General features: G+C 69.7%; 46 protein-coding genes and 1 pseudogene (1 of these 47 only partly in view). 10 read left to right on the top strand and 37 right to left on the bottom strand.

The annotated features are described in order from the left end of the window. The 5 genes from Q0C41_RS01715 to Q0C41_RS01735 form a co-directional block, all read right to left on the bottom strand. Positions 1 to 949: the 5' portion of an enolase C-terminal domain-like protein gene (locus tag Q0C41_RS01715; protein WP_291980712.1), read on the bottom strand. The gene continues 419 nt to the left of window position 1, outside the view; 949 of the gene's 1,368 nt are visible here — the first part of the coding sequence; its start codon is at positions 947 to 949; its stop codon lies off the left edge, out of view. A gap of 61 nt (positions 950 to 1,010) precedes the next feature. Then, complete coding sequence (locus Q0C41_RS01720) at positions 1,011 to 1,676, bottom strand: hypothetical protein (RefSeq protein WP_291980713.1); 666 nt, start codon at positions 1,674 to 1,676, stop codon at positions 1,011 to 1,013. A gap of 1 nt (position 1,677) precedes the next feature. Next, a complete protein-coding gene (locus Q0C41_RS01725) occupies positions 1,678 to 2,127 on the bottom strand; it encodes a hypothetical protein (RefSeq protein WP_291980714.1) in 450 nt (149 codons plus the stop codon). Positions 2,128 to 2,196: 69 nt separating this feature from the next. Further along, complete coding sequence (gene yhbY / locus Q0C41_RS01730; RefSeq protein ID WP_291980715.1) at positions 2,197 to 2,514, bottom strand: ribosome assembly RNA-binding protein YhbY; 318 nt, start codon at positions 2,512 to 2,514, stop codon at positions 2,197 to 2,199. Between the two features lie 151 nt (positions 2,515 to 2,665). Beyond that, positions 2,666 to 4,333 carry an NAD-dependent malic enzyme gene (locus Q0C41_RS01735; RefSeq protein WP_291980716.1) on the bottom strand — a complete coding sequence of 556 codons (1,668 nt, stop codon included), beginning with the start codon at positions 4,331 to 4,333 and terminating at the stop codon, positions 2,666 to 2,668. Positions 4,334 to 4,460: 127 nt separating this feature from the next. On the opposite strand from Q0C41_RS01735, the gene Q0C41_RS01740 reads away from it, so the two are divergent. Genes Q0C41_RS01740 through Q0C41_RS01755 form a run of 4 tightly spaced genes read left to right on the top strand, consistent with a single transcriptional unit; the run spans position 4,461 to position 8,466 of the window. Then, on the top strand, positions 4,461 to 5,243 hold the full coding sequence (locus Q0C41_RS01740; RefSeq protein ID WP_291980717.1) for a DUF1080 domain-containing protein: 783 nt from the start codon (positions 4,461 to 4,463) through the stop codon (positions 5,241 to 5,243). 19 nt (positions 5,244 to 5,262) lie between these two features. Then, positions 5,263 to 6,183: a 3-hydroxyacyl-CoA dehydrogenase family protein gene (locus tag Q0C41_RS01745; RefSeq protein WP_291980718.1), complete on the top strand. Its 921-nt coding sequence runs from the start codon at positions 5,263 to 5,265 to the stop codon at positions 6,181 to 6,183. Then, complete coding sequence (locus Q0C41_RS01750; protein ID WP_291980719.1) at positions 6,180 to 7,583, top strand: sulfatase-like hydrolase/transferase; 1,404 nt, start codon at positions 6,180 to 6,182, stop codon at positions 7,581 to 7,583. Before Q0C41_RS01745 ends, Q0C41_RS01750 begins: the two co-directional genes overlap by 4 nt. A gap of 28 nt (positions 7,584 to 7,611) precedes the next feature. Next, on the top strand, positions 7,612 to 8,466 hold the full coding sequence (locus Q0C41_RS01755; protein WP_291980720.1) for a prolyl oligopeptidase family serine peptidase: 855 nt from the start codon (positions 7,612 to 7,614) through the stop codon (positions 8,464 to 8,466). A 9-nt stretch (positions 8,467 to 8,475) separates the two neighbouring features. Here the strand turns inward: Q0C41_RS01755 and Q0C41_RS01760 are convergent, their stop codons facing one another. The 10 genes from Q0C41_RS01760 to Q0C41_RS01805 form a co-directional block, all read right to left on the bottom strand. Beyond that, a complete protein-coding gene (locus Q0C41_RS01760; protein ID WP_291980721.1) occupies positions 8,476 to 9,213 on the bottom strand; it encodes a response regulator transcription factor in 738 nt (245 codons plus the stop codon). Further along, positions 9,213 to 10,109, bottom strand: a complete 897-nt coding sequence (locus tag Q0C41_RS01765) for a HAMP domain-containing sensor histidine kinase (protein WP_291980722.1) — start codon at positions 10,107 to 10,109, stop codon at positions 9,213 to 9,215. Before Q0C41_RS01765 ends, Q0C41_RS01760 begins: the two co-directional genes overlap by 1 nt. A gap of 197 nt (positions 10,110 to 10,306) precedes the next feature. Further along, positions 10,307 to 11,146 carry a fatty acid desaturase gene (locus Q0C41_RS01770; protein ID WP_367079083.1) on the bottom strand — a complete coding sequence of 280 codons (840 nt, stop codon included), beginning with the start codon at positions 11,144 to 11,146 and terminating at the stop codon, positions 10,307 to 10,309. 133 nt (positions 11,147 to 11,279) lie between these two features. Continuing rightward, on the bottom strand, positions 11,280 to 12,305 hold the full coding sequence (locus tag Q0C41_RS01775; RefSeq protein ID WP_291980724.1) for a cyclase family protein: 1,026 nt from the start codon (positions 12,303 to 12,305) through the stop codon (positions 11,280 to 11,282). 117 nt (positions 12,306 to 12,422) lie between these two features. Further along, positions 12,423 to 12,881 (bottom strand): MarR family transcriptional regulator, encoded by a 459-nt coding sequence (locus Q0C41_RS01780; protein WP_291980725.1) that lies wholly within the window; start codon positions 12,879 to 12,881, stop codon positions 12,423 to 12,425. Between the two features lie 58 nt (positions 12,882 to 12,939). Further along, complete coding sequence (locus Q0C41_RS01785; protein WP_291980726.1) at positions 12,940 to 13,179, bottom strand: hypothetical protein; 240 nt, start codon at positions 13,177 to 13,179, stop codon at positions 12,940 to 12,942. Positions 13,180 to 13,184: 5 nt separating this feature from the next. Then, positions 13,185 to 13,883 (bottom strand): hypothetical protein, encoded by a 699-nt coding sequence (locus Q0C41_RS01790; protein WP_291980727.1) that lies wholly within the window; start codon positions 13,881 to 13,883, stop codon positions 13,185 to 13,187. After that, a complete protein-coding gene (locus Q0C41_RS01795) occupies positions 13,880 to 14,383 on the bottom strand; it encodes a hypothetical protein (protein WP_291980728.1) in 504 nt (167 codons plus the stop codon). The genes Q0C41_RS01790 and Q0C41_RS01795 overlap by 4 nt, the downstream gene beginning before the upstream one ends. Positions 14,384 to 14,544: 161 nt before the next feature. Beyond that, positions 14,545 to 16,332: a hypothetical protein gene (locus Q0C41_RS01800; protein WP_291980729.1), complete on the bottom strand. Its 1,788-nt coding sequence runs from the start codon at positions 16,330 to 16,332 to the stop codon at positions 14,545 to 14,547. Positions 16,333 to 16,337: 5 nt separating this feature from the next. Further along, positions 16,338 to 17,918 (bottom strand): PQQ-binding-like beta-propeller repeat protein, encoded by a 1,581-nt coding sequence (locus tag Q0C41_RS01805; protein ID WP_291980730.1) that lies wholly within the window; start codon positions 17,916 to 17,918, stop codon positions 16,338 to 16,340. 134 nt (positions 17,919 to 18,052) lie between these two features. On the opposite strand from Q0C41_RS01805, the gene Q0C41_RS01810 reads away from it, so the two are divergent. After that, positions 18,053 to 18,598, top strand: a complete 546-nt coding sequence (locus Q0C41_RS01810; protein WP_291980731.1) for a helix-hairpin-helix domain-containing protein — start codon at positions 18,053 to 18,055, stop codon at positions 18,596 to 18,598. Positions 18,599 to 18,700: 102 nt separating this feature from the next. Here Q0C41_RS01810 and Q0C41_RS01815 read toward each other — a convergent pair whose 3' ends face one another. From Q0C41_RS01815 to Q0C41_RS01840, 6 genes are read right to left on the bottom strand one after another with little or no spacing between them, the layout of a single operon-like run. After that, a complete protein-coding gene (locus Q0C41_RS01815; protein ID WP_291980732.1) occupies positions 18,701 to 20,236 on the bottom strand; it encodes an FAD-dependent oxidoreductase in 1,536 nt (511 codons plus the stop codon). Continuing rightward, entirely contained in the window at positions 20,233 to 21,735 is a 1,503-nt protein-coding gene (locus Q0C41_RS01820) for a polyamine aminopropyltransferase (RefSeq protein WP_291980733.1), read from the bottom strand. The genes Q0C41_RS01815 and Q0C41_RS01820 overlap by 4 nt, the downstream gene beginning before the upstream one ends. 34 nt (positions 21,736 to 21,769) lie before the next feature. Then, on the bottom strand, positions 21,770 to 21,982 hold the full coding sequence (locus tag Q0C41_RS01825) for a DUF350 domain-containing protein (protein WP_291980734.1): 213 nt from the start codon (positions 21,980 to 21,982) through the stop codon (positions 21,770 to 21,772). 3 nt (positions 21,983 to 21,985) lie between these two features. Further along, positions 21,986 to 22,171, bottom strand: coding sequence for a hypothetical protein (locus tag Q0C41_RS01830; RefSeq protein WP_291980735.1), 186 nt, complete (start codon positions 22,169 to 22,171; stop codon positions 21,986 to 21,988). A gap of 14 nt (positions 22,172 to 22,185) precedes the next feature. Further along, complete coding sequence (locus Q0C41_RS01835; protein WP_291980736.1) at positions 22,186 to 24,072, bottom strand: DUF4178 domain-containing protein; 1,887 nt, start codon at positions 24,070 to 24,072, stop codon at positions 22,186 to 22,188. Between the two features lie 38 nt (positions 24,073 to 24,110). After that, positions 24,111 to 24,542 carry an S-adenosylmethionine decarboxylase family protein gene (locus tag Q0C41_RS01840; protein WP_291980737.1) on the bottom strand — a complete coding sequence of 144 codons (432 nt, stop codon included), beginning with the start codon at positions 24,540 to 24,542 and terminating at the stop codon, positions 24,111 to 24,113. A gap of 130 nt (positions 24,543 to 24,672) precedes the next feature. On the opposite strand from Q0C41_RS01840, the gene Q0C41_RS01845 reads away from it, so the two are divergent. Further along, complete coding sequence (locus Q0C41_RS01845; RefSeq protein WP_291980738.1) at positions 24,673 to 25,935, top strand: MFS transporter; 1,263 nt, start codon at positions 24,673 to 24,675, stop codon at positions 25,933 to 25,935. Here Q0C41_RS01845 and Q0C41_RS01850 read toward each other — a convergent pair. From Q0C41_RS01850 to Q0C41_RS01865, 4 genes are all read right to left on the bottom strand, one after another. After that, a complete protein-coding gene (locus Q0C41_RS01850; protein WP_291980739.1) occupies positions 25,884 to 28,091 on the bottom strand; it encodes an FdhF/YdeP family oxidoreductase in 2,208 nt (735 codons plus the stop codon). The two genes, Q0C41_RS01845 and Q0C41_RS01850, sit on opposite strands and share 52 nt — an antisense overlap. Before the next feature lie 5 nt (positions 28,092 to 28,096). Next, positions 28,097 to 28,897, bottom strand: coding sequence for a formate dehydrogenase accessory sulfurtransferase FdhD (fdhD, locus tag Q0C41_RS01855; protein WP_291980740.1), 801 nt, complete (start codon positions 28,895 to 28,897; stop codon positions 28,097 to 28,099). Positions 28,898 to 29,083: 186 nt separating this feature from the next. Further along, on the bottom strand, positions 29,084 to 29,740 hold the full coding sequence (locus tag Q0C41_RS01860; RefSeq protein ID WP_291980741.1) for an O-methyltransferase: 657 nt from the start codon (positions 29,738 to 29,740) through the stop codon (positions 29,084 to 29,086). A 246-nt stretch (positions 29,741 to 29,986) separates the two neighbouring features. Beyond that, positions 29,987 to 31,348: a TrpB-like pyridoxal phosphate-dependent enzyme gene (locus tag Q0C41_RS01865; protein ID WP_291980742.1), complete on the bottom strand. Its 1,362-nt coding sequence runs from the start codon at positions 31,346 to 31,348 to the stop codon at positions 29,987 to 29,989. A 75-nt stretch (positions 31,349 to 31,423) separates the two neighbouring features. On the opposite strand from Q0C41_RS01865, the gene Q0C41_RS01870 reads away from it, so the two are divergent. Beyond that, a complete protein-coding gene (locus tag Q0C41_RS01870; RefSeq protein WP_291980743.1) occupies positions 31,424 to 32,521 on the top strand; it encodes an ATP-dependent 6-phosphofructokinase in 1,098 nt (365 codons plus the stop codon). An 11-nt stretch (positions 32,522 to 32,532) separates the two neighbouring features. Here the strand turns inward: Q0C41_RS01870 and Q0C41_RS01875 are convergent, their stop codons facing one another. The 8 genes from Q0C41_RS01875 to Q0C41_RS01910 form a co-directional block, all read right to left on the bottom strand. Then, positions 32,533 to 32,865 carry a DUF1805 domain-containing protein gene (locus Q0C41_RS01875; RefSeq protein ID WP_291980744.1) on the bottom strand — a complete coding sequence of 111 codons (333 nt, stop codon included), beginning with the start codon at positions 32,863 to 32,865 and terminating at the stop codon, positions 32,533 to 32,535. Positions 32,866 to 32,880: 15 nt separating this feature from the next. Further along, positions 32,881 to 33,339: a hypothetical protein gene (locus Q0C41_RS01880; RefSeq protein WP_291980745.1), complete on the bottom strand. Its 459-nt coding sequence runs from the start codon at positions 33,337 to 33,339 to the stop codon at positions 32,881 to 32,883. Between the two features lie 79 nt (positions 33,340 to 33,418). After that, positions 33,419 to 33,634: a hypothetical protein gene (locus tag Q0C41_RS01885; RefSeq protein WP_291980746.1), complete on the bottom strand. Its 216-nt coding sequence runs from the start codon at positions 33,632 to 33,634 to the stop codon at positions 33,419 to 33,421. 44 nt (positions 33,635 to 33,678) lie between these two features. Beyond that, on the bottom strand, positions 33,679 to 34,509 hold the full coding sequence (locus Q0C41_RS01890; protein ID WP_291980747.1) for a hypothetical protein: 831 nt from the start codon (positions 34,507 to 34,509) through the stop codon (positions 33,679 to 33,681). Between the two features lie 28 nt (positions 34,510 to 34,537). Continuing rightward, entirely contained in the window at positions 34,538 to 35,401 is an 864-nt protein-coding gene (locus Q0C41_RS01895; RefSeq protein ID WP_291980748.1) for a hypothetical protein, read from the bottom strand. 124 nt (positions 35,402 to 35,525) lie between these two features. Further along, on the bottom strand, positions 35,526 to 36,128 hold the full coding sequence (locus Q0C41_RS01900) for a transporter substrate-binding domain-containing protein (RefSeq protein WP_291980749.1): 603 nt from the start codon (positions 36,126 to 36,128) through the stop codon (positions 35,526 to 35,528). Between the two features lie 226 nt (positions 36,129 to 36,354). Next, positions 36,355 to 37,002, bottom strand: coding sequence for an O-methyltransferase (locus Q0C41_RS01905; protein ID WP_291980750.1), 648 nt, complete (start codon positions 37,000 to 37,002; stop codon positions 36,355 to 36,357). A gap of 12 nt (positions 37,003 to 37,014) precedes the next feature. Beyond that, entirely contained in the window at positions 37,015 to 37,218 is a 204-nt protein-coding gene (locus Q0C41_RS01910; protein ID WP_291980751.1) for a hypothetical protein, read from the bottom strand. A 268-nt stretch (positions 37,219 to 37,486) separates the two neighbouring features. On the opposite strand from Q0C41_RS01910, the gene Q0C41_RS01915 reads away from it, so the two are divergent. Continuing rightward, complete coding sequence (locus Q0C41_RS01915) at positions 37,487 to 37,912, top strand: fasciclin domain-containing protein (RefSeq protein ID WP_291980752.1); 426 nt, start codon at positions 37,487 to 37,489, stop codon at positions 37,910 to 37,912. 428 nt (positions 37,913 to 38,340) lie between these two features. Here Q0C41_RS01915 and Q0C41_RS01920 read toward each other — a convergent pair whose 3' ends face one another. Together Q0C41_RS01920 and Q0C41_RS01925 are read right to left on the bottom strand one after the other, a co-directional pair. Continuing rightward, positions 38,341 to 38,673, bottom strand: coding sequence for a DUF1805 domain-containing protein (locus Q0C41_RS01920; protein WP_291980753.1), 333 nt, complete (start codon positions 38,671 to 38,673; stop codon positions 38,341 to 38,343). A gap of 128 nt (positions 38,674 to 38,801) precedes the next feature. Then, positions 38,802 to 40,052 carry a HupE/UreJ family protein gene (locus Q0C41_RS01925; protein ID WP_291980754.1) on the bottom strand — a complete coding sequence of 417 codons (1,251 nt, stop codon included), beginning with the start codon at positions 40,050 to 40,052 and terminating at the stop codon, positions 38,802 to 38,804. A 141-nt stretch (positions 40,053 to 40,193) separates the two neighbouring features. Between Q0C41_RS01925 and Q0C41_RS01930 the strand changes: the two genes are divergently transcribed. Then, on the top strand, positions 40,194 to 41,474 hold the full coding sequence (locus Q0C41_RS01930) for a hypothetical protein (protein ID WP_367079084.1): 1,281 nt from the start codon (positions 40,194 to 40,196) through the stop codon (positions 41,472 to 41,474). Between the two features lie 67 nt (positions 41,475 to 41,541). On the opposite strand, the gene Q0C41_RS01935 is transcribed toward Q0C41_RS01930, so the two are convergent. Next, positions 41,542 to 42,681, bottom strand: a complete 1,140-nt coding sequence (locus Q0C41_RS01935) for a Gfo/Idh/MocA family oxidoreductase (protein WP_291980756.1) — start codon at positions 42,679 to 42,681, stop codon at positions 41,542 to 41,544. 107 nt (positions 42,682 to 42,788) lie between these two features. Between Q0C41_RS01935 and Q0C41_RS01940 the strand changes: the two genes are divergently transcribed. After that, positions 42,789 to 43,946 carry a phosphatidylinositol-specific phospholipase C1-like protein gene (locus Q0C41_RS01940; RefSeq protein ID WP_291980757.1) on the top strand — a complete coding sequence of 386 codons (1,158 nt, stop codon included), beginning with the start codon at positions 42,789 to 42,791 and terminating at the stop codon, positions 43,944 to 43,946. A gap of 1 nt (position 43,947) precedes the next feature. Here the strand turns inward: Q0C41_RS01940 and Q0C41_RS01945 are convergent. Continuing rightward, positions 43,948 to 44,133 (bottom strand): annotated as a pseudogene (locus Q0C41_RS01945) (DedA family protein); the annotation flags it as partial.

Consider the following 44,133-nt stretch of genomic DNA (forward strand, 5'->3'; position numbering starts at 1 on the left):
ATTCCTGCACGGTGTTGAACAGCTCGCCCATCGCGAGCGGGATGCTGGTCTGCTGGCGCAGCTGGCGGAACCAGGCGTTGTCCTCGGGCGGAAACGGATCCTCGAGGAAGAACAGGTTGTACGGCTCGAGCGCCTTGCAGAGGTTGATGGCTTCGTTGAGCTGCACGCGTTCGTGCACGTCGTGCAGCAGCTGCACCTCGTCGCCGAGCGCGGTGCGCAGGTGCGCGAAGAGCTTCGGCAGCATGCGCACGTACCCGGCCGATTCCCAGATCGCGCGCGGGTTGGTCGGCCCGATCGCTTCATCGGCGGAGCCGGCGGTCGCGGCGTCGCTGCGCGCGCCGTAGGTGGCCAGGCCGGGCACGCCGCCCTGCACGCGCACGTGGCGGAAGCCGGCGGCGATGCCCTTGCGCGCGTTGTCGGTCACCTCGGCGAAGTCCCGGCCGCTCGCGTGGTAGTAGCAGTCGGCACCGTGCCGCACCTTGCCGCCGAGCAACTGGTACAGCGGCAGGCCGGCGCGCTTGCCGAGGATGTCCCAGAGGGCGATGTCCACGCCACTCATGGCGTTGAACAGCACGGGGCCGTTGCGCCAGTAGGAGCTCACGTACATCGACTGCCAGATGTCCTCGATCTCGTCGACACGGCGACCCACGAGGAAGGGCCGCAGATACTGGTCGATCGCGGTCTGGACGACGAGGGCGCGCTGGGTGAAGGTGGCGCAGCCCCAGCCGTGCAGGCCGGGCTGATCGGTCATCACCTTGACCACGACCAGACGGATGCCATTGGGCGCGGTCAGCACGACCTGGATGTCCCGGATGCGGATGGGGGGCAACCCGCGAGGCGCGGGCGGCACCGCCGGGACCTGCGCGAGGACCTCGCGGCCGGTTGCGAGGGTGGCCCCGGCCATCGCGGGGGCCGCCGCGAGCTTGCGCAGCACGTCACGTCGATTCATGCGGTCTCCTGGAGAGCCGCATGGTCTGTCGAGGCCCGGGGCGTGTCAAGCGCCGCGCGGGCTACTGCGCCGGGAAGATGGCAATCTTCTGGACGACCAGATGGTCCTTCGCGGGGCCGTCGGTGGCTTCGCCCACCATGTAGACGATGCCGCGCGGGTAGGCGTGGGTGTCGAACCGCTCGTCGGCGGTGCTGCTGTCGGCCAGCCACAGGCCGCGGACGTCACCCGGGTCGCCCTCCTGCGCCTGCAGGTCGTCGAGCGGGGCGAACAGCGGCAGGTCGGCGTCGGTCCGACCCGTGTAGAACGTCTGCTCCGGCTCCGTTCCCGCGCTCACCGAGATGCTGCGCAGCGGCGCCGATCCACAGTCCGGATGGGCGGCGAAGAAGGCATCGGCGCGTCCCAGATCCGTCAACAGCTGCCGTGTGCGCGCCCCGACCTCCGAGGTGCAGCTCTCGTCCAGCACGAACAGGAACGCGAGCCCCTGGGCCGGGAACACCACTTCCACACCGGTTTCGTCGCCGCCGACCGCCGCCAGACGTCCGCCGGGAAAGCCGGCCAGGAAGGGGCGCAGGGTCGTGGTGTCGAAGCGGAGGTCGCCGAGGCCCTCGCCGGCCGTGAGCGTCGCCGAGGCATACGGCGCAAGCGCGTCCGGGGGCGCGGGGGCCAGTCCGCACGCCGAGGTCAGCGTCACCGCGAGTGTCGCCAGCAGAAGTCGTGGGTTCCGCATGTCAGGACTCCGTCCCGTCCGCAGGCGCGACGGGCGTCCACTGCCCGGCTGGTCCCCCACAGCGCGCGACCAGCGACTCGACGATCTCGGGTGTCAGGACATCGGGGTGGATGTAGTGGTGGACCCGGGTGACGGCATTGAGGCTCCAGGCCAGTCGCGTGTCCTGCTGCACCTCGCAGACGCCGACCAGGTGCCGGGTGGGGCAGCGCTCGACCAGCGCACCGCCGCTCTCGGTGCACTGGGCGACCAGCGACAGCCGACGCGTGGCATCGAGGGGGTCGAGCTGTTCGAGGCACAGGCTGTGCTCGCCGCGCGCGACGTTGCACGACACCTGGTCGCGCGACGCATCGGCGCTGGCGGTCGAGGCGGGGGCGGCGCCGGGACTGCAGGCAGACGCCATCAGCGCCAGTCCGCCGAGCACCGCCACCCAGGGAGGGGACACCGAAGCCATGGCCCATTCATCGGACCCGCGCGCCAACTCATGAGCCGGGCCAGGTGTGGCGGCGAGGGCTCGAGGGGCTCAGGCCTCCGGCGCGGGCCGCCAGAGCACGATCACCCGGCCGACACTCTGCACCAGGGCGGCGCCCGTGCGGGCGCAGATGGCCGTCGTGGCCTCGGCGCGGTCCTCCCGCTCGCCTTCGCCGATCTTCACCTTGATCAGTTCGTGTGCCAGCAGGGCCCGATCGATGCTGCCGATGAGGGCGTCCGTGACGCCAGCGTGCCCCACGCGGACGACCGGTTCGAGGGCGTGGGCGCGGGCCTTGAGCCCGGCGCGCTCGCGTGTGGTCAGGGGCGGCGCGGGCGAGGCCGCAGGCGTCCGGTCAGGAGCGTCGGTCATGCCGACGATCGTACGCCAGCCGTTGAAGGGCTCAGGGCTCAGGCCTCAAGGCTCAAAGGGAAAGGCCCAAGGCTCAGGGCTCAAGGCCCAAGGCCCAAGGCCCAAGGCCCAGGCCCCAAGGCCCAAGGCCCCAGGGCCCCAGGGCCGATGGTCACGCGTACTCGCGATACACCGGTTCGAACATCCGGGCTCGGATGTCCTGCGCCAGGTCCTCCGGCCGGGAGGCGCGTGCCAGGCCCGAGTCGTGGGCGTTGGCGGCCACCGCCGTGGCGATGCGCAGGGACACTTCCCGAATGCGGGTGAGTGCCGGATAGACGCGGCCGAGGTCGAGGTCGGCCGGGTCCACCATGTCGGCGAGGGTGCGCGCCGCGGCCAGGAACATCGCGTCGGTCACCTCGCGCGATTCGCTCGCCAGGACGCCCAGCCCGACGCCAGGGAAGATGTAGATGTTGTTGCCCTGACCCGGCACGTGTCGTCGGCCCTTGAACTCCACCTCCGCGAACGGACTGCCCGAGGCGAAGATCGCGCGCCCGTCCGACCAGGCGTAGGCCTGCTCGGCCGTGCACTCCGCCTTGGACGTCGGGTTCGACAGCGCGAAGACGATCGGCCGCTGATTCAGGGACGCCATCTGCTCGACGATCGGCTGCGTGAACGTCTGCGGCATGCCCGAGACGCCGATGAGCGCCGTCGGCTTCAGCGCGGCCACGGCCTCGGCCAGGCTCGGCAGGTACTCGTGTGCGTGCGCGTACGGGAGCTTGTGGTGCGCGAGGTCGGTGCGCGACTGCACCACCAGGCCCTTCGAGTCGACGAACCAGCAGCGGGCCCGGGCCTCGGCCTCGCCCATGCCCGCCGACGTCGCCGCGGCCACGTACAGATCGGCGATGCCGGTGCCGGCCTCGCCCGCGCCGAGGAAGAGCAGCTTCTGGTCGGCCAGCGTGCCGCCCGTGACCCGCAGCGCCGCCATCACGCCGGCCAGGGCGACCGCCGCCGTCCCCTGGATGTCGTCGTTGAAGCTCGGCAGCCGCTGCTGATAGGCGCCCAGCAGCCGGAAGGCATTCGTGTTGCCGAAGTCTTCCCACTGCAGCAGGGCCTTGGGAAACACCGTGGCGACCGCCTCGACGAACTCCTCGATGAAGGCGTCGTACTCTTCGCCACGCGCCCGCTTCTGTCGCAGGCCGATATACACCGGGCCGTCGAGCAGGTCCTGGTTGTCGGTGCCGACGTCGATGGTGATCGGCAGCGTGTAGGACGGATGGACGCCCGCGCACGCCGTGTACAGCGACAGCTTGCCGACCGGAATCCCCATCCCGAGCGCGCCGAGGTCGCCGAGCCCGAGAATGCGCTCGCCGTCGGTCACGACGATGAGGCGGATGCCCTGCACCGGCCAGTGGCGCAGCACCTCGGCGATGCGGCCCTTGTCGCGCAGCGTCAGGAAGAGGCCGCGCGGCCGTCGGTAGATGGCGCCGTACTCGAGGCACGCCTGCCCGACCGTCGGCGTGTAGATCAGCGGCACCATCTCCTCGATGTGATCCATCACCACGCGATAGAACAGCACCTCGTTCCGGTTCTGGAGGTTGGTGAGGTAGATGTACTTCTCCAGCGCATCCGGCTTGCGGTGCACGGCCGCGAGACTCCGGCTGGCCTGCTCCTCGAGCGTGAAGATGCGGGGGGGCAGCAGGCCCCGCAACCCGAGCGCATCGCGCTCGCGCTCGGTGAACGCGGTGCCCTTGTTCAACAGCGGATCGGTGAGCAGCGCCGCGCCACGTGGTGGCATCGGGGCGCCCCACGCGGACAGATCGGCGGGAGACGGGGAACTCATCCGAGCAGGATAGGCGTCGGCACCGGGTCGTGTCTTCGCATCTCGCATGCCTTCATCGCCAGATGGGCATGTGTCGGTGGATCCTGCCGCATTCTGTGGGAGAGTATCGCCCGGAGGAGTTCCGCTCATGTACGTGCGTTCGACGTGGACCGCGATGGCGGTCGTGACGATTCTTGGCTGCAGCGTGTCGGCGGAGGTGCTCGCGCAGACCGCCGCCCCCAGGCCCCCCGCGGGCTTCACGGCGCTCTTCAACGGCAAGAACCTCGATGGCTGGCGCGGGCGACCCGGTGGCGGTGGCGTCTTCAGCCCGTACGTCGAGGCGAAGTTCACGCCCGAGGAGCGCGCGGCGAAGCAGGCCGAGTGGAACGCCGACCGCGACCTGCACTGGCGCGTCGACACCGCCACCGGTGAGCTCGTCTCCGACGGCAAGGGCGTGCACCTGGCCACCGCGAAGCCGTACGGCGACTTCGAGTTCCACGTCGACTGGATGCTCACGCAGCCCGGCGGCGACTCGGGCATCTATCTCCGCAGCTATCCGCAGGTGCAGATCTGGGATCCCGCCAGCGCCCGCGACAAGAAGAGCGGCGCCGACAAGGGCTCCGGCGGGCTGTGGAACAACAACCCGGACAACCCGGGCCGCTGGCCGCTCGCCCTGGCCGACAAGCCGATCGGGCAGTGGAACCGCATGACGATCAAGATGGTCGGCACGCGGGTCTGGGTCACCCTCAACGACACGCCGGTCGTCGTCGGCCAGGTCCTCGACAACTTCTTCGACCGCACGCAGCCGGTGCTGCCCACCGGCTCGATCGAGCTGCAGACCCACGGCTCCGAGGTCCGCTTCCGCAACGTCTTCGTGCGCGAGATCGGCGAGGCGGAAGGCCGGTCGCTCGTCGGCACCGTCGCGAAGTAGCACGCCTTCCGGACTGCCCATGTCGTCACCGCTGTCGGTCGCCGTGCTCGGCGCCGGGTTGATGGGCCATGGCATCGGCCAGGTGCTGGCCGCGGCCGGACATCGCGTCTGCCTCACGGACACCGATGCCACGGCACTCGGCAGCGCTCTCGGCCGGGTCACGCGCAACCTCGAGGAGGCGGCCGTGGACGCCGCTCCCGTGCTGGCCCGGATGCGCACGACGCCGTCACTGGCCGACGCCGTCCAGGGCGTCGACCTCGTCATCGAGGCCGTCGCGGAGGTCGTCGCCCTGAAGCAGGACCTGTTTGCCGAGGTCGCCGCGCTGGCCCCGCCCCACGCGATCCTCGCGAGCAACACCTCCGTGATCCCCATCACGCGCCTCGGCGCGCGCCTCGACGATGAGGCGCGCCGTCGTCTGGTCGGGACGCACTGGTGGAATCCCCCGCATCTGATTCCGCTGGTCGAGGTCATCCGCACGGCGTGGACCGGCGCGGAGGTGGTCGATCGGGTCGTGACGCTGTTGCGCGACGCCGGCAAGACGCCGGTCGTCGTCCACCGGGATGTCACCGGCTTCATCGGCAACCGCCTCAACCAGGCGATGTGGCGCGAAGCCCTCGCGCTCGTCGAGGCCGGTGTCTGCGACGCCGAGACCATCGACATCGTCGTCAAGAGCAGCTTCGGCCTGCGGCTGCCCGTGCTCGGCCCGATGGAGAACGCCGATCTCATCGGACTCGAGCTGACGCGGAACCTGCATGCCCTGCTGTTCCCGGACCTGGCGACTGGCGCGGCGCCGTCGCCGCTGCTCGACGAGGCGATCGCGCGCGGCGACACCGGCATGAAGGCAGGCGCGGGCCTGCGGCGCTGGACGCCCGAGGAGGCCGAAGCGACTCGCGCCCGGCTCGCCGCGCATCTGCTCGCGCTGACCAGAGGCGAGGCATGACGATGGGCCTCGGTCGGCGGCTGTGGGTGGCGGTGCTGCTTGCCATCGCCATGGGTGGACTGCGTGCCGGCCATCACCCTCTGGCGGCGCAGGTCGTGCCACCCGCGATGAACGTCGTGGTGCTGATCATCGACGACATCCGCTGGGACTCGATCGGCGCGGCCGGCAATCCGGTGGTCCGCACGCCGCGCATCGATCAGCTCGCCGCCGGAGGCGTGCGCTTCGAACAAGCGCGCGTCACGACATCGATCTGCATGGTCAGCCGGGCGACGATGCTGACCGGTCAGTACATGTCGCGGCACGGCATCACCGCCTTCGGCACGCCGCTGACGCCCGAGGCCTTTGCCGCCACGTACCCCGGCGTGCTGCGTCGCGCCGGCTACTGGACCGGCCACGTCGGCAAGTACGACGTCGGCAAGCCCCGCGTCGAGGACTACGACGTCGTGCGGGCCTACCACGGCGCGCACTGGATGACCGATGCCGACGGCGCGCGCGTCCACGTGACGGAGAGGAACACGCGCGACGCCCTCGACTTCCTGCGCACGCGGCCGGCGGGACGACCGTTCGTCCTGACCGTCGGGTTCTTCGCGCCGCACGCCGAGGACAACGCGAAGGACCAGTACCTGCCCCAGGACTGGAGCCGCGCCCTGTACGACGGCGTGACCATCCCGCCCCCACGCCACGGTGACGCGGCGTACCAGCAGGCGCTGCCGCCCTTCCTCTCGGCCGACGCCAACGAGGGCCGTGTGCGGTATCACTGGCGCTTCGACACGCCCGACCGGTACCAGGCCTTCATGACGCGCTACTACCGCCTCATCTCCGAGGTGGACCGCGCCATCGGCCGCGTCGTCGACGAGCTGAAGGCACAGGGCGTGTACGACCGCACCCTCATCGTGGTGGTGGGCGACAACGGCTACTTTCACGGCGATCGCGGCCTCGCCGACAAGTGGTACCCGTACGAGGCGTCGATCCGGGTGCCGCTGATCGTCCATGACCCGCGGCTGGACGCCAGTCGCCGCGGCCGGGTCGAGCAGGCGCTCGCCCTCAACATCGACGTGGCCCCGTCCGTGCTCGCCGCGACCGGCCACCCGGTGCCGGCGTCGATGCAGGGGCGCGATCTCGCGGCGCTCTATCTGGGAGACAACCCCGTCGCCTGGCGCGACGAGTTCTTCTACGAGCACCCGACGATCACGCGCCGGGAGCGCATTCCCTCGTCGCAGGCCGTGGTGCGTCGCGACTGGAAGTACGTCGAGTGGCCCGAGTGGGACCATCGGCAGCTCTTCGACCTGCGACGCGATCCCGAGGAACTGCGCAATCTCGTCGACGACCCAGCCCACGCGACCGACCGCACCCGGCTGGCCGCCGCCCTCGCGCGCTGGCGTGACGACGTGCGCCGCTGACGACGTGAACCGCCAGTAGAATCGGCGGATGCGTCTTCGCCTGGTCGTCGCTCAGCTGCTCCTGTGTCTGTCTGTGTCCGGACTTGCCGCGGCGCAGGCACGACCCGACTCGTACACCCGCACCGAGAACGTCGTCTATGGCCTGAGCAACGGCGTCGGGCTGGTGATGGATGTCTTCACGCCGACCGGCCCGAAGAACGGCAAGGCGATCGTCGACGTCCTGTCAGGGGCGTGGTTCTCGGAAGAGGCGCAGGTCCGCCAGCACCTGCAGGCGCGTCTCTTCGACATCTACTGCGCCCGCGGCTACACGGTCTTCATGGTGCGTCCCGGGTCGCGGACGCTGTTTCCGGCCGACAGGATGGTGGAGCACATCGGTCGCGCCGTCACGTTCATCCGATCGCGTGCCTCGACCTACGGCATCGACCCGACCCGGATCGGCATGACGGGGGCCTCGGCCGGTGGACACCTGACGCTGCTGGCGCTCGCGACGGCGCCAGGGCTCGACATCAAGGCGGCCGCCGTCTTCTTTCCGCCGACGGACTTCCTCGAGTGGGGGACCAGCGGCAGGCTCGTCGATGGCCTCGAGGGCCTGTTCTTCAGCGGCGGCCAGGCCGGGCGCACCCCGCAGGAGATCGAGCAGAAGGCGCGCGACCTCTCGCCGGCGCGGCGAGTGACGCGCGCGCTGCCGCCGGTGCTGCTGATCCACGGCGACGCCGACCCGACCGTGCCGCTGCAGCAGTCCGAGAAGATGGTCCGCGTGCTGAAGGAGGCTGGCGGCGACGCACGCCTCATCGTCAAGCCGGGCGGAGGCCATCCGTGGATGACCATCGCCGAGGAGGTCGCCGTCATGGCGGCCTGGTTCGATGAGCAACTCGCCCGGTGACCGCGTGCCCTACCCGAGTCCGTTGGCGTCGGTGTCGACGGGATCGGCAACGAACCGGTAGCCGACACCGCGCACGGTGACGACGTGCCTCGGCGTGGCCGGGTCCTCGTTGAGGAAGCGTCGAAGCCTGACGATGAAGTTGTCGATGGCTCGCGTGTCGGTGTCCTCGTGCAGATCCCACACGTCCTCGAGGATGGCCTTGCGCGACACCACCTTGCCGGCGTTCTTCAGCAGGTACTGCAGCAGATCGGCTTCCATCGCCGTCAGGTGGTACGGCAGCGTGCCGACTCGCAGTTCGAGCGTGGACGGGTCGAATGTGTTGCCGGCGAAACGGTAGATCTCCGGTGGCCGTTCCGGCGGTGGCGCGCTGCGGGCCCACGCGCTGCGTCGCAGCAGGCTGCGGACGCGGGCGAGCAGGATGGCGAGTTCGAAGGGCTTGGGCAGGTAGTCGTCCACGCCGGCGTCGAAGCCGAGCAGCACGTCCTCGGGGCGGCTGCGCGCGGTGAGCATCAGGATGGGGACGTAGTCGCCGCGCTCGCGCAGCGCGCGCGTCACCTCGAAGCCGTTCTTGCCCGGCAGCATCACGTCCAGCACCACGGCATCGAACGGCACGCGGGCCTCGGCGAGCACCCGCAGGGCCGTCTCGCCGTCTGCGGCCGCGTCCACCTCATGCCCGTCGGCCTCCAGGTTGAACTGCAGCCCCATGGCGAGATGCGGCTCGTCCTCGACCACCAGGATGTGCGGCATCAGGTCGTCTCCAGTCGCGGCAGCTCGATTGTGAACGTCGATCCGCGTCCTTCGCCGTCACTGGTCGCGTAGACCCGACCGCCGTGCTGCTTGACGATCGAGCGCACGATGTACAGGCCGAGCCCGGTGCCCTTGACCTTCGACCCGCGCCACTGGAAGCGATGGAAGCGTCGAAAGATGCGCTTCAGTTGCGCCTGCGGGATGCCCACCCCCTGATCGACGACGCGCACGCGAACCTGGCTGGGCGACGGCACCGCGACCTCCATCGCCACCTGCACGCGGTCGTGCGAGTACTTCACGGCGTTGTCGATCAGGTTCGAGAACACGCTGCGCAACTGCTCGGCGTCGCCCTCGACGACGGCCCCCTCGGGCGCGATGACCGCGAGCGTCAAGGTGTCGGCCGTGAGGTGGTGCCGCAGGCGTGCGACCTCGAGCACCTCGCCGGCGAGGAGGCCGACGTCCACCGGCGCGCGATGCTGCAGGCCGACGCGCTGGCTCGCGGCCCCGGCCTTGAGCACCTGCTCGACGGTCTGCTGCAGCCGATCGGCATCGTCGAGCATGATGCGGTAGAAGTCGGCGCGCTGGGTCTCGGAGACCTCACGTGACTGCAGCGTCTGCAGGTAGAGGCGGATCGAGGCGATCGGGGTCTTCAGTTCGTGGGTGACGGCGTTGAGGAACGCGTCCTGCTGATCGTTGCGATGGAGTTCGCGCACCAGGAAGACGGTGTAGACGATGATGCCGGCGATGATCAGCGCGAAGGCCGTGACCCCGAGCACGAGGGCCAGCAGGCTGCGGCCGTGCACGTAGATCCAGCCGATGTTGAGCGTCACCGCCGCCGCCACGAGGACGACGCAGAGCGTCACGAAGACGATCGTCGCGGTGTTGCGGCGAGTCACGGGGCGATCTTACAGAAATGCCGGAATGCCGGAATGCCGGAATGCCGGAATGTCGAAAGAGAAAGGGCGAAGGGCGAAAGGCGAAGGACAAAAAGAGCGAAGGCCCAAGGCCCCAGGACGAAGGCCCAAGGCCGCCCTGACGCAGAAAGCCCCGGAGGTCGTCCGGGGCTTTCTGTGTTGCGCGGCTGACGTGACGCCTACTTCTCCATCATGAGCGGCTCGGCCGAGGAGATGTCCACGGCGTCGTCGGTCTGCTGCGGCATGCGATGGACGTGCTCGAGGCGGGCGACCTTGATGTCCCACGCGAGGCCGAGCATGCGCATGATGCTGATGTTGATGTAGTTGATGTCCAACTCGTACCAGGCCAGGCCGTGGCGGGCCGAGACCGGGTGGGCGTGGTGGTTGTTGTGCCAGCCCTCGCCGAAGGTCAGCAGGGCGACCCACCAGTTGTTGGTCGAGTCGTCCCTGGTCTTGAAGCGGCGCGAGCCCCAGAGGTGCGTCGCCGAGTTCACGAGCCAGGTGGCGTGCAGGCCGTAGGTGGTGCGGAAGAACACGGCCCACAGCACGTACGGCAACCCGCCGAAGACGGCGAACGCGAGGCCGACGACCACCTGCGGTACCCAGTGCCACTCGGTGAGCCACACGTGGACGGGATCCTTGCTCAGGTCCGGCACGTAGCGACGCAGCACGGCGGTGTCGTGGTGCATGGCCTTGCCCATGAAGATCCAGCCCATGTGGGCCCAGAAGGTGCCCTCGCGCGGCGTGTGCGGGTCGCCTTCATGGTCGGAGTGCTGGTGGTGGATGCGGTGCGTCGCCACCCAGAAGATCGGGCCACCTTCGAGGGCGAGCGTGCCGCACACCGTCAGGAAGTACTCGACCCACTTGTAGGTCTTGTAGCCGCGGTGCGTCAGCAGCCGGTGGTACGCCATGCCGATGCCGAGGCTGCCGGCGACGAACCACATGATCGCCGCCGCCAGCATGGCGCCGTAGTCGATGTAGAAAAAGGCCGCGATGGCGCCGATGTGGAACGCCGTCATCGCGACGATGGTGATCCAGTTGTAGCCGTGGCCGGCGGCAGCCTTGCGGCCATAGAGCGACGTGACTTTGACAGGGGCACTCATGGAGTCACAACGATGCCACGGCCCGTGCCGACGCTCTGTAATAGTTCTGTCAGGGCACCGGACCACCCCCGGAGGCACCCCGTCCCGGCGCCGGTCGGAGCGGCATGGCGATCGGGCGGAAGGGCGCGGCGGACGCGCCGCGGAACCTCAGTGAGGCCGCGACGAAGGCGAACTCGTGGAGTCCGTCGCGTGCCAGACCCTCGAGGTCCACGACTTCCACGATGGGGACGCCGCGCTGGGCGAGCAGGTAGGTGTGCACAGGCACCCACGAATGGCCGGGCTCGACGGGGAAGTGCTCGAGGCTCAGGTTGTCGCCGCCGATGACCATGGCCTGTCGGTCCTCGGCCAGCCAGCGCGCCGCCTCCAGCGACAGCCCCGGTTGCTGCAGGACATACCGGTCGACGTCGGGCCACGTCGTCATCCGCCCACCCCTGATGAGCACGACATCGCCGGGCTGGAGGGCCACGCGCTGCCGCCGGAGCGCGCCCTGCAGGTCCGCTGCCGAGATGCGATAGCCGTCGGGCAGCACCGGCACGCCCTTGAAGCCGGCCACGTCGATCAGCACGCCGCGCGCGACGATGGGCGGGAACTTCTCGACGCCGGCGCGCTTCCAGCCGCGGTCCCCCAGGTGTTCGTCGGCCGCGTATCCATTCCAGATGGCGCCCTGCAGGCCGAAGTGGTTCAGGGCGTCGATGTGCGTGCCGGTGTGGGTGTACATCGAGATCGCGTCACCGGTGTAGGCCACCGCGGCATTCTGCGCGGCGCCGACGCCCGCCGGATCGTCGACGGCGGTCCCGCGTGGCGAGTGCGTCAGCCAGTACTGGTAGCGCGGGTCACCCAGCAGGTGCCAGCTGGGCATGCCCACGAAGTACTCGACCGAGAGGTCGTACAGGCGACTGGCGTCGGCCCGCGCCAGGATGGCCTGCCGCGACTGCGCCGTCATCATGTTCAGCGTGCCGATCTCGTCGGCTGGGCCCCAGGGACTGCGCGACGGGTGGGTGGGGGATGGCATCGGCGCGGCGTGCGCCGCGGCGATGGCGATGGTGAGCGGAACGGCCAGCAGACGGGACGGCATGAGGACACTCCTGAGGGAAGAGCGGCGACCAATGGACGGCATTCAAGTGTTGTCGACAACATGTGTTGTCAACACGCAATAGAGACGGGAACTCGGCGCCGAAGGTTCCTGCCGGTGTCAGCGGGCGAGGGCGTCGAGCGTCGCGGCCAGCGCTTCGACCTGGGCGCGCCCGAGCGGCTTCAGCACGGCGTCCTGCAACGCGACCACCTCCGGATCCACGGCGGCCAGGAGCGTACGGCCCTTGTCGGTGATGCGTGCGACGGACAGGCGGCGATTGTCGGCCGCCCAGCCGCGCTCGACCAGCCCCTGTCGGTCCAGGCGATCGAGCAGCCGCGTGACATCCGGGGCGCGGGCGATCAGACGATTGGCGATCTCGTAGCGCGGGTGGCCTTCGGGGGGCGCCCCCCGGAGGATGCGCAGCAGGTTGTACTGCGTGTGGGTGATCCCGTGCCGCTGGCAGACCGCGTCGAGTTGCAGACCGACGCGCTCGGCCACGACGAGCAGGCCCACGAACGCCGACTCGCGGGCATTCCTGAATCGTCGCTGCTGCAGCGTGCCCTTGATGCCCCCGGCCATGTCGCGTGTCGCACAGTATGTGGTGTGCACACACGCGTCAAGGCCGAGGGCGCGTGTGTCACCGCTTGCCGACGACCGTGATCGTGTCCATGCCATCGATCGCGGTGCCGCCGTATTCGGGCTTCAGCCGGCCGGTCAGCGTGAGTGACACCGGCCCCGCGGTCGTCGCCGGCAGCGTCGCGGCGATGGCCTGCGACGAGAACCTGAGCAGCAGGTCCGGCGTCCCGTCGAGCCCCTGGCCGGCACACCCGGCGCCCACGCCACCGACGTCCACCGTGCGCCACCGCAGGGCCGGCACGCCGTTCAGCGCAGGGTCTCCGGCGCGATCGCCCGGATGTCGACGCCGTCGCCGGCCAGCACCGCGGCTGGCAGCACGCCATGTGAGGCCCGGCTGAACGGATTGCGACAGCTGCCCGGCTTGATGTCGAGCGTCACGCGCCCCGGCATGCCCGTCAACGCGGCGCGGACGACGCGGCCGCGGTTGGTGATCCAGAGCGCGTGGTCGGGGCCGGTGACGATGGCGCGCGACACCCACACGTCGGCGGTCCCCGGCACGTCGGGCAACTCGTGCAGCGTGACCTGCCCGTTCCAGGTCATGCGTCCGATGACGTTGACCCGGCTGGAGGTGAACCACAGCGCATCGTCCGGCCCGGTCGTCAGGGCGCCCGGTGCCAGATTGTTGTCGCCGTTGTACGTCGGCCTCGGGTAGAGCGGCAGCGGGAACGCGCTCATCACGCCAGCCGTCGTCATCCGCCCGATATGGTCATCCGGACCCGCCGAGTCGGCCCCCGTGAACCACAGCGCGTCGTCGGGACCCACCATGAGGGCGCCCACCTGGACGATGAATCGATCGAACGCCGTCAGCTGACCGCTGGTCGTGATGCGCCAGAGACGGTTGTCGCCGAGGTTCGTGAACCACAGCGCCCCGTCCGGGCCCGTGACGATGTCTGCCGGGTGCGGCCTGCACGTCGGACCACACGGCGGCATCGTGTACTCGGTCACCGCGCCATCGGTCGTGATGCGACCGACGCGGTCCGCGAACTCGGTGTACCACAGGCCCCATCCGGCCCGAGGGTGATGTGCTGGGGTTGTCGACCCGGGGCCAGTGACAGCTCCGTGATGACGCCGTCGGTCGTGATGCGCCCGATCCGGCCCGGTGCGCTTTCGGTGAACCAGAGCGCTTCGTCGGGGCCGACGGTGATGTCGCCGATCCCCCGGCCGTTGGGATAGGTCTGGCCGTCGGGCGGCAGCGGGTGGTCGGTCATGACGCCGCTCGTCGTCAGGCGCACGATCATGTCGCCGGCCGGGAACCACAGGGCACCGTCCGGGCCGACCACGATGGCGGGGCTCCCGCCGCCGAGGGCCGGATGGTGGAACTCGGTGAAGGTCGGCGCCAACACGGGCTGAGCCCGCGCGAGTGGGGCAGTCGTCAGGACGAGGCTGCCAAGGACACACGTGCCTGCGCGCCGCAGGCGACCGAGCCACCAGCGTTGATCCCTCATGGTGTCCCTCCCTCCTGGTGCCGCAGTGTGCCGGCACGAATGCGTGCACCGGTACTGCTGCAAGTGCGACGCCAGTGGGAGGCCGCACCGGGACGGGCGCTTCGCGGGGGCGACAGCCCGGGGTGAGAAGGATCCCGGAGCGGTGGCGGACTTTCGCGGGCCTACCGCCGTCTCGGAATCGCGTAGCGCTCGTCGTCGACGCCGAACACGTGCAGCATGCCGGACTCGGTGCCGACGTACACCTGCCCGAGGCCACTCCACAGACTGCCCGTCGACGCGCGGCCGGTCATCGTCGGACCGCTCGACCACAACCGCGTGCCGGTGGTGCCGTCGTAGGCGTGCAGCGTGGCGCCGGTGGCGGCCGCGCCGGCTCTGGCGGGTGCACCGGTGCCAAGCGCGAAGACCACGCCATTGACGATGAGGGGCGTGGCGGGAGCGGTGAGCGCGCCGGAGGTCCACACGGGGTCGAGCGCGAGCGTCCCGGACGTCTCGCGCACGGCGAGCGCGACGACACCGCCGCGCGCCGCGAGACCGTTCGTGCGCGGCACCGCCGTGGCCAGCGGCCCGCTCACGGGCACGAGGATCTGCGTGGTCGCCTCCTGCTGCCAGAGGGCGATGGCGTCGCGGGTCACCGACGCGCCCCTGCCGGCAAGAGGGACCGAGGTCGCCAGCGCCGTGGCGTGGTCGGCGCCGCCGAGAGACGCGGCATCGAGCAGCACCACGCGGCCGTCCTTCGTGGCCGCAGCAACGATCTCGCGGTCACCCTGGCGGAAGACCGAGGGGCCGGTGGCGAAGTCGGCGTCGGGCCGCGTGAACCAGTCCGTCACGGCCAGGGTCTTCGGGTCGAGGGCCACGATGGCGTTGGCCTTGCCATCGCCGGTGACGGTGCCCGCACCCACGGCGACGAGCAGCCTGCCGTGCGAGGTGACGGCGACCGGACCGGCCACGGGACCGCCGTTGGTCGGCCAGGACACGACCGGCTTGGCGTCGCTGTCGAGATCGATCGCCCAGACTGCGTCAGGCGTGCCGCCACAGGCGCCGGTGGTGGCGGCGTACAGGGTGGTGTCCACGGCCACCGGGGCCGTCCATCGCGCACCGCGCGGCAGGAAGCGCGCCGGGCGCTGCAGATCCTTGCCCGACGTCAGGCCGAGCACGCGCAACCGGCCGTCGCGCGCGATGACGTAGACGACCCCCGAGGGCCTGGCGAGCGCTCCCGTTGGGGGCGACGCTGGCGGCGGTGCGCCCGGGATGAAGCCCGGCGGGCGAGCGGTGGTGGTCGCCGTGGTGGTGGCGGCTGCCGACGAGGCTGCTGGAGCGCCTGCGGCTGGAGTGCCCGCTGCTGGCGAGCCCGCAGCGACCGCGCTGCCCGGAGGCGTCGCGGGCCTCGCGGCGGCCTGCGCCTGGCGGCGTACGACGTCCACCGGGGCCCCCTCACCGGGGCGCCCCAACTGGGTCCGGTAGCCGACGCCTGGAGGACCCGCGGGCCGCGCCAGCGGGTTGGCCGTTGCCGAGGCGTCGAGTGGCACGATGCGCGTCGCCGCGGCCGTCACCGCCCCCGCGCAGGCCGGCAGGGTCGCGGCCTCCTCGAGGTCGAGCGCGCGTTCCCACACCACGAAGCCGTTGTCGTTGTCGAGGCCGTAGACGCGGTCGCCCGCGCCGGTGACGACCGACATCGGCACGAACAGCGTGACACCGCTCGCCGTCACGCCCTGGCCGAAGCCTCCCGAGACACCCGCGGCGCGTCCGAGCCGGGCGTGCCACTGCTCGGCGAAGCCGGGCCCGCTCAGTGCTGCGACCGAGATCTTGTCGTCCACGCGCACCCAGGACGTGCGCTGCGCATCGGCCAGCGGGACGAACCATCGCGTGCCGCCGCGCCCGACCTGGGCGAGGCCGACGCTGCCGGAGACGATGCACGCGAGTGCGAGCAGGGACCATCGATGAGCGCGCATGGTCATCAGTCCTGACGAGGAATGCCGAAGCAGTAGAGGGTGCCGTCGAAGGTGGCGAGGTAGACGCGACCGTTGGCCACGGTGAGCCCGCTGAAGTGATTCCAGGAGGCGATCTGGTCGCCGCTGGACCAGAGCTCCTTGCCGGTCTTGCCGTCGAGGGCGTAGATCGCCGCGCGTCTCGACCCGGCGATGCGCCGCACCGGACCCGAGCTCAGGCCTCCGCCATAGACGGGACCGCCAGGCTCGTCCCAGCCCTTCTCGGGCATCACCTGCGAGGCGTCTTCGCCAGCGGCATACGCGAACACGATGCCGTTGGCGATGACGACTTCCTCGGCCAGATCCATGTCGCGCGAGAGCCATGCCGGCACCAGTCGCCAGCCCTCGGGGCGCTGACGCACCGTGAAGGCGGCGACGCCGCCGCCGCGGGGACGGGCGTGTTCGAGCGGCGCCTTGAAGGTGCGGCTCACCGGCCCCCAGAACGGCGCGAGAACCCACTGCGTGCCCGCCCCATCCTTCCAGGCGCCGAGCGCGCCCCACACACCCTGTCCATCGAACGCGGCCTGATCGTTGCAGATGAGCGGCGTCGTGTGCAGCGTCGTCCGGTGGTCCTCGCCACCCAGGGCATCGCGGTCCAGCAGCCAGAGGCGGCACTCCTTGCTCGTACCCACGAGGAAGCGACGGCCGCGGTGATCGAAGGCGATCGGCGTGGTGTTGACGTCGAGATCCCGCCGCCACAGCCAGTTCGCGTTCGGCGCGCCGAAGAAGTCGGCCAGCTGCAACTGCTTCATCGCATCGAGCCGGACACCGACGATGCCGTTGCCGAGACGACGGGTGATCGGGTCGAACATCGCATCACCGGTGCCGAGGAACACGCGACCTTCGGCATCGATGGAGGCGCCGCGTCGTCCCCACAATCCGCCACCCGAGGGAATGAACGCGCTCACCACCTGACTGGCGAGATCGAACGAGTAGAAGGCGTTGGTGAGCCCGCCGCACCCCTGGGCCGTGGCGGTGTAGATCACGCCGTTGTGCAGGTTCAGCGCGTAGGGCTTGCCGCCCCCCGGAATGAACAGCGCCGGTGGCGCCGTGTCGGTCCCATCGGCGAGATTGAGCTGACGCAGGCGGCCGTCCCAGGAGACGGCGTAGATCGTGTAGGTGCCCGGCGACGTCTGCGCCATGGTCGGCACCGCCGTCAGGCCGCCAGGGCACAGCGTGTCGTCGGTGCGGCCCTCGCTCGTGAGCGTGCTGTCGAAGCGGCGGTGCCAGATCTGTCGACCCGTAGCCACGTCGATGCCCCACAGGTCGTCTGACACGCCGGCGACGACCGCGAGCTCCCGCACACCGGCCGTCGTCTGCACCTTCTCGGCCACCAGCGGCGCGAACAGGTTGTGCATCGCCCGCGGCTTGCTGTCCAGTTTCGTCGTCCAGAGCAGCGTGGACGCGCCCACGTTGGCTGGCGTGAAGACGCGTTCGTCGCGGACCCAGCCCGTCCGCTGCGTGTCTACGCCTTCGGTCAGGAAGTCGGAGGCCAGCCCCGTCGCCCCCACCGCCACCAGCCACACCAACGTCAGCTTCGCAGCCTGCATGTGTCCCCGCCTCTCGCTGTCCACGGCCCGGGCATCATAGACGAGACGTGGCGATCGCGGGGATGCCGTGGTCGGCTAGAATTCGCCTGTCGCGCAGCAGCCTCGGGGACCAGCGGTCGCGACGGAGGTGTGCAATGGCGGTGCAGTGGGGAATGACAGGCGCCCTGGTGGCGGTGTGGCTCGCGTCGACCGTGGCAATGTCGGCGCGTCAGGTTCCGGCCTCGGCCCAGCCTCCGGCTCCCGGCGTGGTGATGCTGGTGCCGTCCGGCGAAGGCCTGCCCGACGGACCGGGCAAGGACGTCACCGTGCGATCGTGCGGCACCTGCCACGAAGCGCGCCGCGCCGCGTCGGCGCGCCTGACCCGCGCCGGCTGGGCGGCGGTGATCGACAGCATGATGGGCCGTGGCGCCATCATCGCGCCCGATCAGGTGCCGGTCGTGCTCGACTACCTGTCGACGCACTTCCTCGGCGAGGCGGCGCAGCCGCTGAACATCAACACAGCGCCGCAGATCGACTTCGAGTCCGGCGGTGGGCTGTTGCGCCGCGAGGCGGCGGCCGTGGTGCGCTACCGCGAGAAGTACGGGCGATTCAAGTCGGTGGACGACTTGCGGAAGGTGCCGGGCGTCGACTTCCGCAAGATCGACGCCCGTCGATCCGCCTTCATCGTCGTTGTCGGGTAGGGCCGGCTCCCGGGGTAGGGCTGGCTCTCCGAGCCGGCCGTCACGGCCCGTTCGGAGAACGGGCCCTACCCTCACGCTGACGGCCCGTTCGGAGAACGGGCCCTACCCTCGACCAATCGTCGCGATCGCGCGATCGGCCGCCAGCACGCCGCGGTACTGTGCCTCCTCGAACAGCGGCAGGCCGCTGAGATCCGAGTGCGCGTAGAACAGCCGGTCCTGGCCGTCCTGCAGGGCGCGCCAGCCGGGGTTCGACAGGAGCCCGGGCGTCGGGCGCACCATCGCGTGCCCGAAGCGCATGATGTCCACGCGGGAGACGTGCTCGCGGATGTCCGGGTGGGGGCGGGACAGATCGTCCAGCACGCGGTCGCGCAGCGTCGCGTAGTCCTGCGCAAGCAGCCAGCGCCGCGCCTCGGCGGCCGGCTGGTGGGCAAGGGCCCAGTAGTAGGTCCACACCGTGCGAGGCACGTGCCGGCGCAGGTGCTGGTGCGTGGCGACCACGTATCCGAGCGCCGGCGAGTCGAACACCACGTTGTCCCACGCCATCGGGAAGCCCGTCTCGCGCGGCCAGCCCTCCAGCGTGAGGTTGGCCGTGACCCACGGCGATGACGTCACGCGCACCGGCGGCGCGCCCGCGACGATGCGGGTGGCCACGTGCAGCGGCGCGGCGACGATCACCACGTCGGCCGTCCAGGCCGTGGTCGGCGTCAGCACGCGCCACGCCCGGCCTGCGCGCTCCACCCGGTACGTGACCTGTCCGGACTCGACGCGGGTGCCGAGCCGCTGCAGCAATCGGCGCACGATCCAGCCGTTGCCCTCCGGCCAGGTCAGCGGGCCCGAGTCATCGGCGTCACGCGCCGCGAAGTAGAGCACGCCGGCCCAGGCCGAGACATCGCGTGCAAGCCCGCCGTAGTCGTCCCGGCAGGCGTAGTCCACCATCCACCGCAACCACGGCGAGTCGAGGCGCTCGCGATCGAGCCACGCGGCCATCGAGAGCGCGTCCTCGGGCGGCACACCCTGCGGCCCCAGTCCGACCGCCATCGGAATCGTGAAGCGTCCGGTGGCGCGCAGTTCGGCCATGCGGGCCGTGAAGCGGACGAACTGATCCCGATCGCGGCGCGTCGGCCCCACGGCCGGCTCGAGGCCCTCCTGCCAACGCCCGTGCAGGAACAGCCGCTCGTCCGGCGCGTGCACGAGGTGCCGCTCGTCCCACGTCTGGCCGTCGTACACGCCGAGGTCGGCGAAGATCTCGCGGACCAGACCCGCGGCCGCACCCGGGATGGGCACGTAGTGCGCTCCCCACGGGTAAGCCGAGACCTCGTTCTCGCCCCAGCGCGAGTTGCCACCGGCCTCGCGCTCCATCTCGAGGATCACGAAGTCGTCGAGGCCCTGCTTGGCGAGACGCCATCCCGCACACAGGCCCGCCATGCCGCCGCCGACGATCACCACCGACGCGCGGCGCTGCTTCGTCGGTGCGGGCTGTCTGATGCCGTCGCGCAGCTGATGACCGGCGACGTGCGACTCGTTGACGAAGCCCCCGGCGATCGGGCGACCGGCCTTCTGCGTGAGGCCGACGAGCGCGGCCGACAGGAAGCCGCGGCGCGAGAGAGGGGTTGGGCGGGAACGGCCCGCGTCCGTCATCGATTCAACGCGCTCCACTCGCGCTCGTAGTAGCGCACCAGCTGCTGGGTGTGCAGGCGGTTGGGCTCCACCGGGACGCGGGCCATGTCGAGGGGGAACTCGAACAAATCACCCAGGGCGTCCGTGGTCAGGAAGCGCAGTCCCGACGGCAATGTCGTCGGTGTTGCCGGCGGTGTGCGCCCGGCAAGCACGAAGCCCCATTCACCGAACGACGGCACATAGACGTGATACGGCGCCGTGGCGAATCCGGCCTGCTCGATGGTGGCGACGATGCACCAGTAGGACTGGCGGGCGAACAGCGGCGACGTCGACTGCACCACGAAGGTCGCGCCGGGCGTCAGCCGCGCCATCAGCATCCGATAGAACGTCGTCGTGTAGAGCTTGCCGAGCGAGAAGTTCGACGGGTCGGGAAAGTCGACGACCGCGAAGTCGAAGGTCTCGCGGGTCTCGTCGATCCACGTGAACGCGTCGGCGTTGACCACCTGCACCCGCGGATCGCTCAGCGCATTGCCGTTGAGGCGGCGCAGTTCGCTGTGGGTGGAGAACAGTCGGGTCATCTCCGGGTCGAGATCGACCAGCGTGACCGCGCGCACGCCCGGGTAGCGCAGCACCTCGCGCAGCGCGAGCCCGTCTCCGCCGCCGAGGATCAGCACGCGCGCGGCCTCGGGCAGCGCCGCCAGGCCTGGATGGACCAGCGCCTCGTGATACCGGTACTCGTCACGCGAGCTGAACTGGAGGTTGGCGTTCAGGAACAGCCGGAGGTCGTCCTTCCACGCCGTCATCACGATGCGCTGGTACGGCGTCGTCCGCGACAGCACGACATCGTCTGCGTAGAGGTTGGCTTCGGCGAGGTCCAGCAGGGCGTTGGCCTTCCACAGGCCGACTCCGAGCAGGGCGAGCGTCACCACACACATCGCCTGCAGGGATCGCCGAACCACCGGCGCCAGCGACTCGCGCAGCAGGAACGTGGTCCACAGCGCCACGAGGATGTTGATGGCGCCGAAGAGCATGGGCGCCCGGACGAGCCCGAGTTTGGGCACCAGCACGATCGGGAACAGCAGCGAGGCGCCAAGGGCGCCGAGGTAGTCGAACGTCAGGACGTTGGCGACCACGTCCTTGAACTGGAAGCGGTCGCGCAGCAGCCGCATCAGCAACGGGATCTCGAGGCCCACCAGCACGCCCACCACGAGCACGAGCCCGTAGAGCAGGAGCCGGAACGCGCTGGTGTATGCGAAGGCCAGGAACAGCAGCGCCGACGAGAAGCCGCCGACGACGCCGACCATGATCTCGATGAGGATGAAGCGGGCGACCAGGCCGCGCCCGATGAAGCGGGAGAGCCACGACCCGATGCCCATGGCAAACAGGTACGTGCCGATGACGGTGGAGAACTGCGTGACGCTGTCGCCGAGCAGATAGCTCGCGAGCGCGCCGGCGACGAGCTCGTAGATGAGCCCGCACGCGGCGATCAGCAGGACGGAGACGAGCAGGGCGGCTGTCATGGAGGCAACGCGGGCAGGCGCCCCTGCGCCAGGTCTAGTGAATGGCGGCGGCGATGATCAGCGACATGCCGAGCGCCACCGCGCCGATGAGTACGGCCAGTGCGGTGTTGTGCTCGTCGATGATCTCGCGCCACAGCGTGTAGGGCGTCAGCCGATCGATGATGAGGAACGTCAGCAGGAACACGCTGATGCCGAGCCCCGCGAACACCAGCGCGGAGATGAGATTGCTGAGCAGCGTTGCTTCCATCGGTCACTTCCCTCCGAAGAAACGAGGCGCGCCGTTGTACAGCGACCGGTACGCCCCGGGGTTGTCGCGAATCGAGCGCGGGACGTTGCGGACGACGGCCGGCTTCGTGGCCAGCCAGCCACGCATGTCGGCCATCGCCGAACTGCCCACCACCAGCGCGCCGAACGCGAGAAACAACAGGGATCTCATTGCGGTCTCACTCTCTACTCGTCCTCGTCGTCGTCACCCGACGATGCCGAGCCGTAGTCGCTCTCCTGCATCCGCGTGCCTTCGAAGGCGGCGTACCGGATGCCCGTGTACAGCGGCGGGATGGCCAGCAGCACGAGCCCCAGCAGATAGGGCAGCAGACTCGGCACGTCGCGGCGCACGCGCAGCGAGTACGAGACCACGGGACCGTTGACGGGGCCCTCGGGCTCGACCCGCAGGTAGTACTGACCGGCCGGCACGGAGCGCAGCAGCGTGGACGCGCCGGAGGACCCTTCGGTCCACGATTCGCCGCCGTCGACGCCCTTGTAGAAGCTGACCTCGCGGTCGACGTTGAAGGCGTCGCCCGACTCGAGGTTGATCAGCGCGAGATCGAAGCCGAGCCACGAGTTGGACAGGTTCGTGTTGGTGGTGAGCTCCACCGTGCCCGAGTCGCGCAGCGTGAACGGCTCGGTGACGAAGGCGGACTCGGCCGTGCCCGGCTGGAACGTGTACTGCTGCAGGAACACCTGCTCGCGGTCGGCCGTGATCTGGCGCCCGATGCCGAACAGCAACAGCAGCGCCGCCAGCAGCGCGAACGCCCCGACCATCGGCCAGACGCGGCCGGCGCGCGGATTGGGCTGGTTGGCGAACACGCCGACGGGCGAGGGCGGGGCACCGGGCAACTGGAACGCCTGCCAGACGACGTCGGGTGCCGTGTAGCGGCCGAGCGACCAGGTGCGCTCGGCATCCGTGCCTTCGCTCGACAGCATCAGCGGCGGGTCGATGAAGTCGTCGGTCTGCACCGTCTCGCCGACACGCACCCGCCACGGGAACTCGCCGAGCACGAAGTCGGTGCGGGCCTCGGCGTGCTGGAAGGCCTTGAACACCGTCGAGCCGTGCCGCCAGTTCGGGCGGTGGGCCCCGGCATGCAGCAGCCTCGGGCGCTCGCGCACCACCGTGACGTCGTTCCAGTGGCCGTTGTACGTCGTCAGGTAGCGGAAGCCGTGGTACGGGTTGAAGAGGACGTACTCGTCCCACGCGTAGCGCACGTCCTCGACCGAGATCGAGCGCTGCTGGAACCCGATGGCGTCGTAGGGCTGCCCGTGCCAGGTGCCGCGCGTGCCCAGCGGGATCACCGGCGTGATGGACTGCCTGGCGGCCGCGGCCTGCAGGATCGTGACGTTGCGGTCGCGCGCGTCGATGACCGCACCGCAGCTGGTGCAGGCCACGGCGCGTGTGTGCGCCAGGGCGCGCAGTTCGACGGCCGCGCCGCAGTTGGCGCAGTTGAAGCCCTGCATGCCCGCCGACCGGTCGACGGCGTCGAAGGTCCGGACGTTGCCGAGGCCGAGTTCGTCGAACGAGACGAAGCGCCCGAGGAAGAGCATCGGCGCGCCGTCGCTGTAGTCGATGGTGCCGAAGGTCGCGTCGTGGCCGCGGAGGTCGGCAAACAGCACGTCCTCCTTGCCCCAGAACTCGAACGGCAACTCGCCTTCCACGCCCTTGTAGCGGGCGGTGGTCAGCGTGGTCACCTGGAGTTCGCGCTGATCCCAGGTGTAGTCCATGCCGAGGCGGACGGCGTCCGCTGCCGGCAGCGGACGGGTCGGCTGCACGAGACTCGAGACGGCGAACTCGAGCTGCGCATCGGAGAGCCAGCCGCTCGTGCCATCCGCGTACACGAGGTGCCACTCGTTCCACCCACCATCGTCGTACTCGTAGACGATGCGGCCGATCACGGTGAAGCTGCGGCCGTCGACGGCACCCGTGGTGCCGATCTGGATGGGTGAGGCGTCGGGTGGCAGGTCGGCGATTTCGCCAATCGTCTCGAGGTCGACGTCGTGGCGGACGATGACCGATCGACAGGCGTCGCACGTGGTCTGGATGGCGCTGGACCAGCGGAAGCGCACGGGGGCGCTGCAGTTCGGGCAACGCCCGGCCGGACCCCTCATCGCTCGGTGTCCCTCGACTCCCGACTCCCGACTCCCGACTCCCGTTCGTTGCCGTACCGGCGCTCGATGCGGCGGACGAGGGTCTCGGTGGCGCCGAGCATCTCGGCCATCAGGCCGGCGGCATCGAAGTCGTCGCGCGCCTTGCAGCAGAAGACGTTGACGCAGATCGAGCCGTATTCCGGGAACGTGTGGCAGGCCAGGTGCGACTCGGCCAGGATGACGAAGCCGGTGAGTCCACCCGGCGCCGGGAACGTGTGCCAGGCGGCCGGCGCCACCGGCGTGAGGCGCAGGTCGGCGATGAGCCGGGCAAACAGCGCGCGCAGGCGGCCGGCATCGCGCAGCACGTCGGCGTCGCAGCCGCGGGCGTCGATCACCCACTCGGCGCCACGCATCGCCGCATCGGCGCTCGGGGCGGGCGGGGTCGCCATTCGGGGCTGGGTGACGTCGCGTTCCGGGGGAGACACGGCCATGGAGCTGTGGCCGGGATTATAAGGCAGGGAAGGCGGAGCGCGGCCGAGCTATGCTCTCGCATCCCGAAAGGCGAGGTGCGGAGTGGAAATGAGTCAGTCGAGGCTGAAGGTCACGCTGTCCGCGTTCATGTTCCTCCAGTACTTCATCTGGGGCTGCTGGTACGCCAGCATGGGCACGTACCTGGCCAACACCCTGGGCTTCGACGGCGGGCAGGTCGGCCTGGCGTACGGGGCGTTCGCCATCGGCGCGATGATCTCGCCGTTCTTCGTCGGCCTCATCGCCGATCGCTACTTCGCCTCCGAGAAGCTGCTGGCGGTGTTCGGGCTGATCGGCGGGCTCGTCCTGTGCCTGCTGCCGCAGATGACGACCTTCGCGACCTTCTACCCGGCGCTGATTCTCTACTGCGCCATCTTCGTGCCCACGCTCGCGCTCGGCAACTCGCTGTCGATGCACCACCTCGCCGACCCGGGGCGCGACTTCCCGCGCGTCAAGGTGCTGTCGGCGGTCGGCTGGTTCGCCGCCGGCATGGTGCTCAGCCTGCTCGCCGCGGAGCAGAAGGCCCTCCAGTTCTACCTGGCAGGCGCCTCGTCGATCGCCTTCGGGCTCTTCTCGCTCATGCTGCCGCACACGCCGCCGCGCAAGACCGGCGCCGACGTGTCGCTCGGCGACGTGCTGGGCCTCGACGCGCTGGCGCTGATGAAGCGGCCGCCCTTCGCCATCTTCATCGCGTGCATGTTCCTGATCTGCATCCCGCTCTACTTCTACTTCGTGATGATGAGCATCTACCTCACCGAGCTCGGGTGGGAGCAGATCGCGGCCAAGATGACCCTGGCCCAGGTCTCCGACGTCGTCTTCCTGTTCCTGCTGCCGGTGTTCCTCAAGACGCTCGGCTACAAGAAGACCATCTTCATCGGCATCCTCGCCTGGGCGCTGCGGTACTTCGCCCTGGCCGGGAGCGTCCACGCCACCGGCCTGCAGGCGCCGCTCATCTTCGCGGCCATCGGCGTCCACGGCGTGTGCTACGACTTCCTGTTCATCGCCGGGCAGCTCTATGTGGATGACGAAGCCAACGAGCGCATTCGCGGCGCCGCGCAGGGCTTCATCGCGTTCATCCTGTGGGGGGCGGGGGCCTTCGTCGGCACCTGGCTCGCGGGACGCGTGCTGGCGGCCCATCAGCTGCCCACGGTAGCGGGCGCGCCGGTGACCTACGACTGGCAGGCCATCTGGAACCTGCCGGCGTGGGGCGCCGTCGCGGTGCTGGCGTTGTTCGTGCTGTTCTTCCGCAATCCCGTGCGGGCTCACACGCCGTCTGGCGCGGAGGTGGCCTCGAGCGTGACGACGGCGTTGTAGTCGGGCTCCATCGAGGCGTGGTCGATGGCCGACGCCGCGAGCAGGACGTTGCCCTCGGGCCAGTGCACCTCGAGGTTGCCCGGGTGGATCGGCGCCGCCTTCAGCTGCCCGCGATAGGTCCCGGCCGTCGCGTACAAAATCACGCTGGCGCCGTCGGCCAGGCGCAACCGCGCGAGATCCTCGACGCTGATGAGGATGTCGTCACGGCGCGCGCCCGTCAGCGGATCGACCTCGCGCTGGATCATCGAGTTGAACTGCTTGCCGCGGCGCGTCGACACGCGGAACGTCCGCGAGACGTCCGTCGCCCGGTCGAACTCGACGACGGCGGCGTGGGCCGGGCGGGTCGTGTCGAGGGCCGCGAAGTGCGCGCGGCCGTCCGGCGTGGCGAACGACCCATCGGCGTACAGCGTGGGGCCGCCCCACTGGAACTGATCGCCCTTGGCCGCCAGCCGCTCGATGCCGGCATAGAGCGGCATCGCGGGCGCAATCTCGCGCCGGATGTCGGCCGCGCTGGCAAAGCGCACCTGCGATGCGCGATCGGGAAACGCGCGCGCCATCGCCTCACCGAACACCTGCCACTCGGGGCGTGCCGAGCCGATCCGACGCCCGGGGATCTCCGGCGAGAAGATCACCCGCCGTTCCGTCGACGTCTCGGTGCCACCACCCGGGGACTCGTAGCGCGTCGTCGCCGGCAGGAGCAGCACGTCGCCGTCGCTGTCGGCCAGCATGCCGGAGGACAGCACGATGTCCTGATGCACGCGCAGCCGCGGCCGACGCAGGGCGCGGCGGGTCCGCGCCTCGTCTGGCAGCGTCTCGAGGAAGTTGCCGCCGACGATCCAGAACAGGTCCACGGCGCCGTCGGCCGACTGCTCGATCATCTCCGCGGTCGTCCAGCCTCGGGTCGTCGGGACGTCGAAGCCCCACACCGACGACCAGCGCGCCGCCGTGGCCGCATCCACGCCCGGCACACAGCCCATCTCCGCGCCGCCCTGCACGCCCGAGTGGCCGCGGATGGGCACCAGGCCGCGATTGGGACGGCCGGGCAGCCCGCGCGCGAGCCCGACGTTCATGAGCGCGCTCACCGTCTGCACCCCATGGGCATGTTGCGTCAGGCCCATCGACCACACGAGCACGGCGTTGGGGCGATCCATCAGCAGTCGAGCGAAGGCCTCGATGCGGTCGCGGGTCGCGCCGCTTTCGCGTTCGAGGGTCGGCCAGTCGGTGGCCAGGGCCCGCGCCCGCGCCTCCTCGAACCCCGTCGTGCGGTCGCGCACGAACGACTCGTCGACCCCACCCGCCTCGATCAGGGCCCGCAGCACGCCGACCAGGAATGCGAGGTCGCCACCCGTGTGGACGTCGAACCAGTGATCGGCGATCGCGGTGCCGAAGACGGCGCTCGAGGCAATCGACGGCACCCAGTAGCGATCCAGGCCCGGCTCGCGGTAGGTGTTGACCACGGCGACCTGCGCGCCGCGCTGCTTGGCGTAGTGCAGATACTTGGTCGTGACCGGCTGGTTGTTGGCGGCGTTGGATCCGAAGAAGACGATCAGATCGGCGCCGAGCCAGTCCGTGTAGCTGCAGGTCGAGGCGCCGTGCCCGAGCGCGGCCTTCATCGCGATGGTCGACGCGGCATGACAGAGCCGCGCCGCGTTGTCCACGTGATTGGTGCCGAGGAACCGGGCCGCCTTCTGCGCGGCGTAGTAGACCTCGTTGGTGATGCCGCGTGAGGTCAGGAAGAACGCGGCACGTGCGGGATCGACGTCCCGGAGCGCCTCTGCGAGCCGATCGAGCGCCTGGTCCCACGAGACCACCTGGAAGCCCGGCTCGCCCTGGCGGCGCAGCATCGGCTCGGGAAGCCGCCCGAGCGCGCGCAGGCCTGCCGACGTGGTGCCGGCGAGTGTCGAGAGGTCACGCAACGCCGCCGGATCGAGGGCGGGTGCCGTGTTCAGCCGCATCAACTCGAGTCGCACCATGCACAGGTGCGTGCCCGTCAGCGTCCAGTCCTTCAGGCCGGACGTGCCGAGGGCACAGCCGTCGCACACGCCATCCCGCAGGATGCGCCACGCATACGGCAGCTGGTCGCGGTTCTCCCAGGCGATGCGGAACATGTCGCGGAAGTGGCGGGGCTTCTGCTTGTGCAGACCGAAGAGGGGCATGAGACCTAGGCGACGCGGTGCGGGTGCGTGTAGAGGTTGAAGGCGGCGCCGCGGACGAAGCCCGCCAGCGTGAGACCGTGCCGGTGCGCCAGGTCGATGGCCAGCGTCGAGGGCGCCGAGACGGCGACGAGCATCGGGATGCCGGCGAAGATGGCTTTCTGCACGAGCTCGAACGAGGCCCGTCCGCTCACGCACAGCACCTGCGACGAGAGCGGCAGCGCAGCGCGCAGCACCAGATGTCCGATGACCTTGTCGACGGCGTTGTGGCGGCCGACGTCCTCGGCGCTGGCCAGCAGGGTGCCGTCCAGTCCGAACACGCCGGCGGCATGCAGGCCACCGGTCTGATCGAAAACGGATTGCTGAGATCGCAGTTGTTCGGGCAGTCGCGATATCGCCGTCGCGGGGAGCGTCCAGGTCGCGGTCAGCGGAGGCGCGGGTGTATCGAGGGCATCGAGAGTCTGGCGCCCGCACACGCCGCAGGCCGATGACGCCGTGACATGCCGCCGCTCGGCGAGCCGCGCCTCGAGCCGACCCACGGCCTCACCGCGCAGCGTCACGTCGATGGCGGACTCGTCGTCGGCCTGCGCCATGCCGGCGATTTCGTCGGCCCCGCGCACGACCTGCTCGGAGAGCAGGAAGCCGGCCGCGAGGTCGCGGTCGGCGCCCGGCGTCCGCATCGTGATGACGAAGGGCTGACCGTGCAGGCGGATGGCCAGCGGCGCCTCCGTGGCGGCGCGATCCTCGGCCCGCGACCGCTGGCCGTCGCGCACCCGCTCGACCTCGATCGCTCGCCAGGCACTGGACACGCCGCGATCTTACCGTGCGGCTCCGCCGTGGCGCCGGCTCCGGCGGCCCGCTCCGCCTTCGCCGAGGCTTCGGCGGACACGTCGGCGAGCGGGCCCTCCCAACTCCCGCGGTGCCGCTGCCCGGCTTCCGGTGCCCGGTGCCCGGTTCCCGGTTGCCGGTTGCCGGTTCCCGGTTCCCGGTTCCCGTCACCCCCTCTTGTAGGTGATGGCCAGCCCGCCGCCGCGCTCGTCCACCGTGGTCTCCGTCTTGGGCACCGTCCGCAGGAAGGCGAGGTACTCGCGCGATCCCTGCGCGCCCCGTCGTCCGCGCTCACTGACGTTGTGGGTCGTGTAGCAGCCGCCGACGACGAGCTTGGGCAGGACGGCCTTGAAGTAGTTGGGATACCAGTCCTTGTCGGCATCGCTGAAGACGAAGTCGAACGGGCCCGGCAGCGCCGGCACGATGGCATGCGCATCGCCGAGGCGGGCGTCGATGATCGAGGCCAGCCCCGCGGCCTCGAACGTCGCCTTCGCCTCCTGGTGACGGCGCTCGTCGACCTCGACGGTCACGAGCCGGCCGCCCGTCTTGCTCAGGGCCCACGCGATCCACAGGCCCGAGTGGCCGGTCGACGTGCCGATCTCGAGGGCACGCGTGTACTTGTGCTGCACGATGAGGTCGTGCAGCAGCTGGCCGTCCGACTCGGGCACGTTCAGATCGCGCCACGTGCCGGCGCGATCGGTGAACACCTTCCTCACACGCGCATCGAGCGCGGCCTGGGTCGATGGCGATTGCGCGGACAGCCGGGCGGTCGGGACGGCAGCCGCCAGCATGGCCAGCGCCTGACGACGGGTCACATCGGTCATGGGACTCCCTCCGCCAGGCACTATGCGCGACAGATGTGAAACGCCTGTGGCAATGCACATGCACGTCGCGCCTGAGTCGGACGGCTCGGCGAGCCGTCCCTCCCAACCGCGGTCACATGAGCCTCGAGCCTTGAGCCTTCCGTCCGAGCCCAGAGCCGAGAGCCCTGAGCCTGTTCTCTGAGCCCTGAGCCCTGAGCCCTGAGCCCAGAGCCTTCCCGCTGAGCCTTGAGCCCAGAGCCCTGAGCCCTACCCGACCGACGGCAACCCGGCCAGCGCCATCGCGAGTTCGCTCTCGTCGTACGTCTGGTTCGTGAGCTTGCCGGCGAAGTAGTCCATGTACGCCTGCATGTCGAAGTGGCCATGGCCGCACAGATTGAACAGGATGGCGCGCGACACGCCCTCCTCGCGGCAGCGGATGGCCTCGTCGATGGCGCCCCGGACGGCGTGGTTGGCTTCCGGCGCCGGCAGGATGCCTTCGGCACGGGCAAACTGCACCCCGGCCTCGAAGCACTCCTGCTGCAGCAGCGCCCGGGCCTCGATCAGGCCGAGCTCCTTGAGGTGCGACACCATCGGCGCCATGCCGTGGTAGCGCAGTCCACCGGCGTGGAACCCCGGCGGCATGAACGTCGACCCGAGCGTGTGCATCTTGGTCAGCGGCGTCATGTGTGCCGTGTCGCCGAAGTCGTAGGCGTACCTGCCGCGCGTCAGGCTCGGGCAGGCGGCCGGCTCGACGGCCACGATGCGCACGTCGGGTCCGCCGCGCAGCTTCGCGCCGATGAACGGAAAGGCGATGCCCGCGAAGTTCGACCCGCCACCCGTCGCGCCGACGATGACGTCGGGGTAGTCGTCGGCACTTTCGAGCTGCTCGATGGCCTCCATGCCGATTACGGTCTGGTGCAGCAGCACGTGGTTCAGCACCGAGCCGAGCGCGTAGTTGGTGTCGGCGTGGGTGGCCGCCACTTCGACGGCCTCGGAGATGGCCATGCCCAGACTGCCGTTGCAGTCGGGATCGCGGGCGAGCACGTCACGGCCGTACTGCGTCTCGGCCGACGGACTCGCCACGCACCGGGCGCCGTAGGTCTCCATCAGCGCGCGGCGATAGGGCTTCTGGTTGTACGACACCCGCACCATGAAGACCTGGATCTCGATGCCGAACAGGGCCCCGGCGAACGCCAGCGATGACCCCCACTGGCCGGCGCCGGTCTCGGTGGCGATCTTCCGGATGCCCGCCTCGCGGTTGTAGAAGGCCTGGGCCACCGACGTGTTCGGCTTGTGGCTGCCGGCCGGACTCACGCCTTCGTACTTGTAGTAGATGCGCGCCGGGGTCTGCAGGGCCTGCTCGAGGCGCCGCGCCCGGAACAGCGGCGACGGCCGCCACTGGCGGTATACGTCACGGACCGGACGCGGGATCTCGATCTCACGCTCGGTCGAGACCTCCTGCTCGATGAGCGCCATCGGGAACAGCGGCGCGAGGTCCTCCGGGCCGAGCGGCTGCAGCGTACCGGGGTGCAGGGGCGGCGGGCACGGCGACGGCAGATCCGCGGCGAGGTTGTACCAGGTGGTGGGCAGTTTCGTTTCGTCGAGCAGGTACTTCACACGGTCGGTCACGGCAGCCTCCGGGCACACGGCAGGATCCTATACCGAGCTGCGCCCGCAATGGCCCCGCGGCATAATTGACGGCAGATGGCCTCACTTGGAAGACTCGGGATCCTCACCGCCGGCGGAGACTGCGCCGGGCTCAACGCCGTGATCTCCGCCGCCGTGAAGTACGGAACGAGGCTCGGGTACTCGTTCGTCGGATTCAAGCGTGGGTGGGAAGGCGTGCTTTCCCCGATGGACTACATGACCTTGGACGCCAGGGCCGTCAGCGGGATCGCCCACACCGGCGGGACCATCCTGCACACCACGAATCGCGGCCGATTCGCGGCGAAGAAAGGCACCGGCGAGGGCAAGGGCATCCCCAGGGAAATCCTGGAGGAAGCGAAACGGAACCTCTCCAGCCTCGGGGTGGACGGTCTGATCGTGATCGGAGGCGATGGCTCTCTGAGCGGCGCCCGGCAGCTGGGCGAAGCCGGCGTCCGCGTGATCGGCGTTCCGAAGACCATCGACAACGACCTCGCCGCGACCGAACAGACGTTCGGATTCAGCACCGCCGTCAACGTGGCCGTGGAAGCCCTCGACCGAGTCCACACCACCGCCACCAGCCACGACCGGGTCATCTTCGTCGAGGTCATGGGCCGCAACGCCGGCTGGATCGCCCTCAAGTCGGGCCTCGCCGGCACCGCCGACGCCATCCTTCTCCCTGAGTTTCCGTTTACGCTCCGAGGCCTGGTCGACTATCTGCGTGCTCGGAAGGCCACGGGAGGGAACAGCGCCGTCGTGGTGGTCGCGGAAGGCGCCAAGCTTGGCGAACACGTCGCGGCGGAAGGCTCGGGCGCCTCCGAGGAACTCCACTACGGCGGCATCGCCCACGCCATCATGGCCGCCGTCGAGCGGGCCGCGCCGGGCGAGTTCGAGATGCGCGTGAACATCGTCGGCCACATCCAGCGCGGCGGCTCTCCCAATGCGCGGGACAGGAACCTGGGCCAAAGCTACGGCGTGGCTGCGATCGACGCGTACCACCGGGGTGAATCCAGCGTGATGGTCAGCCTCAACAACAACACCATCGTCACGGTCCCCCTCCTGGATGCCACGTCAAGGCTGAAGATGGTGGAGGAAAGCTCCCTGGAACTCGCCACCGCCGCGAAACTGGGCGTCTTCATCAGCGACCGGATGAGTTGAGCGAGCGCCCCCTACTTTGCGACGAGCAACCTCTCGACCGCCTCGCGCCCCGTCATGCCCGGTGTCACTCCCAGAGCTGCGGCCGCGTGGCTCACTTCCAGGATCGTGGCGCCGAAGAGATCCTCAGGCTCGCGCAGCGGTACGGCTGGCGTGCCGCGGGCAATCGCCACGGCCAGACTGAACTCGTTCGCAGAGCGAATGTCGTAGATGCCGCAGCCGACAAGGCCATTGACGGTGTGAATCGCACAGTATTGCCCGCCCGGCCACTGGTAGGTCGAGCCGACGGCCTGCCCGCCATCGAACTGCAGGGTGCGGTGCTCGGCATGAGGAAGCGACATGCTCATTGGGACAACCGGCCCTTACCTGTTGTAGTTGCCCAGGTACAGGCGGGCGACCTCCGACAGGCGGAAGCGGCGCTCGCCCCCGGCCTGGAAGCTGACCGTGCGGGGCTCGCCCTCCTTGGCCGATCCCTCACCGCCCTCGATGTTGATCAACCGCCCCCGCAGGACTTCACCGCCGCGGGTCACCAGCACGTGGTCGCCGCCCCGCGCGGCCTGCGCCTCGCTGGCCGGCAGACCATCCGCACTCCCGCCGACGACGATCAACTGCACGTCGGCCATCGGGAACTTCTGCTGGTCGTTCTGCGACACGCGGACATAGACAGTGTCGTTGGACCGGTTCCAGTCCTCGAACCGGCCCGTGATCTTCTGGCTGCCGCGGCGGACGACCGTGACCTGCTCCTGAGCGTGCGCGAGAGTGGGGGCGAGCGCCAGGGCGCCGGCGACGAGGAGGAGGAGGCGAAGGAGACGTGTCTGCATGAGCTGTGATCTAGCTCATCAGGGGACGCGACGCAATCCGGATCGCGTCGTTGGCGCCCTCAGGCGTCGACGGGGTGGGTCAGGGCGCGCAGGTCCGCGCGGCGATCTGCGCCATCTTGTCGCGCCAGACCGCCACCCACGCGGCTGCGCCCGTCGACGACACGCCTGTGCGCGGGTCGTGCCAGACCGAATCGGCGATCTGGTCGACGCGGGCGGCCTGCATCACGGCGTGCACATGGGCATCCGTCAGTCGGCCTGCCTGGGCCAGGAAGAACTGCCGGCCGGCCTCGCTCACCCGCGGGTGACCGCGCCCTCCACCCCGAGCGCTCAGCAACACGGTCAGATTGCCGCGGCACTCCACCGGGGCGCCGCCCCTGCGGTTGATGGCGGGCTGGAACACCCGGTAGTGCGTCCGGCCCCGCCAAACGTGGCGCCGACGTCCTGCACGGTGACCACAGGATCGGCGCAGGCGCGCGCCCCGGGCCGCTCGAAGAACACCGGCGGACGGTAGCCGTGGCCGTCATCCTCTGCCAGCGGATGGACGTCGCCGCCGGCGGGGTCCACCGGACCGCCGCACGCCAACCGCTGCTGCTCCGGCTTGCGATCGCCATGCTGCAGGACCACCGCGGCCAGCGTCAGGGCGTCGAACTGGGCACGCTGCCGGTCGCGCTGCGGGCCCGCCGGCAGCGCATCGATGGCAGTGTCGAGGTCGGCCCAGCTCCAGCCCGCGTTCGGGTCGCTGCCGCTCACCATCACGACGTCGGCGATGGCCGGCTGGTAGATCGCGAGGTACTGCCGCGAGGCGCGCGGGCCCGCGCCCGTCATCGGGTCCTCCGGGCAGTCCTCACAGATCGGGTAGATCGGGTCGGCGCCGAACCCGAGCGCCCAGAGCAGGCGCGTCGCGGCGACCAGTGCGTACACCTCCCGGTTGCCGCCGGTCGTGTCGTCCGTGTACTTGACCCGCAGGCTCACATCCTGGGCCGTGCGGCACTGGAACTTCGGCGTGGCGCCGCCCAGGGGCGCGCCGGGGCGTGCGAAGCGGCAGGACACGGCGGGCGCCGCACCGTCCTGGCCAGGGTGATGAAGGCCGGACGCGCCGGTCCTCGCCGTGACGACGACCGCGGCCCACAGCACGAGACGGGCGACCCGGTCGCGGGGCCACGCCGTCATCGCGCCGCCGCTGACCGGCGAGTCGACCTCACGGCCGACGGTTGCGGAACTCGTCGCTCTTGCGGAGTTCGTTGGCGACGTCGCGTTCGGTCCACTTCTCGCGCCAGACCCTCTGCACGTAGACGTCGGCCCCCGGATCGGGATCCCGACCGAGCACGCTCTGATAGGCGCGGGCGACGACCTCGCGCGCCTTCGCCTCGGTCATCGTGTTCTTCTCGCGATACTCCGGGCTGTCGCGCAGGGCGGTGCGGACGTCGGCCTCGGTCCACCCCTTCGTCTTCACCTGCCGGCGGAAGTCCGACAGGCCGCCCGCATCGGGGGCACGGCCGAGCACGTCGCGGTACGCGCGCGTGATCATCTGATCGATCTGCGCGTCGCTGAGCTCGGCCTTCTCGCTGCTGCGGCGCAGGGCGTCGCGCACCTGCCGCTCGCTCCAGCCGTCGTCGAGCATGCGCCGGCGATACTCGCGCAGGCCCTGTGGATCGGGGTCGCGGTCCAGGATGTCCTGATAGGCGCGGGTGATGATGCGGTCGATGTCGGCCGACGACGGGCGCCTGTCGTCGTTGCCGGGCCGGTCGCGGTTGCCGTAGCCACCATTCCCACCGTAGCCGTTGCTGTTGCCATAGCGGTCGCGGTCGTCACGCTGGCGGCGCAGCTCGTTACGGATGTCGCGGTCGGTCCAGTCCTCCTCGTACACGCGGGTCCGATACAGCCGAATCTCCCGGCTGTCCGGCCGGCGCCCGAGGACATCGTCGAAGGCGCGCTCGATCATGCGATCGACGCTGCTGGCGCTCTGGGCCTGCGCGGCGATGGGCGTGAGCACGACACCGACGGTGGACAATGCCAACGTGGCCCCGAGCATCCACGACAGGGGGAAGAGCGTTCTGGTCATGTCATCACATCCTTTCGGGTCACTGCGGCCAGCTGAACCCTCTGCTCCAGAGCATACGTCGGGCTGGGCTTGCGATGACGGACCGCTCGGAGAGCGGTCCCTACCCATCGTCTCGGGCCGACGGCTACATGCCGGTCAGCCAGTCGGTGCCGAGCCAGTGGCGCTTGCGTTCGTCGAGCCAGCCACCCTCATGATGGAACGTCAGCCAGCTGTTGAGGAAGTTGAGGAAGTCGGCGTCGCCCTTGCGCACGGCCATCGCGGACCGCGTCACCTGGAGCGGCTGCTCGAGCGGCTGGACGAGGCGATCGGGCGCCTGCCGCACCACCAACTGCGGCGACGGCGTGGTGACGAGCACGCCATGCGCCTTGCCTTCGAGCACCGGGGCGAGCGGATCGGCGTCGGCCTGGACCTTGACGAGCGTCGCTTTCGGGAACGTACGGGCGGCGATGCCCTCCTGGCTCGTGCCGGCCATGACCACGAGGCGCACGTCCGGCGTATTGAAGTCGGCGACCGACGTCTTCGTGCCCGCGAGGGACTTGCTGGCGATCAGGTGCATGGCCCCGACCGACGTGGCGTCGGTGAAGTTGACGACCAGGGCGCGGGCCGGCGTGATCCAGAGGCCGGTGGCGGCGACGTCGGCACGAACGGCTCGTTGGCCACGACGCCGACGCGCAGGGTGCCGCGTGTCGGGATGGTGGCCAGCGTGTCCACCGCCGGGCGGGCCCACACCGGAACGGCTGCCCGTGCAGGCGGATCTCCAGCGGCGCCTCGGTGGCGGCCCGGTCTTCTGCGACGGACCGCTGTCCGTCTCGGACGCGCTGCACCTCCATGGCCCGCCAGGCGTGGTTTACGGGACGGATCCAATCGGGGAACGGGAGAGGAAAGGAGACAGGAGTCAAGGCCTGCTTCCTGCACGCTGTGTCCTTCCCGGATCCCTGACTCCTGAGTACTATTCAAGGCTCTTTATCCGTGATCGCGAGTCCGCCGCCGCGTTCGTCGACGGTGGTCTCCAGGTTTGGCGTCGCTCGCAGCAGCGCCAGGTAGTCGCGCGACCCCTGCGCGCCCCGTCGTCCGCTCTCGCTGACGTTGTGCGTCCTGTAGCAGCCCCCGACGACGAGCTTGGGCAGCACGGCCTTGAAATAGTTGGGATACCAGTCCTTGTCGGCGTCGCTGACGACGAAATCGAAGGGGCCGGGCAGGGCCGGCACGATGGCGTGCGCGTCGCCGAGTCGGGCGTCGATGAACGTCGACAGTCCCGCCGCTTCGAAGTTCTTCAATGCCTCGCGATGCCTCGACTCGTCGAGCTCGACGGTAACCAGCTTTCCGCCGGTCTTGCTCAGCGCCCACGCGATCCAGAAGCCCGAATGGCCGGTTGAGGTGCCGATCTCGAGGGCACGGGTGTACCTGTGCTTGACGATGAGGGCGTGCAGGAGCTGTCCGTCGGAGTCGGGGACGTTCAGGTCGCGCCACGTACCGGCCCGCTCAGCCAGGAACGCCTTGACGCGGGTGTCCAGCGCGGCCTGGTCGTGCGGTGGCTTCTGGGCCAGCAGCGTCGGGGGCCGGCAGCGCAGCGGCGATGACGAAGGCGAGCGAGGTGACACGGGTCAGTGCGGTCATGGGTGGACCTCCTCGCACAGCATGCGCCTCGCCCTTACGGAGGCCGTGGCGTCGCCGTGAAAGTTCCGTGACGAGCCTCGACCGATCACGGTCTGGTGCAGCAGCACGTGATTCAACACCGGCCCCAGCTCGTAGTTGGTGTCGGCGTCGGTGGTGGCCACTTCGACGGCCTCGGAGCGGCGCGCCCGATGCCTTTCCATCAGTACCCGCATGAGCTGGCTGCTCGTCAGCATGCGCGCGCAACTTGCGATCCACCTCGCCATCGGCCTCTGGGTGTCTCGGCGACGTCACACGCTCGATCTGACCGGACGACCGACGTGAATCGCTCACGAAGGCTTCGTCGTCGAACCATCAGTCCACGCGCTCGCTATCAGTCCTGCCGGAAGCCTGACGGCCCGTTGGAGCTGGCAAGCGCGGGGTGACTGGGGCCTTCGTCATTTTTCTGATTGTCTTCTTGAGGGAATGCACATGACCGACACAACACATGACATCGTCGACACGGCTGTTGCGGCTGGGTCGTTCACGACACTTGTTGCTGCCGTGACCGCCGCGGGTCTCGTCGACACCTTGAAAGGCGCAGGGCCGTTCACGGTGTTTGCACCGTCGGACGATGCCTTCGCCGTCCTGCCAGCTGGCACCGTGGAAGACTTGGTCAAGCCCGAGAACAAAGACAAGCTCACCGCGATCCTGATGCTCCACGTCGTGCCTGGGAAGGTCATGGCCAGCGATGTCTCTGGACAGGTCATGGACCCGGCGACTGCCGGTGGCGCGACGATTCATGTCGACGGCACCGACGGTGTGACCGTCAACGGCGCCAAGGTCGTGACCCCGGATATTGCATGCTCGAACGGCGTCATTCACGTCATCGACGCGGTACTGTTGCCCAAGGGGTAAGCGTTTCCGCAACGCAGCGACCGTGGGCAGAGATGCCCCCGGTCGTTGCCGTCAGGTCGCTGGCGGCCAGAGGACGTTCGCGTCCTCGACGTACTGCCTTGTCGATACGGCAGCGGGCGGCATCGGTCTCAGAAACACGCCCGCTCCGTCGTCATCGACGACCTGCGTGGGGCAGCTCGCGCCAGATCGCCTTCATGAGCCGTCTCGTCCGACGACGGCTGCATCGCCGACGAGGCCGCACGCCGCAGGCGGTTCGCTTACCCTCTCCATCCACATGAACTGGCTGCTGCTCGGCAGGCTCGCGTACCTGGCGATCCAGCCAGCACCACCAACGAGTACATCGCGGAGTGGCAGGAGGCGCCTGCCACCAAATCCGATGCCTACCTGTTCGGCATCGGCTTCTGCCAGAAGCGGTTACCGGGCGCTCTCTACTTTGCGACGAGCAACCTCTCGACCGCGTCGCGTCCCGTCATGCCCGGTGTCACTCCCAGGGCTGCGGCCGCGTGGCTCACTTCCAGGATCGTGGCGCCGAAGAGATCCTCAGGCTCGCGCAGCGGTACGGCTGGCGTGCCGCGGGCAATCGCCACGGCCAGACTGAACTCGTTCGCCGACCGAATGTCGTAGATGCCGCAGCCGACGAGCCCGTTGACGGTGTGAATCGCACAGTATTGCCCGCCCGGCCACTGGTAGGTCGATCCGACGGCCTGCCCACCATCAAACTGCAGGGTGCGGTGCTCGGCATGAGGAAGCGACATGCTCATTCTCCTTGGCGAACGCTCACGACAGGCCGCGGACGAGACGTCAGCGGCGGCAGCACACCGCGGCAGCACGGCGTTCGTACACTGTAGCCTGAGAGCGACCTGCGCACGCTGACGCCCTCTCGTCCCGCTCACAGCAACGCGTCGCGGAGTCCACGCAGCAGCCAGAGCGCGGCGTCGAGCCGCGGCCACTCGAGGGTGAAGCGCCCAAGGGCGGCGCCGCGGTCCACCATCCAGTGCCACGCGGCGTGCGCCACGACCGCCGACAGGACGATGGTGCCGACGCGCTCGGAGGCCGCGCGCCGGAACAGCAGCGTCACTGGCGGCAGGATGAGCAGGAGCACGAGCACCTGTCCCAGCTCGACGCCGACGTTGAACGCCAGCAGTGACGCCACCAGATGCGTGCCGGCGAACTGGAGGGACTCGCGCAGCGCGAACCCGAAGCCGAATCCGTGGACGAGGCCGAAGGCGAAGGCCACCACCCAGCGATGGGTGAAGGTGGTCGCCATCATGTTCTCGACCGCCATGCAGACGATCGAGAGTGCGATGAGGGTCTCGATGAGCGGCGGGAACCAGAGGGCACGGGGCGCGAGGCCGAGCGCCGATGCGATCAGCGTGATCGAATGCGCGACCGCAAAGGCGGTGACGACCGGCACGAGCGCCCGGAGTCGTCGCATCGGGATGGCCAGACCCAGAAGGAAGAGCAGGTGATCCGGGCCGCCGAGGATGTGGCCGAACCCCAGTTGCACGAACCGCCAGGCGGCCTGGTGCCACCGCGGATCGAGGCGGACGAGTCCAGGGTCGCCCACCAGTTCGAAGGCGCGGATGGCGCCGTCGGGTGGGAGAAACCGCAGGGCCGTGATGACACGCACGCCGAACCGCGCCACCGCCGGGTCGATCGCGAACGCGGACCGGTCCGAACGGATGTCGAACTCCAGCAGCACGTCGAGCAACGCCTGGTTCCAGACGAGCCGCGTGTCGGCGTCGAGCGAAGGGCCCAGGACGAGCGCGAGCGCCTGTTCGTAGCTCACGAACGAGCGATCGGACGGCAGTGAGATGCGGGCCGCAGCCAGGCGGGGCGGCCCCAGCGTGGCGGAGTCCTCCTGGACCCGGAACGCCGCCGCCAGCCAGAGTGCGACGGCGTCAGCAAGGGCGCTGTCGACGCGCGTCAGATCCAGCAGTCCTTCCGGCCCGCGGGTCGGATAGTCGACGTCGCGCATCGCTTCGAGCGGGACGCGGACGAGCAGTCGCAGTCGCTGCCCCTCGGGCTTGACCAACGCGTGCACGACGACGGAGGCGGGCAGATCGTGGGCAGCCGGGCGGCCGGTCCACACCAGCAGCACGAGGAGGACTCCGGCAATCGTCAGCGCGTGCGAACGCATGGGGCGTGGCCGTCGGGCAGGCAACCGGTTATATCATCCCGCCGGAGGTCGCACATGGCTGCCAGGCGTCATGCCGTTCTCGGGGCTCTCGTCGTGGTGCTCATCGCCGCCCTGCTCACTGCGCGCGGCGCCTTCGAGCGGATGGCCTCGGCACAGCGCGCCGCCGGCGTGCAGGCGCCCACCTTCGAGGTCGACCCGCTGTGGCCCAGGCCGCTACCCAATCGCTGGGTGCTCGGCCAGACGATCGGGGTGGCCGTCGATGCCCGGGATCACGTCTGGATCGTCCATCGCGGCGACGCCAGCCTCAACATCATGACCGAGGGCGTCACCACGCAGGGGCCGGCCTGGACGGTGACGAGCGATCAGCCCTGGTTGTCGTTGCCGGGCGGCTCCCGGGCCGGCATCGGCACCGGCGCGCTCGTCTTCCAGATCAGCGACGACGCACCGAGGCAGCCGGCCACCGGCCGGCTCACCGTCAACGTGACTGGAGCCACGACGCTGAAGGAGCCACCCTCCATGTGCTGCAAGGGCGCGCCGCCGGTCCTGGAGTCCGATCGCGACGGCAATCTCGTGGGTCACTGGGGCGGCCCCGGCGCTGGCTACGAGTGGCCGGCCACCAACCACGGCATCACGGTCGACTACAAGGCCAATGTCTGGATTGGCGGCAACGACCCGAAGGACGCGCACATCGTCAAGTTCACCAGGCAGGGCACGTTCCTGCTGCAGGTGGGCCATCCGGGAAAGAACGCCGGCAGTCACGACAGGCAGAACTTCTGGCGCGCCGCGAAGGTCTCCGTCGATCCAGCGACGAACGAGGCCTATGTCGCCGACGGCTACGGTAACAAGCGCGTCGTCGTGATCGACGCCGACACCGGGGCGTTCAAGCGGTACTGGGGCGCGTACGGGAACCGGCCCGACGACACCAATCTGGGGCCCTACGATCCAGAGGCGCCGCCGGCGCAGCAGTTCCGCAATCCGGTGCACTGCGCCGAGATCTCGAACGACGGCCTCGTGTATGTCTGCGATCGCGCCAACAACAGGATTCAGGTGTTCACGCGCGCCGGCGCGTTCGTCAAGGAAGTCGTCATCGCGAAGCACACGCGAGGCGACGGCGCCGTCTGGGACATCGCGTTCTCGCGCGACCCGCAGCAGACGTTCCTGTTCGTCGCCGATGGGCGCAACGAGCGCGTCCACATCGTGCAGCGCGAGAGCCTGCAGTTGCTCACCAGCTTTGGCGCCGGCGGCCACCAGCCCGGGCAGTTCTTCGGCGTGCACAGCATCGCGACCGACTCGCGCGGCAACCTGTACACCACCGAGACGTACGAAGGGAAGCGCTTGCAGAAGTTCGTCTACACGGGGCTTGGCCCCGTGACGACGCAGGATCAGGGCACGTTGTGGCCGAAGGCCAGGCCGACACCATGAACGCATCGCCCCGGACGGACGTATCGGGCGGGATCCGTCCGGGGTCGAACCGCGACATCCCCGCGTGCTACATCTTCACGGGGCGTCCGGTCTTGACCGACTCGTAGATCGCCTCGATGACGCGCATGTCGTTGCGGCCGTCCTCGCCGTCGACGATCGGGCGGGTGTGCTTCGCGGCGCTGTCGGCGAGGTGATCCATGAGGGCGGCGAAGTGATCCGGCTCGCGGAGGTTGCGCGTCTCGATGGTGTTGCCCTTGAACACGCGCATGCCGAGGGCGCGGCGGTTGTAGGCCGGCTCCATCTCGAAGGACCCGTTCTCGGCGTGCACCCGGAAGCGATTCAGGTTGGTGCCGTAGCTCGACACGCAGTTGGCGAGGACGCCGCTCGGGAAGCGCATCTGGAAGTTGATGGTCTCCTCGACCTCCTTGAAGCGCGGGTCGTTGGGCGTGCTGTATTCCATGCCGAAGACCTCGGTCGGCTCCTCGCCCGAGAGGTAGCGCGCGGCGTTGACGGCGTAGATGCCGATGTCCATCATCGAGCCGCCGCCGCCTTCCTTCTTCTTCAGGCGCCACTGGTCCGGGTTGCGGGTGTTGAAGCCGGCCTCGCACAGGATCACCTTCGGCTTGCCGAGTTCCTTGTCGCGGACCATCTTGATCATCGCCTGCGTATACGGCTCGAAGCGCAGACGGTAGGCCACGGCGAGGTACTTGCTGGCAGCGCTGGCCGCCGCGATCATCTCGTCGCACTCCTTGACCGTGTTGGCCATCGGCTTCTCGACGAGCACGTGCTTGCCGGCCTTGTGCGCCCGGATGGTGTACTCGGCGTGCATGAAGTTGGGCAGCACGATGTACACGGCATCGATGTCCGGGTTGTCGGCGATGCGGTCGTAGGTGTCGTACGAGTAGAGCCCCTTCTCGGGCACGCCGTACTGGGCGGCGAGGGCCCGTGCCTTGTCCACGCTGCCGCTCACCAGGCCGGTCAGGCGCGCCGACTTCGTGTGGGCGAACGCAGGCAGGATGTCGCTGATCGACAGACCGCCGAGGCCGACCACGGCGTAGCCGAACGTCTTTGCCGGCGGCGTGGGCGTGGCGGGCTGGGCGGCGGGGGCGGCGGTGGCATCGGCGGCCGCGGCAAACGGTGCGGCTGCCGCCACGGTGGCGCCGGTCGCTCGGAGGAAGTCGCGTCGGGTCGGAGTGGGTTCGGACATGCGCGCCATTGTGCTACGGCTGGCGGTGCTGGGCCGAACAACGGGAGTGTGCCCGCTGACACAGGCGAGTCACGGCGTTGGCCTACCCTGTCTGGATGCCGACTCGCATGGCCACTGTTCTGCTGGCGTCCGGGTGCCTGCTGGCGCTGACGCCCCCACCGTTCCACGCCGCCCCCGACGCATCGTCCTGCGCGGCTGTCACCGCCTCCACCGCGGACCAGTGTCTGCGGCTCAATCATCTGCAGGTGCTCGGCACGCACAACAGCTACCATCTCGCGCCAGAGCCCCCGGTGCTTGCCGCGCTCGGCCGGCGCGCCGCGGCCCTGGACTACACGCACCGGCCGCTCACCGAGCAGTTGTCGCGGCTGGGCATCCGGCAGTTCGAGATCGACGTCTACGCCGACCCGAAGGGCGGGCTCTTCGCCTCGCCAGCCGCCCTGCGCGTGGGCCCCGCGTTCGCCACGCTCGAGCGACCGGGCCCCGCGCTCCAGTCGCCGGGGCTGAAGGTGCTCCACGTGCCGGATCTCGACTTCCGGGTGACCTGCCCGACGCTCGTGGCGTGCCTCACGGAAATCCGGGGGTGGTCGCGCGCCCATCCGCGGCATGTGCCGATCATGGTCATGCTCGAACTGAAGGACGAGGCGCTCGAGGACCCACGCGGACTCGGCTTCGTCACGCCCGTGCCCTTTGATGCGGCTGCGCTCGATGGCCTCGACGCCGAGATCCGCAGCGTCTTCGACGCGGCGCACGTGCTGACCCCGGACGATGTGCGGGGCACGGCGACGACCCTGCGCGGAGCCATCGAGACAAAGGGCTGGCCGCGGCTCGCCGACGTACGGGGACAGGTGCTGTTCGCCATGGACAATGCCGGCGTGCATCGCGAGCGCTACCTCGCGGGACACCCGTCGCTCGAGGGACGGATGCTGTTCGTGAGTGCCGAGCCCGGCACGCCCGCCTCGGCGTTCCTCAAGATGAACGACGCCCTCGGCGACGCCGGGGCCCGCATCCGTCCACTGGCTGAGGCCGGCTACATCATCCGCACCCGGGCGGACGAACCAGGCCAGGAAGCGCGGACCGGCGACACCCGCAGGCGCGACGCCGCGTTCCGATCGGGCGCGCACTTTGTCAGCACCGACTACCCTGAGGTCAGCCCGTACGGGAGTAGGTACATCGCCCGCCTGCCTGGGGCGCCTGAGGCGGCGGCGCGCTGCAATCCCGTCACCGCTCCGGCCGGGTGTACCGACGCCTGGCTCGAGCCGCGGTAACTCAGGCGCGGCTCACGAGCAGCGCCACCACGACATACCGCGCCGCCTTCCCGATCGTCGTCCACACGAGGAAGGGCGCGACGGGCATGCGCGCCGCGCCCGCCAGGGCGACCAGCAGGTCGCCGATCAACGGCACCCACGACAGCAGCAGCGCCGGCGGGCCGTGCCGCGCGAGCCACGCCGACGC

The organism is Luteitalea sp., assembly GCF_022842525.1.
Lineage (GTDB): Bacteria > Acidobacteriota > Vicinamibacteria > Vicinamibacterales > Vicinamibacteraceae > Luteitalea.

Bases quoted from the DNA above. Each gene is read 5' to 3' on its own strand.
- Q0C41_RS01720 (WP_291980713.1), bottom strand. From the start codon at position 1,676: ATGCGGAACCCACGACTTCTGCTGGCGACACTCGCGGTGACGCTGACC.
- Q0C41_RS01725 (WP_291980714.1), bottom strand. From the start codon at position 2,127: ATGGCTTCGGTGTCCCCTCCCTGGGTGGCGGTGCTCGGCGGACTGGCG.
- yhbY (WP_291980715.1), bottom strand. From the start codon at position 2,514: ATGACCGACGCTCCTGACCGGACGCCTGCGGCCTCGCCCGCGCCGCCC.
- Q0C41_RS01735 (WP_291980716.1), bottom strand. From the start codon at position 4,333: ATGAGTTCCCCGTCTCCCGCCGATCTGTCCGCGTGGGGCGCCCCGATG.
- Q0C41_RS01740 (WP_291980717.1), top strand. From the start codon at position 4,461: ATGTACGTGCGTTCGACGTGGACCGCGATGGCGGTCGTGACGATTCTT.
- Q0C41_RS01745 (WP_291980718.1), top strand. From the start codon at position 5,263: ATGTCGTCACCGCTGTCGGTCGCCGTGCTCGGCGCCGGGTTGATGGGC.
- Q0C41_RS01750 (WP_291980719.1), top strand. From the start codon at position 6,180: ATGACGATGGGCCTCGGTCGGCGGCTGTGGGTGGCGGTGCTGCTTGCC.
- Q0C41_RS01755 (WP_291980720.1), top strand. From the start codon at position 7,612: ATGCGTCTTCGCCTGGTCGTCGCTCAGCTGCTCCTGTGTCTGTCTGTG.
- Q0C41_RS01760 (WP_291980721.1), bottom strand. From the start codon at position 9,213: ATGCCGCACATCCTGGTGGTCGAGGACGAGCCGCATCTCGCCATGGGG.
- Q0C41_RS01770 (WP_367079083.1), bottom strand. From the start codon at position 11,146: ATGACGGCGTTCCACATCGGCGCCATCGCGGCCTTTTTCTACATCGAC.
- Q0C41_RS01775 (WP_291980724.1), bottom strand. From the start codon at position 12,305: ATGCCGTCCCGTCTGCTGGCCGTTCCGCTCACCATCGCCATCGCCGCG.
- Q0C41_RS01780 (WP_291980725.1), bottom strand. From the start codon at position 12,881: ATGGCCGGGGGCATCAAGGGCACGCTGCAGCAGCGACGATTCAGGAAT.
- Q0C41_RS01795 (WP_291980728.1), bottom strand. From the start codon at position 14,383: ATGAGGGATCAACGCTGGTGGCTCGGTCGCCTGCGGCGCGCAGGCACG.
- Q0C41_RS01800 (WP_291980729.1), bottom strand. From the start codon at position 16,332: ATGCGCGCTCATCGATGGTCCCTGCTCGCACTCGCGTGCATCGTCTCC.
- Q0C41_RS01805 (WP_291980730.1), bottom strand. From the start codon at position 17,918: ATGCAGGCTGCGAAGCTGACGTTGGTGTGGCTGGTGGCGGTGGGGGCG.
- Q0C41_RS01810 (WP_291980731.1), top strand. From the start codon at position 18,053: ATGGCGGTGCAGTGGGGAATGACAGGCGCCCTGGTGGCGGTGTGGCTC.
- Q0C41_RS01815 (WP_291980732.1), bottom strand. From the start codon at position 20,236: ATGACGGACGCGGGCCGTTCCCGCCCAACCCCTCTCTCGCGCCGCGGC.
- Q0C41_RS01820 (WP_291980733.1), bottom strand. From the start codon at position 21,735: ATGACAGCCGCCCTGCTCGTCTCCGTCCTGCTGATCGCCGCGTGCGGG.
- Q0C41_RS01825 (WP_291980734.1), bottom strand. From the start codon at position 21,982: ATGGAAGCAACGCTGCTCAGCAATCTCATCTCCGCGCTGGTGTTCGCG.
- Q0C41_RS01830 (WP_291980735.1), bottom strand. From the start codon at position 22,171: ATGAGATCCCTGTTGTTTCTCGCGTTCGGCGCGCTGGTGGTGGGCAGT.
- Q0C41_RS01840 (WP_291980737.1), bottom strand. From the start codon at position 24,542: ATGGCGACCCCGCCCGCCCCGAGCGCCGATGCGGCGATGCGTGGCGCC.
- Q0C41_RS01845 (WP_291980738.1), top strand. From the start codon at position 24,673: ATGAGTCAGTCGAGGCTGAAGGTCACGCTGTCCGCGTTCATGTTCCTC.
- Q0C41_RS01850 (WP_291980739.1), bottom strand. From the start codon at position 28,091: ATGCCCCTCTTCGGTCTGCACAAGCAGAAGCCCCGCCACTTCCGCGAC.
- Q0C41_RS01860 (WP_291980741.1), bottom strand. From the start codon at position 29,740: ATGACCGATGTGACCCGTCGTCAGGCGCTGGCCATGCTGGCGGCTGCC.
- Q0C41_RS01870 (WP_291980743.1), top strand. From the start codon at position 31,424: ATGGCCTCACTTGGAAGACTCGGGATCCTCACCGCCGGCGGAGACTGC.
- Q0C41_RS01875 (WP_291980744.1), bottom strand. From the start codon at position 32,865: ATGAGCATGTCGCTTCCTCATGCCGAGCACCGCACCCTGCAGTTCGAT.
- Q0C41_RS01880 (WP_291980745.1), bottom strand. From the start codon at position 33,339: ATGCAGACACGTCTCCTTCGCCTCCTCCTCCTCGTCGCCGGCGCCCTG.
- Q0C41_RS01890 (WP_291980747.1), bottom strand. From the start codon at position 34,509: ATGACGGCGTGGCCCCGCGACCGGGTCGCCCGTCTCGTGCTGTGGGCC.
- Q0C41_RS01895 (WP_291980748.1), bottom strand. From the start codon at position 35,401: ATGACCAGAACGCTCTTCCCCCTGTCGTGGATGCTCGGGGCCACGTTG.
- Q0C41_RS01910 (WP_291980751.1), bottom strand. From the start codon at position 37,218: ATGGAAAGGCATCGGGCGCGCCGCTCCGAGGCCGTCGAAGTGGCCACC.
- Q0C41_RS01915 (WP_291980752.1), top strand. From the start codon at position 37,487: ATGACCGACACAACACATGACATCGTCGACACGGCTGTTGCGGCTGGG.
- Q0C41_RS01920 (WP_291980753.1), bottom strand. From the start codon at position 38,673: ATGAGCATGTCGCTTCCTCATGCCGAGCACCGCACCCTGCAGTTTGAT.
- Q0C41_RS01925 (WP_291980754.1), bottom strand. From the start codon at position 40,052: ATGCGTTCGCACGCGCTGACGATTGCCGGAGTCCTCCTCGTGCTGCTG.
- Q0C41_RS01930 (WP_367079084.1), top strand. From the start codon at position 40,194: ATGGCCTCGGCACAGCGCGCCGCCGGCGTGCAGGCGCCCACCTTCGAG.
- Q0C41_RS01935 (WP_291980756.1), bottom strand. From the start codon at position 42,681: ATGTCCGAACCCACTCCGACCCGACGCGACTTCCTCCGAGCGACCGGC.
- Q0C41_RS01940 (WP_291980757.1), top strand. From the start codon at position 42,789: ATGGCCACTGTTCTGCTGGCGTCCGGGTGCCTGCTGGCGCTGACGCCC.